General features: G+C 69.9%; 52 protein-coding genes (1 of these 52 running past the window's edge). 17 read left to right on the plus strand and 35 right to left on the minus strand.

Annotation, left to right across the window (positions count from 1 at the left end; all coding sequences use genetic code 11):
• Positions 1–54: 54 nt before the first annotated feature.
• A complete protein-coding gene (locus ABZV40_RS33205; RefSeq protein ID WP_355450737.1) occupies positions 55–285 on the plus strand; it encodes an HNH endonuclease signature motif containing protein in 231 nt (76 codons plus the stop codon).
• A gap of 22 nt (positions 286–307) precedes the next feature.
• Here the strand turns inward: ABZV40_RS33205 and idi are convergent, their stop codons facing one another.
• Complete coding sequence (gene idi / locus ABZV40_RS33210) at positions 308–883, minus strand: isopentenyl-diphosphate Delta-isomerase (RefSeq protein ID WP_355450740.1); 576 nt, start codon at positions 881–883, stop codon at positions 308–310.
• 107 nt (positions 884–990) lie between these two features.
• Between idi and ABZV40_RS33215 the strand changes: the two genes are divergently transcribed.
• Positions 991–1,173 (plus strand): MbtH family protein, encoded by a 183-nt coding sequence (locus ABZV40_RS33215; protein WP_355450536.1) that lies wholly within the window; start codon positions 991–993, stop codon positions 1,171–1,173.
• On the opposite strand, the gene ABZV40_RS33220 is transcribed toward ABZV40_RS33215, so the two are convergent.
• The 3 genes from ABZV40_RS33220 to ABZV40_RS33230 form a co-directional block, all read right to left on the minus strand.
• Positions 1,170–1,889, minus strand: coding sequence for an NPCBM/NEW2 domain-containing protein (locus tag ABZV40_RS33220; RefSeq protein WP_355450540.1), 720 nt, complete (start codon positions 1,887–1,889; stop codon positions 1,170–1,172). The two genes, ABZV40_RS33215 and ABZV40_RS33220, sit on opposite strands and share 4 nt — an antisense overlap.
• 246 nt (positions 1,890–2,135) lie before the next feature.
• Positions 2,136–3,422 carry a beta-propeller fold lactonase family protein gene (locus ABZV40_RS33225; protein WP_355450543.1) on the minus strand — a complete coding sequence of 429 codons (1,287 nt, stop codon included), beginning with the start codon at positions 3,420–3,422 and terminating at the stop codon, positions 2,136–2,138.
• Between the two features lie 36 nt (positions 3,423–3,458).
• Positions 3,459–3,944 (minus strand): GNAT family N-acetyltransferase, encoded by a 486-nt coding sequence (locus ABZV40_RS33230; RefSeq protein ID WP_355450546.1) that lies wholly within the window; start codon positions 3,942–3,944, stop codon positions 3,459–3,461.
• Between the two features lie 79 nt (positions 3,945–4,023).
• On the opposite strand from ABZV40_RS33230, the gene ABZV40_RS33235 reads away from it, so the two are divergent.
• Entirely contained in the window at positions 4,024–4,521 is a 498-nt protein-coding gene (locus ABZV40_RS33235) for a sigma-70 family RNA polymerase sigma factor (RefSeq protein WP_355450743.1), read from the plus strand.
• Positions 4,514–5,383, plus strand: coding sequence for a hypothetical protein (locus ABZV40_RS33240; RefSeq protein ID WP_355450549.1), 870 nt, complete (start codon positions 4,514–4,516; stop codon positions 5,381–5,383). Before ABZV40_RS33235 ends, ABZV40_RS33240 begins: the two co-directional genes overlap by 8 nt.
• Here the strand turns inward: ABZV40_RS33240 and ABZV40_RS33245 are convergent.
• Positions 5,368–6,693 (minus strand): serine/threonine-protein kinase, encoded by a 1,326-nt coding sequence (locus ABZV40_RS33245; protein WP_355450552.1) that lies wholly within the window; start codon positions 6,691–6,693, stop codon positions 5,368–5,370. The genes ABZV40_RS33240 and ABZV40_RS33245 overlap by 16 nt on opposite strands.
• 69 nt (positions 6,694–6,762) lie before the next feature.
• On the opposite strand from ABZV40_RS33245, the gene ABZV40_RS33250 reads away from it, so the two are divergent.
• Together ABZV40_RS33250 and ABZV40_RS33255 are read left to right on the plus strand one after the other, a co-directional pair.
• Complete coding sequence (locus ABZV40_RS33250; RefSeq protein WP_355450555.1) at positions 6,763–7,719, plus strand: magnesium transporter CorA family protein; 957 nt, start codon at positions 6,763–6,765, stop codon at positions 7,717–7,719.
• A gap of 3 nt (positions 7,720–7,722) precedes the next feature.
• Positions 7,723–8,490 (plus strand): enoyl-CoA hydratase/isomerase family protein, encoded by a 768-nt coding sequence (locus ABZV40_RS33255; RefSeq protein ID WP_355450558.1) that lies wholly within the window; start codon positions 7,723–7,725, stop codon positions 8,488–8,490.
• Here ABZV40_RS33255 and ABZV40_RS33260 read toward each other — a convergent pair whose 3' ends face one another.
• Positions 8,491–8,946, minus strand: a complete 456-nt coding sequence (locus tag ABZV40_RS33260; protein WP_355450561.1) for a DUF4231 domain-containing protein — start codon at positions 8,944–8,946, stop codon at positions 8,491–8,493.
• Between the two features lie 34 nt (positions 8,947–8,980).
• Between ABZV40_RS33260 and ABZV40_RS33265 the strand changes: the two genes are divergently transcribed.
• Positions 8,981–9,667, plus strand: a complete 687-nt coding sequence (locus ABZV40_RS33265; protein WP_355450564.1) for a PIG-L deacetylase family protein — start codon at positions 8,981–8,983, stop codon at positions 9,665–9,667.
• 328 nt (positions 9,668–9,995) lie between these two features.
• On the opposite strand, the gene ABZV40_RS33270 is transcribed toward ABZV40_RS33265, so the two are convergent.
• Both ABZV40_RS33270 and ABZV40_RS33275 read right to left on the minus strand, forming a co-directional pair.
• The gene (locus ABZV40_RS33270) at positions 9,996–11,291 is read right to left on the minus strand and encodes a UDP-glucose/GDP-mannose dehydrogenase family protein (protein ID WP_355450567.1); all 1,296 of its coding nucleotides are present in this window, start codon (positions 11,289–11,291) and stop codon (positions 9,996–9,998) included.
• Entirely contained in the window at positions 11,291–12,619 is a 1,329-nt protein-coding gene (locus ABZV40_RS33275; protein ID WP_355450570.1) for a glycosyltransferase family 4 protein, read from the minus strand. The genes ABZV40_RS33270 and ABZV40_RS33275 overlap by 1 nt, the downstream gene beginning before the upstream one ends.
• Before the next feature lie 194 nt (positions 12,620–12,813).
• Here ABZV40_RS33275 and ABZV40_RS33280 point away from each other — a divergent pair, with 194 nt between their 5' ends.
• Complete coding sequence (locus tag ABZV40_RS33280; RefSeq protein ID WP_355450573.1) at positions 12,814–14,034, plus strand: MFS transporter; 1,221 nt, start codon at positions 12,814–12,816, stop codon at positions 14,032–14,034.
• Entirely contained in the window at positions 14,031–15,008 is a 978-nt protein-coding gene (locus ABZV40_RS33285) for a hypothetical protein (protein ID WP_355450576.1), read from the plus strand. Before ABZV40_RS33280 ends, ABZV40_RS33285 begins: the two co-directional genes overlap by 4 nt.
• Positions 15,009–15,068: 60 nt before the next feature.
• Here the strand turns inward: ABZV40_RS33285 and ABZV40_RS33290 are convergent, their stop codons facing one another.
• The 7 genes from ABZV40_RS33290 to ABZV40_RS33320 all read right to left on the minus strand — a co-directional run bounded on the left by ABZV40_RS33290 (position 15,069) and on the right by ABZV40_RS33320 (position 24,086).
• Complete coding sequence (locus tag ABZV40_RS33290; RefSeq protein ID WP_355450578.1) at positions 15,069–15,794, minus strand: polysaccharide deacetylase family protein; 726 nt, start codon at positions 15,792–15,794, stop codon at positions 15,069–15,071.
• Between the two features lie 3 nt (positions 15,795–15,797).
• Positions 15,798–16,913 (minus strand): glycosyltransferase family 4 protein, encoded by a 1,116-nt coding sequence (locus ABZV40_RS33295; RefSeq protein ID WP_355450581.1) that lies wholly within the window; start codon positions 16,911–16,913, stop codon positions 15,798–15,800.
• The gene (locus tag ABZV40_RS33300; RefSeq protein ID WP_355450584.1) at positions 16,910–18,232 is read right to left on the minus strand and encodes an O-antigen ligase family protein; all 1,323 of its coding nucleotides are present in this window, start codon (positions 18,230–18,232) and stop codon (positions 16,910–16,912) included. The genes ABZV40_RS33295 and ABZV40_RS33300 overlap by 4 nt, the downstream gene beginning before the upstream one ends.
• Positions 18,233–18,235: 3 nt before the next feature.
• A complete protein-coding gene (locus tag ABZV40_RS33305; RefSeq protein WP_355450586.1) occupies positions 18,236–19,114 on the minus strand; it encodes a hypothetical protein in 879 nt (292 codons plus the stop codon).
• Between the two features lie 65 nt (positions 19,115–19,179).
• On the minus strand, positions 19,180–21,039 hold the full coding sequence (asnB, locus tag ABZV40_RS33310; protein WP_355450589.1) for an asparagine synthase (glutamine-hydrolyzing): 1,860 nt from the start codon (positions 21,037–21,039) through the stop codon (positions 19,180–19,182).
• Complete coding sequence (locus tag ABZV40_RS33315; RefSeq protein WP_355450592.1) at positions 21,039–23,084, minus strand: glycosyltransferase; 2,046 nt, start codon at positions 23,082–23,084, stop codon at positions 21,039–21,041. Before ABZV40_RS33315 ends, asnB begins: the two co-directional genes overlap by 1 nt.
• Before the next feature lie 195 nt (positions 23,085–23,279).
• Positions 23,280–24,086: a hypothetical protein gene (locus ABZV40_RS33320; protein ID WP_355450595.1), complete on the minus strand. Its 807-nt coding sequence runs from the start codon at positions 24,084–24,086 to the stop codon at positions 23,280–23,282.
• Between ABZV40_RS33320 and ABZV40_RS33325 the strand changes: the two genes are divergently transcribed.
• On the plus strand, positions 24,049–24,381 hold the full coding sequence (locus ABZV40_RS33325) for a hypothetical protein (protein WP_355450598.1): 333 nt from the start codon (positions 24,049–24,051) through the stop codon (positions 24,379–24,381). The genes ABZV40_RS33320 and ABZV40_RS33325 overlap by 38 nt on opposite strands.
• Before the next feature lie 353 nt (positions 24,382–24,734).
• Here ABZV40_RS33325 and ABZV40_RS33330 read toward each other — a convergent pair whose 3' ends face one another.
• The 13 genes from ABZV40_RS33330 to ABZV40_RS33390 all read right to left on the minus strand — a co-directional run bounded on the left by ABZV40_RS33330 (position 24,735) and on the right by ABZV40_RS33390 (position 42,547).
• On the minus strand, positions 24,735–26,186 hold the full coding sequence (locus ABZV40_RS33330; protein WP_355450601.1) for a lipopolysaccharide biosynthesis protein: 1,452 nt from the start codon (positions 26,184–26,186) through the stop codon (positions 24,735–24,737).
• A complete protein-coding gene (locus tag ABZV40_RS33335) occupies positions 26,183–27,298 on the minus strand; it encodes an acyltransferase (protein ID WP_355450604.1) in 1,116 nt (371 codons plus the stop codon). The genes ABZV40_RS33330 and ABZV40_RS33335 overlap by 4 nt, the downstream gene beginning before the upstream one ends.
• Positions 27,295–27,822 (minus strand): acyltransferase, encoded by a 528-nt coding sequence (locus ABZV40_RS33340; protein ID WP_355450607.1) that lies wholly within the window; start codon positions 27,820–27,822, stop codon positions 27,295–27,297. Before ABZV40_RS33340 ends, ABZV40_RS33335 begins: the two co-directional genes overlap by 4 nt.
• A gap of 122 nt (positions 27,823–27,944) precedes the next feature.
• Entirely contained in the window at positions 27,945–29,051 is a 1,107-nt protein-coding gene (locus ABZV40_RS33345) for a DegT/DnrJ/EryC1/StrS family aminotransferase (protein WP_355450610.1), read from the minus strand.
• Positions 29,052–29,068: 17 nt separating this feature from the next.
• A complete protein-coding gene (locus ABZV40_RS33350) occupies positions 29,069–30,277 on the minus strand; it encodes a glycosyltransferase family 4 protein (RefSeq protein WP_355450613.1) in 1,209 nt (402 codons plus the stop codon).
• On the minus strand, positions 30,274–30,924 hold the full coding sequence (locus ABZV40_RS33355) for a NeuD/PglB/VioB family sugar acetyltransferase (RefSeq protein ID WP_355450615.1): 651 nt from the start codon (positions 30,922–30,924) through the stop codon (positions 30,274–30,276). The genes ABZV40_RS33350 and ABZV40_RS33355 overlap by 4 nt, the downstream gene beginning before the upstream one ends.
• Positions 30,921–32,027 carry a DegT/DnrJ/EryC1/StrS family aminotransferase gene (locus tag ABZV40_RS33360; protein WP_355450618.1) on the minus strand — a complete coding sequence of 369 codons (1,107 nt, stop codon included), beginning with the start codon at positions 32,025–32,027 and terminating at the stop codon, positions 30,921–30,923. Before ABZV40_RS33360 ends, ABZV40_RS33355 begins: the two co-directional genes overlap by 4 nt.
• An 8-nt stretch (positions 32,028–32,035) precedes the next feature.
• Positions 32,036–33,229, minus strand: a complete 1,194-nt coding sequence (locus ABZV40_RS33365) for a glycosyltransferase (RefSeq protein ID WP_355450621.1) — start codon at positions 33,227–33,229, stop codon at positions 32,036–32,038.
• Between the two features lie 24 nt (positions 33,230–33,253).
• Positions 33,254–38,182: a DUF4082 domain-containing protein gene (locus tag ABZV40_RS33370; protein WP_355450624.1), complete on the minus strand. Its 4,929-nt coding sequence runs from the start codon at positions 38,180–38,182 to the stop codon at positions 33,254–33,256.
• 270 nt (positions 38,183–38,452) lie between these two features.
• Positions 38,453–39,424: an NAD-dependent epimerase/dehydratase family protein gene (locus ABZV40_RS33375; RefSeq protein ID WP_355450627.1), complete on the minus strand. Its 972-nt coding sequence runs from the start codon at positions 39,422–39,424 to the stop codon at positions 38,453–38,455.
• Complete coding sequence (locus ABZV40_RS33380; protein ID WP_355450630.1) at positions 39,425–40,462, minus strand: Gfo/Idh/MocA family oxidoreductase; 1,038 nt, start codon at positions 40,460–40,462, stop codon at positions 39,425–39,427.
• Positions 40,462–41,955 carry a sugar transferase gene (locus tag ABZV40_RS33385; RefSeq protein ID WP_355450633.1) on the minus strand — a complete coding sequence of 498 codons (1,494 nt, stop codon included), beginning with the start codon at positions 41,953–41,955 and terminating at the stop codon, positions 40,462–40,464. Before ABZV40_RS33385 ends, ABZV40_RS33380 begins: the two co-directional genes overlap by 1 nt.
• A 367-nt stretch (positions 41,956–42,322) precedes the next feature.
• Positions 42,323–42,547, minus strand: a complete 225-nt coding sequence (locus tag ABZV40_RS33390; protein WP_355450746.1) for an RNA-binding S4 domain-containing protein — start codon at positions 42,545–42,547, stop codon at positions 42,323–42,325.
• Positions 42,548–42,665: 118 nt separating this feature from the next.
• Here ABZV40_RS33390 and ABZV40_RS33395 point away from each other — a divergent pair, with 118 nt between their 5' ends.
• A complete protein-coding gene (locus ABZV40_RS33395; protein WP_355450636.1) occupies positions 42,666–43,313 on the plus strand; it encodes a DUF2306 domain-containing protein in 648 nt (215 codons plus the stop codon).
• Between the two features lie 290 nt (positions 43,314–43,603).
• Here ABZV40_RS33395 and ABZV40_RS33400 read toward each other — a convergent pair whose 3' ends face one another.
• The 4 genes from ABZV40_RS33400 to ABZV40_RS33415 are packed head-to-tail and all read right to left on the minus strand — an operon-like array spanning position 43,604 to position 46,137.
• Complete coding sequence (locus tag ABZV40_RS33400) at positions 43,604–44,020, minus strand: SLATT domain-containing protein (RefSeq protein ID WP_355450639.1); 417 nt, start codon at positions 44,018–44,020, stop codon at positions 43,604–43,606.
• A complete protein-coding gene (locus tag ABZV40_RS33405) occupies positions 44,017–45,219 on the minus strand; it encodes a hypothetical protein (protein ID WP_355450642.1) in 1,203 nt (400 codons plus the stop codon). The genes ABZV40_RS33400 and ABZV40_RS33405 overlap by 4 nt, the downstream gene beginning before the upstream one ends.
• A 43-nt stretch (positions 45,220–45,262) precedes the next feature.
• Positions 45,263–45,421, minus strand: a complete 159-nt coding sequence (locus tag ABZV40_RS33410) for a hypothetical protein (RefSeq protein ID WP_355450645.1) — start codon at positions 45,419–45,421, stop codon at positions 45,263–45,265.
• Positions 45,418–46,137, minus strand: coding sequence for a haloacid dehalogenase-like hydrolase (locus tag ABZV40_RS33415; protein ID WP_355450648.1), 720 nt, complete (start codon positions 46,135–46,137; stop codon positions 45,418–45,420). The genes ABZV40_RS33410 and ABZV40_RS33415 overlap by 4 nt, the downstream gene beginning before the upstream one ends.
• A 36-nt stretch (positions 46,138–46,173) precedes the next feature.
• On the opposite strand from ABZV40_RS33415, the gene ABZV40_RS33420 reads away from it, so the two are divergent.
• Positions 46,174–47,559 (plus strand): SDR family NAD(P)-dependent oxidoreductase, encoded by a 1,386-nt coding sequence (locus ABZV40_RS33420; RefSeq protein WP_355450651.1) that lies wholly within the window; start codon positions 46,174–46,176, stop codon positions 47,557–47,559.
• Positions 47,560–47,735: 176 nt separating this feature from the next.
• A complete protein-coding gene (locus tag ABZV40_RS33425) occupies positions 47,736–48,398 on the plus strand; it encodes a Ku protein (RefSeq protein ID WP_355450653.1) in 663 nt (220 codons plus the stop codon).
• Positions 48,399–48,461: 63 nt separating this feature from the next.
• Here the strand turns inward: ABZV40_RS33425 and ABZV40_RS33430 are convergent, their stop codons facing one another.
• Entirely contained in the window at positions 48,462–49,148 is a 687-nt protein-coding gene (locus ABZV40_RS33430; protein ID WP_355450656.1) for a heparin lyase I family protein, read from the minus strand.
• A gap of 57 nt (positions 49,149–49,205) precedes the next feature.
• Here ABZV40_RS33430 and ABZV40_RS33435 point away from each other — a divergent pair, with 57 nt between their 5' ends.
• Together ABZV40_RS33435 and ABZV40_RS33440 are read left to right on the plus strand one after the other, a co-directional pair.
• Entirely contained in the window at positions 49,206–52,070 is a 2,865-nt protein-coding gene (locus tag ABZV40_RS33435) for an AAA domain-containing protein (RefSeq protein WP_355450659.1), read from the plus strand.
• Positions 52,071–52,205: 135 nt separating this feature from the next.
• Positions 52,206–52,799, plus strand: a complete 594-nt coding sequence (locus tag ABZV40_RS33440) for a hypothetical protein (RefSeq protein WP_355450662.1) — start codon at positions 52,206–52,208, stop codon at positions 52,797–52,799.
• A 48-nt stretch (positions 52,800–52,847) separates the two neighbouring features.
• Here ABZV40_RS33440 and ABZV40_RS33445 read toward each other — a convergent pair whose 3' ends face one another.
• Entirely contained in the window at positions 52,848–53,594 is a 747-nt protein-coding gene (locus tag ABZV40_RS33445) for a PIG-L family deacetylase (protein ID WP_355450665.1), read from the minus strand.
• Positions 53,595–53,743: 149 nt separating this feature from the next.
• Here ABZV40_RS33445 and ABZV40_RS33450 point away from each other — a divergent pair, with 149 nt between their 5' ends.
• A complete protein-coding gene (locus ABZV40_RS33450) occupies positions 53,744–54,928 on the plus strand; it encodes a nucleotide disphospho-sugar-binding domain-containing protein (protein WP_355450668.1) in 1,185 nt (394 codons plus the stop codon).
• A 55-nt stretch (positions 54,929–54,983) separates the two neighbouring features.
• Here ABZV40_RS33450 and ABZV40_RS33455 read toward each other — a convergent pair whose 3' ends face one another.
• Positions 54,984–56,657 carry a S8 family serine peptidase gene (locus tag ABZV40_RS33455; protein WP_355450671.1) on the minus strand — a complete coding sequence of 558 codons (1,674 nt, stop codon included), beginning with the start codon at positions 56,655–56,657 and terminating at the stop codon, positions 54,984–54,986.
• Positions 56,658–56,966: 309 nt separating this feature from the next.
• Here ABZV40_RS33455 and ABZV40_RS33460 point away from each other — a divergent pair, with 309 nt between their 5' ends.
• Positions 56,967–57,671: the 5' portion of a LuxR C-terminal-related transcriptional regulator gene (locus ABZV40_RS33460; RefSeq protein WP_355450674.1), read on the plus strand. The gene runs 222 nt beyond the window's last position; 705 of the gene's 927 nt are visible here — the first part of the coding sequence; the start codon lies at positions 56,967–56,969; the stop codon falls past the right edge of the window.

Raw genomic sequence — 57,671 nt, forward strand, 5'->3', positions numbered from 1 at the left:
CGACCTTGAGAAACGTGCCCGAGGAAACTCGGAAGGCGCGCTCAAGGTCGACCCATCTGCGGCAGACCACCCAAACAATGCGACGCGCATCATGTGCGTCACTGGGCGAATGGTGGCGATACGTCGGTCAAGAATGCGGTTCTGCTGTGCCGCCATCACCACACGCTCATTCACCGGAGTGAGTGGGAAGTGAAAATGGTGCACGGCATCCCGACGTTCTACGCACCCAGCTGGCTGGACCCGCAGCAAAAACCGAGACGTAACGTCATCAACTCGGTCGCGTGACCGCCCGGCCTGGACCGCCGCGTCAGGTGAGCTGGACCGCGGCAGGCAGCCCCGCCCGGTCCGCCACCGGCCACGCCAGCGGGTCGGGTCCGAGCTTCACCAGTTCGGGCACCTGCAGCCGTGCCCACGGCGAGACCTCGCGCGTGCCGTCGAGCACCGAGGCGGCGAACTCGGTCCACGGCACGCGCTCGGCCGAGTCGACCTCGTCCGGGTTCGGGTCGGGCTCGTCGTCGGAGAGCACCCGGAACACCGGGCACATCTCGTTCTCGACGACACCGTCCATCTCGGCGCGGTAGCGGAAGCGCGGCAGCAGCAGTTCCGGGTCGGAACACGTCATGCCCAGCTCGTCGCGCAGGCGCCGCAGCACGGCCCCGGCCATGTCCTCGTCCGGCAGCGGGTGACCGCAGCAGGTGTTGGTCCACACGCCGGGGAACGTCTTCTTGTGCAGCGCGCGGCGGGTGAGCACGACGCGGCCGGCCGAGTCGAAGACGTAGCTGGAAAACGCCAGGTGCAGCGGGGTGTCCGCGTGGTGCACCACGGCCTTGTCCTGCACGCCGATGGCCGAACCGTCCTCGGCCAGGAGGACCACCTGTTCCACAGTCACGGCCCAACACAACCACACGGGCGCTGTGATCCGGAAGCTGGGACGGTGAGCTTGAGCGCGGAGATAGCCGGACGAGAGGTGTCCCGCGTCACCCTGAGGTCATGACTCCCCCGTTCGCTCAGCCCCACACCATGTTCCTGGTGCTGGTCAGCCCAGCCGGCCGGTACTCGATCTGGCCGGCGGAGCTGCAGGTGCCCGCCGGGTGGCAGGTCGTCCACGGCGTCGCGTCCCGGCTGTCCTGCGAGGACTTCGTGAACCGCGCCGACGTGCCCCTCGCCGCCTAGCAGGTCACTCGCGCGTCGCCCCACACCGCGTTGTCGAGGCTGGTGCCGTCGCCGCCGTCAGTCACGCGCAACGTCAGCGACTTCACCCCGCTGACGTCGACGCTCACGGGCAACGCCGGGTCGACGGACCTGCGCAGCGGACTCTCGTAGAGCACGCGGCCGTCGCCGAGGACGGCGAACGTGACGGATCCTCCGGCGCCCGCCGCGCGGTCCACACGGCCGTCGACCTCGTCGTCCACCCCGACCGTGGCGTCGAAGCGGGTGCACGTCCCGATCTCGACCGTGTGGTCCGCGGGCGTCGTGCCGATGCCCTTGCCGAACCTGACTCCCCCGGTCGTCAGCGTCCTGCCCTCGACGGAGCGGTCGTTGCCCTGCACGTAGGACTGCCCGGCGGGCAACGGTTTCCAGACGTGCACGCGCACGGCCTTCTCCGCCTCGGCGCCCGAGCTGAACCGGTAGGGCTGGAACTGCGCCACCGCGGGCACGTCCGTCAGGCCGACGACAGGATCGGCCCCGACCCGCACCGTCCACCTGCCGCTGAGCGACTCGCCGGGCGCGACCCGGAAGGCCCGCACCGCGGCCGAGGCGCTCCACCCGGACGGCACGCGCGGCGCGAACGTCACGTCGTACAGCGGCTGCGCCGAGGTGTTGGTGAAGGTGCCGCTCAGCTCGAAGGTCTGGCCGGGCTGCACCGACACCTGCTCGGGGGTCGTCACGACGGTCGTGGACGGCAGGCCGTAGGTGGGCCTCGCGCAGGTGTCGCGAACCGACGGCAGACCAGCGCGACGAAACCGCCGTGACAACTCCGATGACAAGCCCAGGCCTGGCGGTCGTTTCAGAAGGAATCGCTGTCCGGCCCACCGACGTGCGCACCGCGGACACCGACACCGCCGTCGTCACCACGATCGGCGGTGTCGGTGCCGGCGCCACGATCGGCTACGACAAGTACCGGACGTTCACAGCTACAGCAGCACGATGTTGCCGTGCGCGCTGGCGCCGGTGTGCTCGTTGTCGCCCGCGAACGAGGCCGTGAAGCCCTGCAGCAGCGTGTTCAGCCCCACCAGCAACGACACGTTCGCGTCGCAGGTGGCCTTGCCGGACGAGTTGGTCGTGGCGGTGCACAGCGGGTTGCCCTTGACCGTGCGGAACACGACCTGCGCGCCCTCGACCGGGGCGCCGGTGTGCGTCTCGGTCAGCGTGGCGTTGAGCGAGCGGACCGTGAAGCCGACCAGCCGCAGCTGCAGCTGTGCCGTGCCGGCGGTCAGCTTCGCCGCGGCGGGCGGCACGAAGTGGATCGCGATGCCCACCGGGCGCTCACCGACCGGAATCGAGCCGGTGACCGCGTTGGACGCCGTGTCGATGATCGACACCGTGTTGCTGTTGAAGTTCGTGACGTAGGCCTTCGACCCGTCCGGCAGCAGCGCCACGCTGATCGGCCGGTCACCGACCGGGATCCGCTGCAGCTCCACCATCGCGGTCAGGTCCACCACCGACACCGAGTTCGACGCGCTGTTCGGCACGTAGGCGCGCGTGCCGAGAAGGGCGATGCCGTGCGGGAAGTCGCCGACGCCGATGGTGCCGATGACGGTCCGGGAGGCCGTGTCGATCACGGAGACCGTGTGCGAGCTCCTGTTCACGACGTACGCGCGCGTGCCGTCGGCGGACACGGCGATCGCCGTCGAGTTGCCGCCCACCCCGATCGAGGCGACCACGGCGTTGGCCGTCGTGTCGATCACGGAGACCGAGCCGCCGCCGGCGATGTCGTGCGTGACGTAGACGGACTTGCCGTCCGGCGTGACGACCACGCCGTCGGGGTTCGAGCTGACCGCGATCGTCGCGGTGACCGTCAGGGTCGCCGTGTCGACCACGGACACCGTGCCGTCGCCGTAGTTGGTGACGTAGACGAAACCGCCGCCGGGCGCGACCGCCACACCCGCGGGGTGGTTCCCGACGGGGATGGCCTTGTCGACCGAGTTGGTCGGCGTGTCGATGACGGTCAGCGTGTTCTGCGCGGAGTTCGTCACGTAACCGCGAGTCCCGTCGAACGCGACCGCCGCCATGTACGGCGAGCTGCCGCCGCTGTCGGTGATCGTCTCGGACACCGCGTTCGTGGCCGTGTCGATCACCGACACCCCGCCGCCGTTGTTGGCGACGTAACCCAGCACCCGACCGGCGGGAGCCGCCGAGGCCGGGGTCACCACCAGTGCCGCGGTGACGGCAGCAGCCGCCACCAGTGGACGCAACCGCATGTTCAATGCCTCCTGGCGCGCGTCATCCCGACCCGGTCAGGAAATCGCGTCCAGATGGGCGGACGTTAGCCTCTTTTCGAACCAATGCCCGGCGTACTTCGCGTCGTTGTAGTTCTCGATCTCGATGAAACCGTGCTTGGCGTATAGATTTCTGGCCTCGACGAGGTCGCTGCGGGTGTCGAGCCGCAGCACCGTGACGCCGCGCCGCAAAGCCTCGTCCTCCATCGCCGCGAGCAACGCCGACGCGGCGCCCCGACCGCGGAACGGCACCCGGACGAACATCCGGGTCAGCTCGCCGACACCGTCGCCGAGGAACCGCATGCCGAGACACCCCGCGTCCTCGCCGTCGCGTGACACCACGAGGAACACCGGCACGTCGTGGTCCTGCTCGTCGCGTTCGTAGGCGTCGATCTCCGCGTCGTCGGTCGGCCGCCCCCAGTAGCGGCTGATCATCTCGGCGTTGTACTCGCGGTTGAGCGGTGAACGCGCGGCGTCAGCTGCCGTCACGGTCCAGGTCGTCATGCGACCATGATCTGCGGCCCGTCCACTGTGATTCAGGTCACTGCAACACGGGAGCCGCGGGAAGCCAACTGGGGGCGTGATGTTCGCGGAGCTGTTCGACGAGCACGCTCAGCCGCTGCACCGGTATCTGGCGCGGCGAGTGGGTGTCGACGTGGCTGACGACCTGGTCAGCGAGACCTTCCTGACCGCCATGCGCGGTCAGGAGTCCTACGACCCGCAGCGGGGCAGTGTCGTCGGCTGGCTCTACGGCATCGCGACGAACCTGTTGCGCGGTCACGCCAAACGCGAGGTCCGGCTGTTGCGCACGGCCGAACGGTACGGCGTCGACCTCGGTGTCGCCGAGACGCTGGAGCACACGGTGGTCACCCGCATCGACGCCCGCTCGCACCTGCGGCTGATCGCCGGTGAGCTGGCCCGGATGCCCAGCGGCGACCGCGACCTGTTGCTGCTCGTGTCGCTCGCCGGACTGAGCGTGCAGGAGACGGCCGAGGCGCTCGGCCTGAACCCCGGCACCGCCCGGTCCCGGCTGCACCGCCTGCGCACCAAGCTCAAGGAACTGGAGCTCCGCCATGCGTGACCTGCTGGACGACGACCTCGCCGAGCTCTACTCGGTGCGGCCCGCGGACGACGTGCGGCTGGCCCGGTTGCGCGAGCAGCTCTTCACCGAGCAGCCGAAACGCCGTTCCCGCAACTGGGTCGGCATCGCGGCCGCGGCGATCGCGGTGGTGATGATCACCGGGCTGGTGGTGCTGCTGCGGCCGGCCGGGCGGGACGCGCCCGCCACCATGCCGACCGCCCCGGCCACGTCGCTCACCGACGCGGCGGCGCTGCTGGAGGTCGCCCAGGACCCTCCCGCGCGGTACAAGCACGTCCGGTACATGATCTGGCAGGCCATGTCCATCGGGTCACCGAACAGCCGGGATTGGAGTGCCGCGAAGGTCGAGTTCCAGGTCGACGCGTGGCTCCCGACCAGGCAGGGCGAGATGATCGTGATCTACCGCCGGCAGACCGGCGGGAGGCAGCCGATCGCGGGCACCCAGACAGAACCGGACCGGATGGCCCCCGCGGACTACCGGGGCCCGGCGCTGTGGGGCACGTTCTGCACGACCATGCCGTGCAAGGAGGCCAGCCTCGCGCTGCCGCTGCGGACCGAACCGGCGGAGAAGCTCGCGAGCGCCTCGTCCCGGTTGCTCTCGCCGTACACCACCAACGCGGAAAAGGCCGCGACCTACCGCGAGCTCGCCGCATCCCCCGAGATCCACTGGGACAACGGCAGGGTGTCCGCGGACGGCGGCCGGACCAGCTTCACCATCGACCCGGTGACCGGGCAGGTGACCGGGTCGGTGGAGCTCAAGGCGCCGGACAGCCCGCTGCCGGACGGCACGGTGTCCGTCCAGGTCGCGGTGACCAGCGAGTGGACCGATCAGCGGCCGTCGTAGGAGCGCGGCAGGTACCAGGCCAGGGCGGCGCGCAGTTCGGCCACGTCGCGCTCGCGCCGCCGCCGGGTCCGCTCGTGCGCGATCGGGAAGACCCGCACGCCGCCGTGGTGCGCGCTGAAGAAGCGGCGCGGCGCCGGGTCCTTCAGCCACACGACGACCCACGGCCGTTTCTTGTGCGGCACCACGCGCACGCGGGCCAGCTCGTACCACCAGTACTGGTGGAACTTGCCGTTGCGGGTGGTGGCGATGCCCTCGCGGCTGATCTCGATCACGACCTTGCGCCGGGCGGCCGCGCTGAAGAACCGCACGGCGCGCACGACCAGGACGAAGAACGCGGCCAGGGCCAGCAGCTGGGTGGCGCCGTTGGCGTGCGCGGCCGGGTCGGCGATCGCGGCGGCCAGCAGGCCCGCGGCGAGGTTGGTCAGGCCCCACGCGAACGGCACGATCCGCGACGTCGAGAACGTCGCGGCGGCGGGCGTCATCGGCGCGGGCAGCTTGGCGGTCGGCGGCTTCGGCGTGACGACCTGGGCGAGCAGGCGCGTGACCTCCGCCGGTTCGGGGCGCTTGGCCGGGTCGCGGTGCATGCACTTCTGCACCAGCGGGCGCAGCGTCTTCGGCACGCCGTCCAGGTCGGGCTCGCCGTGGGCCGCGCGGTACAGCAGCGTCGCGGTGGGTCCCTCGCCGAACGGGCCCTTGCCGGTGGCCGCGTAGACCAGCACGGCGCCCAGCGCGAAGACGTCGGAAGGGCACCCGACCTCCTGGCCGGTGATCTGCTCCGGCGAGAGGAAACCGGGGGTGCCGAAGACCATGCCGGTCTCGGTCAGCGCGGTGTGCTCCATGGCGCGCGAGATGCCGAAGTCGATCACGCGCGGGCCGTCGGCGCCCAGCAGGACGTTGGACGGCTTCAGGTCGCGGTGCACGAGCCCCGCGCGGTGGATCGCGGTCAGCGCCTCGGCGAGCCCCTCGGCCAGTCTGCGCAGGTGGTGCTCGGGCAACGGGCCGTGCCGTTCGATCGCCTCCTGCAGCGTCGGGCCGGGCACGTACTCCGTCGCCATCCACGGGCGGGGCGCGCGCGTGTCGGCGTCCACGACGGCCGCGGTGCCGGCCGACCCGACCGCGCGGGCCATCTGCACCTCGCGGCGGAAGCGTTCGCGGAAGCGCGGGTCGTCGGCGAGCTCGGCGCGGGCCACCTTCACCGCCACCTGCCGCCCGTCGCTGCCTTGTCCCAGGTAGACCGTTCCCATGGCGCCACGGCCGAGCCTGCCCAGCAGCAGGTAGTCGCCAATGCGTTGAGGTTGGTCCACCTTCACCGGATCGAGGGTAGCGGCAGTTGGGCGCCGATCCTCACATCTGAGTACATCTACGTAGGCTTGTCACCCATGAGCCGGACCCGCTTGTACCGCAACGGCGAACTCGTCGACCAGAGCTTTCCCGTCGCCGACGTCGCGCGTCACCTGGAAGATCAGGGTTCGGTGGTGTGGTTCGACCTCTGCGCGCCGTCGGAGGAGGAGATAGGTCTGCTCCGCGACGAACTGGGCCTGCACGAGCTCGCGATCGAGGACGCCTTCGGCGAACGCCAGCGGCCCAAGGTCGACCGCTACCCCACCCACCTGTTCCTGAGCGTCTACGCCGTCCGGTACGCCGAGCACGAGATCAGGCCGTGCGAGGTCGACGTCTTCGTCGCCCGCAACGCGCTGGTGACCGTCCGCAAGAGCGAGGAGTACGACCTCGCGGGCGTGCTGCGCCGGTGGGACGCCGCCCCGACGCTGGCCAAGAGCGGTGTCGGCTTCCTGCTGCACGGCCTGCTCGACGACGTGGTGGACAGCCACTACGCCGCCGCCGAGCAGCTGGACGACGACATCGAGGCCCTGGAGGACCGGATCTACCAGGAGAAGCCGCACGTGGGCCGCAAGGCGCTGCAGCTGCGGCGCGCCCTGGTGCAGCTGCGGCGGGTCGCGTTGCCGATGCGGGAGGTGCTGGGGTCGTTGCTGCACCGCGAGCACGACCTCGTGGACGACGAGATGATGCCGTACTACCTCGACGTCAAGGATCACGCGCTGTTCACCGCCGAGCTGACCGAGTCGATGCGCGAGCTGGTCACGAACCTGCGCGAGGCCGAGGTGGCGGTGCAGGGCAACCGGCTCAACTCGATCATGAAGAAGGTCACCAGCTGGGCCGCGATCATCGCGGTGCCGACCGCGATCTCCGGCTACTACGGCATGAACGTGCCGTACCCCGGTTTCCAGCAGTGGTGGGGCGTCTGGATCGCCACGGCGGGCATTCTGCTCCTCTCGTCCATCCTGTACGTCATGTTCAAGCGCCGTGATTGGCTGTGACCGATGAAGATCCACCTGACCCGGCGGGACGAGCTGGCGATCATCACGATCGACGCGCCGCCGCTGAACCTCTACTCCCTGGACCTCGACTCGGAGTTCCACGACGCGCTCGACGAGCTGGGTGACGCGCGGGCGTTGCTGGTCAACGCGACGGGCAAGGTCGTGAGCGGCGGTGTGGACGTGGCGCTGTTCGCGGCGCAGGAGTACCGCGAGGACGCGCAGGCGTTGTTCGACCGCATGCTGCTGCTCCCCCAGCGGCTGGCCGCACTGCCGATCCCGACCGTCTTCGCCGCGCACGCGCTGTGCCTGACCTGGGCGTTCGAGCTGGCGGTGGCGTGCGACCTGATCCTCGCGGCGCAGAGCGCCCGCTTCGGGCTCGTGGAGAAGGTCGTGGGCCTCACGCCGACGATGGGCGGCACGCAACGCCTCGCGGCCCGCGCGGGCGTCGGCCGGGCCAAGGAGTTCGTGATGACCGGCGACCTCTACGACGCCGCCACGCTGGAGCGCTGGAACGTCGTGAACCGCGTGCTGCCGGACGACGGTTTCGCGGCCGCCGCCGAACAGTTCGCCCTCTCGCTGGCGGTCGGCCCGACGCAGGCGCACGCCGCCACGAAGCAGGTCCTGGCGCACTTCGAGCACGGTGGCGTGCCGGAGGCGGACGCGCACGTCACGACGATCGCGTCCGCGTTGTTCGAGACGCAGGACCTGCCCAGGGCCGTGCACAGCTTCCTCACCGACGGTCCCGGCCGCGCCACGTTCCTCGGCAGGTGATCAGGCGTTCTCCCGGAACTTCAGCCAGCTGGCGCTCAGCGTGTCCCAGATCTCCTGGTAGCGCTGGAACATCTCGCGCACCCGGTCCGGATCGATCTCGTCCGCCGGGCGCGAGGCGATGTAGTAGGAGAGGTCGTCCTGCAGCCGGTGGAACCTGTAGCTGGCCTCCTCCATCAGCACCCACAGCGACCGCCACGCGAAGAACGGCTCCAGCGCGCTGACCACCGTGACGACGGCGACGAGCGAGAACGCGGTGCCGGTCCAGGGGTCGAGGTTCTGCAGGCCGAGGATGATCGTCGAGGTCGCCGACAGCACCAGCGTGGTCAGCCGGACCGTCACGGACTTCCAGCGGAACCGGCGCTTGCGGGAGCGGGCGTAGGTGTGGCCGCGCTCGATCTGGTCGCGGAGGTGGTGGGCGAGTTCCAGCGGCTTCAGGCCGGACGGCAAGTCGGTCACGCGCCGGAGAGTAGTTAACGGGTACCGTCCGCGCGTGCAGTTCGCCGGACCTAGAACCCTGCTGGCCGTCCACGCCCACCCCGGCGACGAGTCGTGCGCGACCGGAGGGGTGCTGGCGCACTACGCCGGTCAGGGTGTCCGGGTGGTCGTCGTCACGTGCACCAGCGGCGAGCTGGGCAACGCGCCGGGCGGGGCGCGGCCGGGCGAGCTGGGACACCACCCCGAGCTGGTGGCGGCACACCGGCGGGCGGAGCTCGTCGCCGCGTGCGACGTGCTGGGCGTCACAGACCTGGAACTGCTGGGATATCACGACTCCGGCGTGACCGGCGAGGTGCCGCCCGGTGCTTTCTGCGCCGTGCCGGTGGAAACCGCCGCAGGCCGGGTTGCGGCGCTGATCGAGCACTACCAGCCGCAGGTCGTCGTCACCTACGAGGACCGGCACCGCGACCGCACGCACGTCGGCCGCGTCGCCCGGCTGGCCGTGCGCAGCACCGGCATCCCGGCCAAGCTCTACCTGCGGGGGCACGGCAGGACCGTCGTCGACACGGCCGCGGTGGCGCAGCTGAAGCGCGAAGCCGTGCGGTGCCACGGAAGTCAGTCGTTCGCCGACGACGAACCGGAGTCGTACATCCGCGCGTTCGACCTCAGCGGGTCGCCACTGCCGGAGACCGACTTCTTCGCCGGCGTGACCAGCTGCGCGCCGGACCTGCCGCGCTGGTGAGCCCCCTGCCGTCTCGATGAACGGCGCATTTGTCCACCTGAGGTGAACGAATGCGCCGTTCATCGACGGCGAGCGTGCTGGTGTGGACAGGGGCTCAGAGGCCGAGGCCGGACAGCAGGCCGCTCGCGAGGTGGCTCGCCTGGGCCAGCAGGCCGCTGGCCTGGTGCACGAGCCCGGTGATGATGTCCATGAGTCCAGCCATGGTGGGAACCTCCCGGCAAGACCCGGCGGACTGGTCCCGCCGGGTGTTGCGGGGAATCAAAGCGCTAGCACACGAACACCGCGCGCCCACTCACACCATTGAGCTAATCGGACTGTCTCAAATGGACTACCGGCGGCCGAGCGACGTGCAGGTGAAGCCCGCCCGGCGGATGACGTCCGGGTCCAGGATGTTCCGCGTGTCAACGACAACGGGCTGCCGCACGGTCTCGGCGAGGCGCGCCCAGTCCAGTGAGCGGAAGTCCGGCCACTCTGTCAGCACGACCAGCGCGTCGACGTCCTTCGCCGCCTGGTACGGATCGTCCACAACGGACACCGCGCCCAGGTCCGTGCCGCCCGCCAGCGCCGGGTCGTAGCCCACGAGGTCGGCGCCGGCCTGCTTCAGCAGCGCCGCGACGGCCAGGGCGGGCGAGTCGCGCAGGTCGTCCGTGCCCGCCTTGAACGTGAGACCGAGCAGGCCGAGCCGCACGTGCGACAGCGAGCCGCCGCGCTTGCCGGTGACCGCCAGGCGGACCTTCTCGACCATCCGCTGGCGCTGGCGCTCGTTGGTGTCGATCGTGGCGCGCAGCAGGCGGAACTCGAAGTCGGCCGCGTCCGCGACCTGCAGCATCGCGTGCGTGTCCTTGGGCAGGCACGAGCCGCCCCAGCCGGGGCCGGGGTTGAGGAACGCCTGGCCGATGCGCTTGTCGTAGCCCATGCCCTCGGTGACGTCGGTGATGTTCGCGCCGAGCCGCTCGCACAGCTCCGCCACCGCGTTGACGTACGAGAGCTTCATCGCGAGGAAGCAGTTGGCCGCGTACTTGACCATCTCGGCCGAGGCCGCGTCGGTCAGCACCGTGGGCGCGCCGAGGCGGGCGTAGAGGGCCGCGACGCGTTCGGCGGCGTCCTGCTGGTCGCAGCCGACGACGATCCGGTCGGGGTTGAGGAAGTCGTGGACGGCGGAGCCCTCGCGCAGGAACTCGGGGTTCGACACGACGGCCACGTCGTCGCGGCGCAGCAGCTCGGCGGTGCGGACCGAGGTGCCCACGGGCACGGTGGACTTGTTCACGATCACACAGCCGGACGGCAGCAGGTCGCGCGTCTCGTCCACAACGGACTCGACGGCCTGCAGGTCCGCGATGCCGCCGACGCCCATCGGCGTGGGCACGCAGAGGAAGACGACCTCGGCGTCGGCCACCGCGGCGGACGCACCGAGCACAAAGGACAACCGGCCGGACGCGAGACCTTCGCTCACCAGGTCCGCGAGCCGCGGTTCGAGGATGTCGACCTCACCGCGCGACAGCCGCTCCACCTTGGTCTCGTCGACGTCCGCGCACACCACGCTGTGCCCGAGCGACGCGAGGCAGGCGCCGGTGGTCAGGCCGACGTAGCCGGTGCCGACGACCGCGATCCTTCTGACGAACATCATTCTCCCGTTCGGTTGACCGCGAACGCACGAAGCACGGCGTCGTCGCTCACGTCGATCATCTTGTTGCCCCACTGGTCGGTGCCCGCGGTCAGCTCGGGCCTGCCACCGGGGAACGGGCCCCGCGAGGCGAAACCGGTGAGCCCGTCGAACACCGCGACGTAGTTCTCGGCCTGCGGGCGCCAGTCGAGCTCCGCCTCGCAGCGCCGCCTGCCCTCGAAGCCGAGCCGGCCGCGGCGTTCCGCGTCGTCGAGCAGGTCGAGCAACGCGGTGGTGAACGCCTCGACGTCACCCGGCTCGACGTAGACGGCGCAGTCGCCGGCGGACACCACGGTCTCCGTCAGCCGGTACGAGACGACCGGCAGAGCGTAGGCCATGTACTCCATGGTCTTGTTCATAGTGGACACGTCGTTCAAAGGCGACAACGGGTCCGGGCCGAGACCGACCGCGGCCGTGGACAGGTAACGGGTGATCTGTTCGGGCCCGACCCGTCCGGTGAACTCGACGTACGGGTCCAGGCCCCAGGCTCCTGCCTGCTTCTTCAGGTCTTCGAGGCAGTCGCCGAAGCCCAGCAGCGCGAACCGGACGTCGGTGCGGCCGCGGTCGAAAACCACTCGCCGTGCGACTTCGAGCACACCGTCGACGCCGTCCTGCGGGCCCATGATTCCCAGGTACGCCACCAGATGTTTGCCGCCGCGTCGCAGCTCGTCCACGCCCTCGACAGGCCGCATCACGGTGGTGTCCGGGCCGGAGCGCACGACGGTGGTGCGCTCGGGCGGCACCGAACCGCGCGTCCACGCGATCTTCTGGTACGAGGTGTTGGTCGACGTCACCCGGTCGGCCGTGCGGAACGTCCTGCGCTCCAGCCACTTCAGGATCCGGTACTGCAGCTTGCCCGCCGCGCCCTTCGGCTCACCGAACCGCGACAGGAACACCTCGGGGTTGAGGTCGTGGTGGTCGAAGAGGAACTTCACGCCGCCGAGCCGCCACAGCAGCGCCAGCGCCCAGTAGGTGTCCGGCGGGTTGCACGCCTGCATCACGTGGAATCGCCTGCGGGAGCGGACTTTCACGCTCAGCAACGCCGTGCGCACCCAGCAGTACAGGAACTCCCACGCGTACCCGAGCGCGCCTTCGGCCTGCGGTGGCGGCGCGTACTTGTACAGGTGCACGCCGTCGAGCAGCTGATAGGCGGGATCTCCCGGACCTTTCGGGCAGATCACCGACACCTCGTACCCCGCGGCGGTCAGCGCCCGGCACTCCAGCCAGACACGCCTGTCCAGGGGTACCGGCAGGTTCTGCACGATGATCAGCACATGCGGAGAGCTCAAGGGTCCCTACTTCCAACGGGGTCCGACGCCTCGTAGGTCGTCATCAGCGGCCGAAGAGTTACGTGTTCCACTCAAAGGACGGAGCGGCGAACGGTCGTGTGCGCCCAGACGGTGTAACGCCGTCTCGTATCGGCCGATGTAGCAAGCGGAGAACTCAGGCGTCCAGGCACTTCCTGGAAGAAGGCGGTGTCGGCGTGTACGTGGCGGGCGCACGGGCGGAGCACGGCACGAAGCTGGGAGGCGTCCCCCGCGCGGTGGTCGCCGTCGGCGTGGTCTCGCTGCTCACCGACGTCTCCGCCGAGATGGTCACCGCGTTCCTGCCGGTCTACCTGCTGTTCACGCTGCACGTCGGTTACGTGCAGTTCGGCCTGCTGGACGGGCTGTACACCGGCGCCACGGCGGTGCTGCGCCTCGTGGGCGGGCACGCCGCCGACCGGTTGCGCCGCCCCAAGGCCGTCGCGGGTGTGGGCTACGCCATGTCCGCGGTCACGAAGCTGGCGTTCCCGTTGGCCGGCGCGTCGGCGTTCGGCATCGGCGGCCTGCTCGCCGCCGACCGGGCGGGCAAGGGTCTGCGCACCGCGCCGCGTGACGCCCTGATCTCGCTGAGTGTTCCGTCACACCAGCTCGGCACCGCGTTCGGCGTGCACCGCACGATGGACACCGTCGGCGCGCTGCTGGGCCCGCTGGTGACGTTCCTGCTGCTGGCGAACCTGGGCACGGCACCGGACCCGATCTTCGTCACCAGCTTCGGGTTCGCGCTGATCGGTGTCATCACGCTGGTGTTCTTCGTGCGGGAACGCCCGGCCGCGCCCGCCTCGGCCAAGAAGGCGCCGTCGATCAAGGCCGGTCTGGCCCTGCTGAAGGACAAGCCGTTCGCCCGCGTGACGATCGTGGCGGCGGTCCTCGGCCTCGCCACGATGTCCGACGCGTTCGTGTTCGTGCTGGTGCAGAAGACCACCGACATCCCGTTGAGCGCCCTGCCGCTGCTGCCGCTGGGCACCGCGCTGACGTTCCTGCTCCTCGCGACCCCGCTGGGCCGGCTCGCCGACCGCGCCGGGCGCTGGCGGATCTTCTTCGCCGGGCACGTGTTGCTGCTCGCCGTGTACCTGCTGTTGCTGACGCCCAGCGGTGGTTACCCGATCGCGATCGCGGCTTTGCTGCTGCACGGCGCTTTCTACGCCGCCACCGACGGCGTGCTGTCGGCGTGGGCGGGGTCGATGATCCCCGAGGACCTGCGCGGGTCGGGCCTCGCCGTCGTGCAGACCGGTCAGGCGCTCGCGAAGCTCGTGTCCTCCATCGCTTTCGGCTTCCTGCTGCAGTACGCGTCCGTGCTCGCCGCGGTCGTCGTCGCGTGCGGCGGGCTCGCCGTCTCGTTGCTCGTCGTGTTGCTCGTCAGAAGGAGAGCTGCCGCGTGAAGTCCTGGTTCGCCAGGTACCGCGTCGTGATCGGGGTGGCCCTGGTGACGCTGGTCGTGCTCGCGACCGGCGGCTACGTCTGGCGCACCGCCGCCCGTCCGGCCGATCAGGGTCAGCAGTCCCGCTCCGGGCGCCTGCTGACCCTGATCGACCAGCGGAACGGCAACGACGCGGTGTCGACCGCCGAACTGTCCACATCGGACGGTACCCGCACCCCGACGGGCTTGCGCTGCCAACGGGTGTACACGGCGGGTGGCACCACGGTGTGCCTGCGCCTCGCGGGCGTCGGCCCGACGTTCGAGGCGGCGGTGCTGGACCCGTCCGGTCACGTGCTCAAGACGATCCCGCTGCCCGGTGTGCCGTCACGGGCCCGCGTCTCCGCTTCCGGCAAGGTCGTGTCGTGGACCGTCTTCGTGTCCGGTGACTCCTACGTCTCGGCCGGCGGGTTCTCCACCCGCACCGGCTTCTACGACCTGCGCACCGACACCGTGGTCGAGTCGCTGGAGACCTTCGGCGCCACGGTGGAGGGCAGGCCGTACGCCGCGGCCGACGCCAACTACTGGGGCCTGACGGTGGGGTCCGACGACCGCACGTTCTACGCGACGTTCCTCGGTGCCGGCCGGCGCTGGCTGGTCAAGGGCGACCTGGCCGCGCGGACGCTGGAGACCGTCCGGATCGGACCCGAGTGCCCGTCGCTCTCCCCCGACGGCAAGCGGCTCGCGTACAAGAAGACCACCAAGTGGGTGGGGCGGTGGGAGCTCGCCGTGCTCGACCTCGCGTCCGGGCAGGAGCGCGTGCTGCCGGACACGGCGGGCATCGACGACCAGGCGGCGTGGCTGGACGACCACACGTTGGCCTACGGCGCGATCTCCGGCTCCACGGGCAAGAGCTCCGTCTACCAGGTGCCGGCGGACGGCTCCGCCGGCCCCACCTTGGTCGCCACAGAAGCCTCGTCCCCGGTCCCGATGCCGTAGTCGCGTTCGATGAAGGGCTCCTTCATCCACCTCAGGTGGAGGAAGGAGCCCTTCATCGAGCTAGTCGCGGAACCAGGCCGAGCGCCACGGTTTCGCGTGCGTCAGCAGGTGGCCCACCGACACGGGCCGGTAGTCGCGCGCCCGCAGCTCCGCCACCAGCTCCCGCGTCACCTCGCCGCGGTCGAACGTCGGCTCCGGCGTCGTGTCGCCGGGCGGCACCTCGAACCCGTCGTGCATCAGCATGATCGAGCCGGGGTGCAGCCCCTCCAGGCCGCGGGCGGCGACGTCGGCGGCGGCCCCGTCCACCCAGTCCCGCACGCTCGGCCCCCAGACCACCGGCATCAGGCCGGCGCGCCGGGTGGCGGCGTAGGTGGCGGGTGACTGGGAACCGTAGGGCGGCCGGAACATCCGCACGTCCCGACCGGCCACACGGGACAGCCGGGTACGGCCGTCCTCCAGCAGGGACCGCACTTCGCCGCGCGGGACGGTCGTGAGCCGGGTGTGGTCGACGCCGTGCAGGGCGATCTCGTGGCCCTCGTCGAGGACCGCCCGCACCAGTTCCGGGTAGCGCTCAGCGCGGTAGGCGAGCTGGAAGAAGGTGGCCTTCAGTCCCAGTGACGCCAAGGCTTCCAGCACGGCCGGGGTGCCGACCGGGTCGGGGCCGTCGTCGTAGGTCAGGGCCACCAGGCGGTCCGAAGTGCGGCCGCCGCGCAACGAACCCACGGGGAACAGCACGCGGTCGGCGGACCTGCGCAGAAAGCGCCGGGTCGCGACGGAGAGCGCCACAGATCATCCCTTCCCGGCGATGCGCACGACGTCCGCCGCCGCGCGCTCCCACGAGTAGTGCCGGGCCGCGTCCTCCCGCGCCTCCCAGGTGGTCCGGTAGATCGAGTCGTCCCGCAGCACCGACGCGACCACCTTCGCCAGGTCCTCGGGGTCCTCCGACCGCACGAGGTCACCCGTCCGCCCGGCCGAGATGATCTCGGGCATGGCGAACGCGTCCCGGCCCACGCACGGCAGTCCGCGCGACAGCGCCTCGGCGAACGCGATGCCGAACCCCTCGAACCGCGACGGCAGCACGAACAGGTCGTGCGAGTCGTACAGGGCGGCGAGCTCGGACACCGGCAGCCTCCCGAGGAACGTGACCCCGTCCGGCACCGGACCGGCCAGCGGCCACTCCGAAGGCCCGACCACCGTCAGCGTGATCGCGGGGTCGACCTCGCGCCGCAGCACCGCCAGCGCCCGCACCACCTGGTCGCCGCCCTTGGTGTGGAAGTCCTTGCCCACCATGAGCAGCCTGCGCCGCGACTCCAGCCGCCGCGCGAACACCTCGTCGGCCACCACGGACGACACCGCGGAGATGCCGGGGTTCACCACGTGCACGCGATCAGCGGGCAGTCCGGTCACCGACACCAGGTGGTCGGCGAACCAGCGCGACATCGCGAACACCCCGGCCGCCGACGCGTACACCCGCCGCTGCCGTTCGGCCGACCACCGCACGGAAGACTCGGTCAGCGACGGGAAGTGCGTCAGGGCACCCTCGCGCGCCAGCAGTTCCAGCAGCACGTCGTAGCTCAGGTCCTGCAGCAGGTAGTACGGCCGGTCCAGCACCGCGAGGTCCTGGACCTGCAGCACCGCGTCAGGCATCAACGACCGGCATGCCTTGCGCAGCGCCGTTTCCTCGTACCACCGGGCCCCTCGCGAGTGCCGCCACATCGACACCCAACGGCCGTCGGCCCGGCGGGCGTGCGCGGCCTTCAGCCCCAGCCGCACGAAAGGAGGATGCGAGACACCGAGGTCCACCACGTCCACAACGGACCGAAGTGCCGCGCGGAGGTTCCACGGCGTGTAGGACCACGTCGGTTCCGGCACGGGGTCCCAGCTGCAGGCGAATCCGAGTTTCACAGCGCCACCTTCTGCCGTTCCGGCCGGGTGAGGGGCGGGTCGTCGAGCGCGCGCCGCGACAGCCGCCACAGCGCGCCGATGATGCCCAGCAGCAGGAACACCAGGCCGCTGATCATGGGGAACCCGAGACCGTCGAACGTCGCGAACGACAGGCCCGCCACCGCCATCGACGCGCACAGCACCTGGCCGAGGTGCCGCATCTCGTCGTCCATCGCGCGCGCCCGCACGCCGCGGGCCGAGAAGATGCCGACGACGAACAACGCGATCAGCGCGGTCAGGCCGATGAACCCGGTCTCCACGATCTGGCCCAGGTACTGGTTGTCGAGCGTGATGAACGTCTTGGGCAGGAACGTCCCGAACCCGCGGCCGAGGTACGGCGACTTGTCGATGAAGTCGCCGACCACGGCGTAGTCGTCGGTGCGGCCCTGGATGCTCGGGTCGTCCTGCCAGCCGGTGAACAGGCCGGTGATCGTGCCGACGAGACCGGGGATCAGCACGCGCAGCACGACGATCGCGACCGGCGCGACGAGCAGCGCGATCGCCCGGCGCACGCCGGACCAGCCGGCGAACAGCACGATGAACGCGACGAACAGGCCCAGCGTCGCCGACCGCGACACCGACATCGGGCTGGCCAGGCCGATGAGCGCCACGAGGCTGAACCACAGCCAGCGGTGGGTCTTGACGTAGAACGCCTGGTGCAGCGCGATCGGGAACATCATCGCGAGCACCACGCCGAACTCGATGGCGTGCGAGGCGGTGGCGGACACGCGGCGGAAGTTGGACCGGTCCGTCACCGACCCGATGACGTAGTTGATCTTCAAACCGGGGATGTGGTAGAGCTCGGCGATGTTGAAGCCGGTCGCGAACTGCAGCAACCCCATCACGGCGATGATGCCCGTCAGGATCACCAGCGTGCGCAGCAGCAGCTCGACGCTCTTGCGCGTGCGCAAGAGGTCCGCGGCCACGAACGCGATGCCGCACCACGACAGCAGCGTGAGGATCGCCCGGTCGGCGCCGGAGAGCTGGTCGGCGGGCAGCGGGTGCAGCACGCCCCACGCGTAGGACAGCAGGATCGACCCGGCGAACGCGAGCACCACCAGCCTGATCGGCTGCAGGCCCGTCTTCACGCCGTTGCCGGGCAGCATCCTGACCATCAGCCAGAACAACAGCATGCCCATCCCGACGACACCCGCGGGGGTGCCGCTGGCGCCGAGCGGCCCGATGATCATCTGCGCGGGCAGGCAGAACAGCAGCACCGCGTAGACGGTCAGCAGGCCTCTCGCGTCACCGGGCTCGGGTCGGCGGAGGAAGTCGAGCATCGCTCACTCGCGCCGCGACTGCGGGGCGGGCTTCGGGCCCTCCTCGCTCGGCCACTGGACCTCGCCGTTCTGGCCGTTCTTGGCGCTCGGCACCTGCACCGGCCGGAACCGGTGCGTCTCCTCGGACCCCGTCTTGTGCACCACGGGCGGAGGCCCCGCGGCCGGCGGGCGCGCGGGCGTGGCGGGCCGGGCTACCGGCGGTTTCGGCGGCGCGTTGTCCACGACCGGCGGCAGGTCGGGACTGTCCACGAGGGACTCCTCGATCACGGCCCGCTGCCGGCGGCGCGTCTTCACGCTCTCCACCACGAACGCCGCGAGCACGGTCGACGCGAGGCCGACCACGAGCATGCCGGCGAGCGCGCGCAGCTGGCTGCCGCGCTGGATCTCCGCGTGGCTGGGCAGCGTGATCGGGTTGGTCGTGATGAGGAACTGCGGCGGCGCCTTCAGGTCGACCTGGCTCTGCCGCAGGTTGTCCGTCATGGCCTTCTCGACGACCTGCGCGGTGCGCAGCGCCTCCGCCTCGCTCTTCGACGTGGCGGTCACCTGCAGCATCGGCGCCTCACCGGGCACGATGTCGACGAGGTACTCCCCCGTCGCGCCGGAGGACTTCATCAGCTCGACGGTGGTGAAGTCGTTCATCTTGCGGGCGGTGATCTGCGCGACGATGCCGAGCGAGCCACCGAACCCCAGGTACGGGTTGGCCTGACCGGCCTGCGACGACCCGACCTGGGCCGGCACCAGCAGCACGTCGGAGGCCTTGACCTGGTAGGTCGGCGGCACGGCGATCAGGATGCCGATCCCCGCGGCGGTCATGATCGCGACTCCGACCAGCACGGTCACCCAGCGCCTGCGCAAGACCTTCAGCGCGCTAACGAAATCCACGTCTGCCCCTGGCTTTTCCCGTGCCCCAGTCAGCACGAGCCTACGCGAACGCTTCGTCGCCTGACTCATTCCGCCACCTCCGAGGTCCTCGCCTGCTCGCGGTGCCAGACCTCGAGCGAGAGCAGGGTCCACAAGCGCGGTTGTTCGTTCCTGCCGCCGGAGTCGTGCTCGGCCAGCAGTGTGCGCACGCCCGCCGGGTCCAGCACGCCCCCGACGAACGAGGACGGCCCGGTGAGCAGGTCGTGCGCCATGTCGCGGAGCCCGTCGCGGAACCAGGCGTCCAGCGGCACCTTGAACCCCGACTTCGGACGGTCCACGACGTCGGCGGGCAGGTGCTCCCGCGCGACCTCCTTGACCACCCACTTGGTCGTGCCGCGCCGCACCTTCACCGAGCTGGGCAGGGTGAAGGCGAGCTCGGCGACCCGGTGGTCGAGGAACGGCGGCCGCAGCTCCAGCGAGGCCGCCATCGACATCCGGTCGCCGCGTTCGAGCAGGTTGTCGGCCAGCCACGCGTGCGAGTCGGCGTAGAGCATGCGCCGCAGGGCGTCCCCTCGTCCACGGGTGTAGGCGGGTGTGATGTCACGCACAGCCGGACCACCGAGCAACGCCTGGCGCTCGGCCGTGGTGAACGGGGCGAACCAGCCGCGCATGCGGTCGGCCGCACCGGGTTCGGCCATGGCCCGCAGCGCCACGCCGAACCGGGCGGCCCTGGCGGGCAGGGCGTTCTCCAGCCGGGACAGCGCCGCGTGGCGCAGCCAGGCCGGCACGACACCGGCCCACCGGGTCGCGCGGGCGAAGCGGTACTTGGGGTAGCCCCCGAACAGCTCGTCGCTGCCCTCACCGGACAGCACGACCTTCACCCGGCGGCGGGCGAGCTCGGCGAGCTTGAACACCGCCACGTCGGCCGGTTCGGACAGCGGCGCGTCGCGGTGCCGGCTGAGCCTGCCCCAGTTCTCGCGGAAGTCCTCGGCGGTCACGACCACGTTGTGGTGCTCGCTGCCCACCTCGGCCGCGACCTTCTCGGCCCAGTGCAGCTCGTCCACCCGCGGGTCGCCGAACCCGGCGGAGAACGTGTGCAGCTCGCCGCCGCCCCGCGCCTTGGCCACGAGAGCGGTGATCAGGCTGGAGTCCACGCCACCGGAGAGGTACGCGCCGACCGGCACGTCCGCGACCAGCGCGTCGCGCACCGACCGTTCCAGCGCCTCCCGGACGAGCGCGACCGCCTCCTCGGGCGTGCAGGCGCGCACGAGCCCCTGGGCGGGCAGCTCCCAGTACGGCGTCTCGTGCACGTGACCACCGCGCGAGACCGTGAGCCGGTGGCCGGGCAGCACCTTCCGCACGCCGTCGAACAGCGTGTACGGCGCGGGAACCGACCGGTGGGCGAGGTAGTCGTGCAGCGAGGCGTGGTCCACGCCCCGGTCACCGATCAGCGGGATCAGCGCCTTGATCTCGGACGCGAACGCGAACAGCCTGGCGTCGGCGTAGTAGTAGAGCGGCAGGATGCCCATCCGGTCGCGGACCAGGTGCAGCTCGCCGGTCCGGGCGTCGTCGATCGCGTAGGCGAACTGGCCGCGCAGCTTGCGCACGCCGTCCACACCGTCCTGTTCGTACAGTGCGAGCAGCGTCTCGGTGTCGCCGTCGGTGCGGAACGGGTAGGTCAGCTCACCGCGCAGCTCGCGGTAGTTGAGGATCTCGCCGTTGAACGCGATGTGCCGCCGCTCGTCCGGCGTCGCCATCGGCTGCCTGGACGCGGCCAGGTCGATGATCGACAACCGGGTGTGCGCGAATCCGGTGGAACCATCGGGACCGACCCAGATCCCGGCGTCGTCGGGGCCGCGGTGGTGCAGCGTGGCCGCCATGGCCCGCAGCACCGCCGGGTCCACCGGTACGCCGTCGAAACGCCGGACTCCGGCGATGCCGCACATCAGGCTTCTCCCTCGGCGAGACGCATCAGGTCGCGGGCGCGCGCGTCCCAGGAGGCCGACAGCACCGAACGGCGGCGCAGCTCGGGGGTCCCGATGCCGCCGTCCTTCAGCGTCAGCCGGATCTGCTCGACGAAGTCACCGGGGTCGCGGGCGACCCGGACGCGGTCGAGGTAGTGCCGCACCTCGGGGAAGTCGGTGCTCACGATCGGCAGGCCGAGCGCGAGGTACTCCTTGAGCTTGATCGGGTTGGCGTGCTTGATCCAGTCGTTGTCGAGCCACGGCATGAGCGCGACGTCGAAACCCGTGCCGTACGCGGGAATCTGCTCGTACGGCCGGAAGTCCAGCCACGTGACGTTCGGGTACTTCTCGTAGCGCTCCATCGAGCAGGTGGCGTCACCGATCAGCACCAGGTGCGCCTCGGGGATCTCCTTCGCGACCCGCTCCAGCAGGTCGAAGTCCACCAGGTAGTCGTCGAGGCTGCCGAAGAACCCGATGACCGGGCCCTTGATCGACGCGAGGTCCGCCGGCAGCTCGTCGCGGCGGCGGAAGTGGTCCAGATCGACGCCGTGGTCGAGGAAGTGGCCACGGGCGCCGGTCTGGGGCTCGTCCTCGGCCTGCAGCGCGCGGCTCACGTACAGGACGTGGTCGGAGTGCGCGAGGAGTTCGTCCTCCAGCGCCTTGATGGTCGCCTGGTCCGACTCAGGGAACGCCGAGTGGCGGTCCGAACGGTTGTACACCAAGGAGGCGCGCGGCATCGGCTTGATGACGTCCCACGAGGTGGGGATGGTCGCGACCACGACCGGGGCGCGCATGCCGAGTGCCAGGCAGACCGCGCGGACCTGCGCGCGCACCAGCACCGAGTTCAGCTTGCGCAGCCACGGCTTTCCGTAGAACGGCAGCGGAAGCGGTGTCATCACGTGGAAACCCGGGGTGTCCGGGATCGGGCGGCGCACCAGCATCGCGACGCTGCGGGCCTTGCGGAGGATCCTCCGCAGGAACTGGGTGCTGCGGCCGGGCAGCGGCATGCGCAGCCCGATGCTGTTGACCAGCAACACCTTCCGGTGCTTCGCGACCCGGCGCAGCAGCTGGAAGTCGGAGTGCGCCCGGTTGTGGTACCACCAGTCCTGCGCGGAGAAGCACAGGTAGGCGGCTGAGTTCTTGTTCGTGTCCAACGGTTCCGGCCACTCCCGCATGCCGATCAGACCGCGCAGCGCGGCACGGTGCCGCGGGCGGTGAATGCGCAAAATTTCGTTCAACGCCACCGCGAACCACATCAGCACGGACTGCGCCCGGCCGTGCCGCTCGCGGTGCAGCCGGACCCGGTTCGCCTGCACCAGCGCCCACAGCCGGGGCGAGGTCTCGGACTCGCCGCCGAGGTGGACGGCGACGGCCTCGGGCTCGTACCGGATCGCGAAACCCTCGTCCCGCGCGCGGAGCATGTACTCGGTTTCCTCGGAGTACAGCAGGTAGCGCTCGTCGAGCACGCCGACCCGGTCGACGCACTCGGCGGTGACGAGCCACGCCGCGCCGGTGACCCAGTCGGCCGTCTCACCGGGCTGGGTCACGATCTCGCCCAGCGCCGGGTACCGGCCCGCGGTCGTGCCGCCGAGCAGGGCCTGGCCCAGCACGCGCAACGGCGTCGGCTCACGGCGGACCGAGTGCTGCACGACGCCGGTGGAGTCGACGAGCTTCGGCGCGACGATGCCGACACCGGGCCGGACCGCCGCGCGCAGCGTCGCGACCGCGCCCGGCTCCAGCCTGATGTCCGCGTTGAGCACCAGCACGTCGCAACCGGGGGCCGCGGCGATGCCCGCGTTCACGCCCGCGGCGAAACCGTCGTTGACCAGCCGCCGCACGACCTTCGCGCCCGCGGCCTCGGCCAGTTCCACGGTGTTGTCCGCGGACGCGTTGTCCACGACCACGGCCTGCCAGTCCGCCACCCCGCTCAGCGCGACCGGCAGGGCCTCCAGGCAGCCGCCGATGACGTTCGCACTGTTGTAGGTGACGATCACGACGGCCAGAGGTCTTGCGGGAAGTGAATCCACGAGCTGGGTCCTCCGGGAGCGAGCTGCGGCCGGGAATCCGGCCGCGACGTCTACTCCCCCTAGATCGAGGAGCCCTGTCCCGCCGTTACGTTCCGTGGACCTGAGAATCGCCTGAGGACTACTCCGGCAACACAAGGTGTCGCCGGGGTAGCCCTCAGTGTTTTCGCTGTTTTCGCTCTTGTGGTCGGAATTCGGTCATCCCTCGATCTTGACCGGCTTGCCGTTCTGGTCGACGTTCCCGCCACCGTCGGTGGCACCGCCCAGCGCGTTGTGGAACGGCGCGTACTGGAATTCGGTCGTGAGCACGTTGTTCTTGATCACGAACGGCGGCGAGGCGGCGGCGAAGATCAGGTGGTTCGACCGGGTGATGTAGTTGCCGTCGATCGTCCAGTTCTTGCTGACCGCGTTGCCCGAACCGCCGTTGGCGTCGTTGTAGATGCCGATGCCGTTGTGGGTGTACTGGCCGTCCGAGCGGATGCCGTCGATGTAGTTGTGCTTGATCACACCGTTGGAGCCGTTCGGGTTGATGTTGACGACGTCGGTGTGGTCGCCGGCCTTGAACCAGATGTCGTGCAGGAAGTTGTCCTGGATCAGGTACGGGCCCTGCCCCTGGATGATGATGGGGATGTTGAAGCCCCAGATGTTGTTGCGCAGGAACGTGCCGCGGTTGTAGGCGAAGATGCCGTTGCCCGACAGGCCACCGCTCTGCGGCGCGATGGTGCTGTCCTGCACGGTCACCGTGCCGCTCTCGATCCACATGGCGTGGTTCGAGCCGCCGAAGATCCTGCTCTGCTGCACGAGCACCTGAGTGCTGTCCGGCACGTTGATGTGGACCAGGCCGTCGACCTGGTAGTTCTCGAAGACGAACGGGTCGCCCGCGTTGCCGGAGCCGCGCGCGCCGTGGTCCTTGAGCCACCGGACGTCGATCAGCTGGTCGCCGCTGAGCGGACGCAGGTTGCCGTTCTTGACGCCGGTGTTGCCGGCGTTCGGCCACCCCTGCACGCCCGGCTGCGCCGGCGGCTTCGGGGTGCCGGGCGGCGCGGGCCTGGGGGTGGTCGTAACCGGCGCGACCGAGCTCGAGGAGGGTGCCGCGCTCGACGACTCCGCGGCGCTGCTCGACGTGGCGGACGTCGTCGCGGCGACCGGCTGGGCGTCGCCCGACTTCGCGCCCGCGGGGGAACAGGCGACGAGAGCGACGGCGAGTGCGGCGAAGGATGCGATGCGGGAGGACCGTTGCCGAAGGGGAGCACGGCGTTCGTTCTGTCTCGCGCTGCCACTGGGCGTGGCGGTGCGGTGAAGCACGGGGGATGCCACCTTTCAGTTCGGGCCGCCTACGTCGATCGCGGGGCGTCCCGCGGCCGGGACATCCCTCAAACGATCTCGTTATCTGGCGGTTACCGTTTTGGGCAGGGGGACGGTAACCCAGCGCCGAAGGGCGTGCATTAGGCCGTTCGGCCGAGTACAGCCATTTCACCGCTGTCGTTCCGAAATTGCCATCACCTGATCAGGTGGATCTATTTCCAGAATGACCGCAGGTCAGCACTGAAAATGATCTGGCCTTGCCGCGACGCTCTTGACTTGAATTCCTTGTGAGTAGTACATGGACAAACATTTGCACGCGCACAGGGTGAGTCGTGCCACGTGGCGGGATCAGGAGGGTGCCGGGCTCGCGGGTTCGAGGTTCTTCAGGTCCCGCAACGAGTGCCGCACCGGCGCCACCACCGGCAGGTACAGCAGCAGGCCGCCGATGCCGCCGACCAGCAGGATCGCGAGGTCGTGGTGCAGCACGCGCGTCACGACCAGGGGCACCGGACACAGCGCGAAAACGCCGAGCGCGGGCCTCGTGACCGCCTGGGCGAGGCTGACCGGCCGCACTCCCAGGCCGCGCAGCGCGAACAGGAAGGCGGGCAGCATCACCCCGACCGCGACGACCATGTGCGCGATGCCGACGCCCATGACGCCCGCCGAGTACGCCCCCAGCGCCAGGGCGGGCACGAGCACCGCGACCCACAACGCCTGCAGGGCGAGCGTCTGCCTAGCGTTGCCCACGGCGATGAGGACGTCGAAACACAGTTGCAGCGCTACGCGCGCGAGGCCGAGGACGGCGAGGAACATCAACGCGGTGGACGCCGCCGACCACTTGTCGCCGTAGAGCACGCGGATCGCCGGTCCGGCCATGAGCGCCAGCAGGCCGCAGATCGGCACGGCCGCCGCCATCAGCAGCCCCATCGACCGCGCGAAGGCGATCCGCAACGACGGCAGGTCGTGCTGCAGGCGGGCGAACGCCGGGACGCTCACGCGCGCCACCGGAATCGACAGCAGCGTGACCGGCCAGCTCGACAGGTTGAACGCCAGCACGTACAGACCGAGCGTCTCCGGCCCGAGCAGCCGGCCGACGACGATGTTGTCGACCTGGACCATGGCGACCGCGAGGATCGTGGCCCCGGCCAGCGGCAGGCCGTCCCTCAGGAGTTCCTTGGCCACCTCGGGGTCGAACGCCGGCTTGTAGCGGACCGGGGTGAACACGAGGTGCAGCAGGCCGTTGACCAGGTTGCCCACCAGCCGCCCCCACACCAGGCTCCACACGCCGAACCCGGTCAGCGCGAGCGCGAGGGTGAGGCCGGTGGTGACGACGAACCCGGTCAGGTCGGCGTAGGTGCGCAGGTCCTGCCGGAAGCTGCGGGTGAGCATCGCCGACGGCACCGCCAGCGCGCCGTTGATCAGGATCGCGAACGACAGGACCTTGACCAGATCCGCGGCTCCGGGTGCGCCCAGTGACCGGCTGAACACACCGGCACCCGCGTAGAAGACGCCGAACAACACGCAGCTCGACCCGAAGATGACCGTGACCGCGGTCGGCGCGATCCGGGAGACGTCACCGGGCCAGCGGACCAGGACCTGTTCGAGCCCGAGGTCGTTGAGGTTGATGAGGAACACCAGCGCGACCGTGGCGACGGCGAACAGGCCGTAGTCGTTCGGCGTCAGCACGCGCGCCAGGATGATGCCGGACACCAGGTTCGCCAGGCGCGAGAGCAGCGTGCTGGCGAAGCTCCAGCGCACCCCCTTCCTCACGAGGGTGCCGAGGTTCTCCTCAGAGCTCACGTCTTTCCCCAGAGCGAGGTCTTGAGCGCCGCCCACGACCGGTTCTCCAGGAACGGCCGTTCGAACACGCGGTGGAAGAGGTACGAACCGCCGAGCACGACCGCGAGACCGAGCACGAGCAGCAGGCAGAACCGGGCGAACACGTCGCTGACGAGGTGCGCCACGACGAAGTGGTCGGTCAGCCACAGCAACGGCAGGTGCACCAGGTACACGCTGTAGGAGAACAGGCCGACACCGCTGAAGACCCGGTGCGCCAGCAGCGTTTTCAACGGCTCGAAGTGCCCGCCGGTGAGCGCCGCGAGCACGCCCGCCGTGCCGGCGCCGATCAGCAGGTCGATCCAGAAGTAGGCGTGGTCGACCCACACCGAGCCCATGGTGACCGCCATCAGGACGAACGCGCCGTAGCAGCCGGCACCGGCCCAGCCGGCCCAGCGCGGCACCTCGCCGGACCTGACGACGTCCGCCGCCGCCACACCGAACACGAACAGCGCCAGGAACTGCGGCGTGAAGTTGAGCAGGCCGTGCAGCGGGCGGACGTTCTCGGCGACGAGCTGCGACGCGACGACACCGGTGGTGAAGACGGCGACCATCCACACCGGACCGAGCTTGCGACGGAACCACAGCACCAGCGGGAACAGGAAGTAGATCTGCCACTCGATGGCGATCGACCAGAACGCGCCGTTGGGCTTCGGGCTGTCGACCACGTCCTGCACCAGGAAGAAGTGCGCGATGACGCCCTTGAGCGTGATCGCCCGCCCGGTCAGCTCCGGCGTGATCAGGCCGAAGACGACGACGCTGAGCGCCAGCGCCGCCCAGTACGGGGGCAGGATGCGCCAGGCCCTTCTGCGGATGAACCTCAGGACACCGCCCAGTTCGTACTCGCGGCGCGCCGGGGCGACCGTGAGCGAGAACCCGCTGACCACGATGAAGACGGCGACCGCGAGGTGGCCGTAGACGAGCCAGCCGAGCACGGGCGGCCCGGTGTTGACGGGGTAGGCCGGGTAGACCGTGAACCAGATGTGGTGCAGCACCACGTACACCGCGGCCAGCGCGCGCACACCGTCCAAGAAGGACAGACGGGTGCGTGCGGGCGCGCCGACCGTGGCGGTCACCGTTCGACCAGCCCGTCGCCCGCTCTCCGGTAGGTCTTGCCGCACGCGCAGGTCAGGTCGTCGGCGAGCCGTTCACCGCACTCGCAGACCCAGCCGCGCACCTTCGCCGGGTTGCCCGCGACGAACGCGTGCGCCGGGACGTCCTTCGTGATCACCGAACCGGCGGCGGCGAACGCGTGTGCGCCGATCTTGGTGCCGCACACGACCGTGGTGCCCGCGCCGAGTGTGACGCCGTTCTCCACGCGCGTGGGCAGGAGGGCCTCGGGGCCCTTCTTGACGTGGGCGCGGGGGCGCAGGTCGTTGGTGAAGACGACGTTGGGACCGAGGAACACGTCGTCGCCGACCGACACGCCGTCGAACAGCAGGACGGCGTTCTTGACCGTGACGCGGTCGCCGAGCACCACGCCGCCCTCGACGAACGCGTGGTCGCAGATGTTGCAGTCCCTGCCGACGACAGCACCCGGCAGCACATGCGCCCAGGCCCAGACGCGGGTGCCCTCACCGACGTTCTCGGACTCGTTCAACCCAAGCGGATGCACGCTAGGCACAACCACCCACCGCCTTCCGCGCGGCACCCGCGAGGTCGATGAAGGGCTCCTTCATCGACCTGAGGTGGAGCAAGGAGCCCTTCATCCCAAATCCGGGGCTAGGCATGCGCGGTCACCGCTTCCTTGAGCACGGCGGCGACGCGCTCCTGCTGCTCGCGCGTGATGCCGGGGTACAGCGGCAGCGACAGGATCTCCTCGCCGGCCTGCTCGGCCACCGGGTAGCCCTCGGGCCGCCCGTACTTGGCGAAGGCGCCCGTGCGGTGCACCGGCGTCGGGTAGTGGATGCCCGCGCCCACACCGTTGTCGTTGAGGTGCTGCAACACCATGTCGCGGTTGCGCACGCGCACGACGTACAGGTGCCACACGTGCTCGTTGCCCTCGGCGACACCGGGCAGCCGCACCTCGGACACGTCCGCGAGCAGCTCGGCGTAGATGTCGGCGGCGACGGCACGTTCCTTGTTCCAGGCGTCGAGCTGCTTGAGCTTGGCGCGCAGCACCACGGCCTGCAGCGTGTCGAGGCGCGAGTTGAAACCCAGCTCCGGGTGCGAGTACTTCCGGTCGCTGCCGTGGTTGGCGAGCAGCCGCAGCTTGCGCGCGATCTCCTCGTCCTGCGTGACGACGGCGCCCGCGTCACCGAACGCGCCGAGGTTCTTGCCGGGGTAGAAGCTCGTGGCGGCGGCGACGCCGAAACCACCCATGCCGGTGCCGTGCTGGGTGGCGCCCTGGCACTGCGCGGCGTCCTCGACGACCAGCACGTCGTGCCGCGCGGCGATCTCGCGGACGGCGGCCATCGGCGCGAGCTGACCGAACAGGTGCACGGGCAGGACGGCCCGGCAGCGCGGTGCGACCCGCTCGAACTCCGCCGGGTCCAGCAGCAGGTGCACGGGGTCGACGTCGACCGGCACCGGCACGGCACCCGCGCGGACCGCGGCCTCGGCGGTGGCCACGAACGTGTTGGCGGGCAACACCACCTGGTCTCCGTCGCGAACGCCCGCGGCGCGCAGGGCCAGCTCCAGCGCGTCGGTGCCGTTCGCGACGCCGACGCAATGCGCGGTGCCGGTGAACGCGGCGAACTCCTCCTCGAACGCCGTGACGTCCGGGCCGCCGATGAAGGCGGTCTTCGCGAGCACCCTCGCGAAGCCCTCCTCGACCTCGGCGGCGATCCGGTCGCGCTGCAGGCCGAGATCGACCAGCGGAATGTTCACAGGGATTGCCCTCTCGTTCACGACAGCTTCCGCCTGACGGTGCGCAGGCCGTTCTTCACCGGTTCCGGGAGTCCGCGCGCGACCAGCATCGCCGCCGTCCGCGCGCCTTCCTTCACGGACGTCGCTCTGGACGCCGATTCCGCTACGGTCCGCTGGTAGAGGCGTTCGAGACCCCGCGCGGCCGGATCGAGCCCGTAGTGCTCGACCACCACCGAACGGCCGAACGCGCCCAGCTCCGCGCGCACCGAGGCGTCGTCGAGCAACGGGCGGATCTGGTCGGCCAGCAGCGTCACCGGTTCGGTGCCCTCACCGAGGCCGTAGTAGCCGTGCTGCCGGAAGTACCCGACGGTCCCGGGGGTGAACGGCAGCGAGAAGCCCTTCTCCCCCAGCACGACGATCGGCTTGGCGAACGCCAGCGTGCGCAACGCCGACCCGCCCATGCCGAGCATCACGTCCGCCGCCTCGTACGCGGGCCGCGGGTCCACCAGGCCACCGGTGAGCACGATCACGTCGGCGCCGTGCCGGTCGTTCACCTCGCGAGCCCGTTCGGCGACCTTCGCCGCGGCGGTGCCCTCACCGACGATGACCAGCCGCACCGGACGTTCCCCGGCGAGCAGGTCGACGGCCTCGATGCTGCGCAGCAGGCTCTCCAGCTTGAGCCACTCGGTCAGCCGCGACACCGTGACCAGGTTCGTCCGGCCGTCGAGCAGGCCGTACTTCTCCTTGAACGGCAGAGGATCCACCACACCGGGCGCGTTGAAGTCCACGTCCACCGGCGGTTCCAGCAGGTCCACCGCGCCGGACCGGATCCGCGCGGCGTCCTCGGCCAGCTGCTTGGTGCCGAACGTGGTGGGCAGGTGCCGCGGCAGGAACCCCGGCACGACCATGCCCATCATCGTGGTGAACAACGGGATCCCGTGGACCAGGTGCTCGCCGTAGTAGGCGTCGAAGCACTGCGGCCAGTCCCACACGTGGATCAGGTCGGGCTTCTCCGCCTTCACCGCCGCGCGCAACGCCCGCGCCACCTTCAATGACGGATGCCGGGTGGCGTCGGGAGCCTCGATCAGGCGCAGGCCGCGTTGTTCCGCCAGGGCCACCGCCGGGCCGGGAGCGGCGAACAGGACGACGTCGTGGTGGTAGGTGTCGCGGATGCGGGCGGCCAGCTCGATGGCGTTGGTCTGGGTACCGCCCAGTTCCAGGCGGTGCGCGAAGACCAGGACCTTCACACCCCCACCTCCAGCGGCCGCGCGGGCGAACCGGCCCAGGTCTCCCCGGCCGGCACGTCCTTGAGCACCACGGATCCCATGCCCACCAACGCTCCCGCGCCGATGGTCAGGTCCTGCCGCACCAGCGCACCGGAGCCGATGTAGGCGCTCTCCCCCACGCGCACGTTGCCCGCGAGCGCGGCGTGACCGGCCAGCGTCACCCCGTCGGCGACGGCGTCGTCGTGCGTGAGCAACACGTGCGGCATGGCGACCACGAACCGCCCGACCCGCTGCGGCGCGGTGATCACGGCGCAGGCCAGCAGGATCGTGCCCGCACCCAGCTCGACCCCGGCCGCGACCGAAGCCCGCGGGTGCACCAGAGTCGCATAGCGCGAGTCGTCGAACCCGAGCCGCCGCGAGATCCGCATCCTGCTGTCCCGCCCGGCAGGACTCGCCGTGCAGATCAGCACCTGCGCGTCGGAGTGCTCACGGGCGAGGTCGGCGGGCCCGAGCACCTCCACCCCGTCCACGACGCTGCCGTGCTTGCCGGGATCGTCGTCGAGCAGCCCCAGCACCTCGAAGGCCGGCCGCACCGAGTTCACCGCCGCGACGGCGGCGAGCGCCTCCCGCGCGAGGCCGCCCGCACCGATCAGCAGCAACGGCGTCATCGCGCATCACACGCGAGCTCCAGCGCGTCGGCCACCTGGTCCTGTTCGGACCCGGTCAGCTCGTGGAACAACGGCAGGATCAGCGTCCGCGAGGTCAGCCGTTCGGTCACCGGCAGCGGCACGTGCGGGTGACCGGCGTACGCGGGTTCCAGGTGCGAGGCCATGATCCCGCGCCGCGCCGAGATCCCCTTGGCCGCCAACCGGTTCAGCACCTCGTTGCGGTCCACCGGGCAGTCGGGCGGCAGCTCCACCCAGAACGACTGGTAGTTCGTGGTGCCGTAGGACGGATCGGACACCGCGCGCAGGCCCGGGATCCGGGCGAGCAGGCAGTGGTACCGCGCGGCCAGCTCACGGCGGCGCGCGATGATCGCGTCCAACCGGCCCAGCTGCACCAGGCCGACGGCGGCCTGGATGTCGGTCATGCGGTAGTTGAACGCCGTTTCGAGGTACTCCTCCAGCACCACGCCACCACCGGCGTGCCGGTCGGCCGCGCTCACGCTCATCCCGTGCTCGCGCAACCGACGCGCGCGCACAGCCACTGCCTCGTCGTCCAGCGTCAGCATGCCGCCCTCGCCCGTGGTGAGCAGCTTGCGCGGGTGGAACGACCACGCGGCCAGCGTCGCGCCGGCGCCCACCGGGCCGCCGTGGTACGTCGACCCGGCCGCGCAGGCGGCGTCCTCGACGATCGGCAACCCCAGGGCCTCGAAGGACTTCACGTCGGCGGGCACACCGCCCTGGTGCACCAGCACCACGGCCCGCGTCCGCGCAGTGACCACGGTGGACACCGTCTCGGCCGTCAGGTTCCCGGTCTCCGCCGAGACGTCGGCGAACACCGGCGTCGCCCCGCAGTACCGCACGGCGTTGGCGGTGGCGATGAACGACAACGACGGCACGACGACCTCGTCGCCCGGACCGACGTCCAGCAGGTGCAGCGCGAGGTGCAGCGCCGTCGTGCAGGACGACACCGCGACACCGTGCCCGGCACCGACCCGTGCGGCGAAGGCCTCCTCGAACGCCCGCACCCGAGGCCCCTGCGCGACCCAGCCGGAACGTACCGCCTCGGCCGCCGCCTGGGCTTCCTCCTCGCCCATGAGCGGTCGCATCACCGGGATCATCGATCTCCCCCACCAGCAGCCGGACCGGACACGGAAGCTCCCCTCTCCGAGAGGCCGATGGCCTCCGCGAACGCGTCGCTGCGGCGACGCCACGAGTGTTCGGCAGCGAACTCCTGCCGGGACGCAACAGCCGCAGCAGTGCGTTCCACGCTTGCCGCCTGGGCCACGGCCGCGGCGAACTCCCCCGGCGCCGCGATGGTGACCACACCGGCGGCTTGTGAGGCGAGCCAGCGGGAGGCCGGCAGGTCGGTGGAGACGACGGGCCGACCGGCCGCGAGGTACTCCAGCGTCTTCAACGGGAACGAGGCCCGGTTGAAGGAGGAGTCCAGGTACGGCGTCAGCCCGACGTCGATCTTCCGGTAGTAACCGGGAAGTTCGGTGAACGGCACCTCGTCCACGTGCACGACACGTGGCCGGGCGACGAGGGCGGACCAGCGTTCCGGCTCCCACGCCGGATCACGCGGCCCGACCATCAGCAACGACATCCCGGTGTCCGAGACGGCTTCCAGCAACGAGATGTCGATGCGCGCGGTGATCCGGCCGACGAGCCCGGCGACCGGACCGTCCAATCCGGACACCGCAGGCGGGATCTCCGCGGAGTCCACAGTGGAATAGGCGTCCACGTGCACCCCGTTGGGCAGGAACTGGGCGGGGGCGCCGAGGCCGGTCCACCTGCGGACCAGCTCCGGCGTCACCGCGAACACGTGCCGCGCCTGGCGAAGAGCCCTGCTCTCCTGCCCCAGCAGCCAGCTCGGGTCCAGTCCCATCAGCTCACCGCCCGCGACCCAGTCGTCCGTGCCGTAGAGCACGGTGCGGACCGACGGGTCCCACATGCCCAGCACGTCGTCGAACGAGAACGACACGACGGCGTGCGGTGAGCGCTTCAACCGGCGCAACGCCCAGCGGATCTGGGCGCGCACCAACGGCCACGTCGTGGCGCGGATGCCGGGGCGGGACAGCCCCGGCAACGCCACGGGGGTGAGGCGGGTGATGCCCTCGGGGGTGCCCCCGAGGCGAGGCCGGACTCCTCTGCCGACACCTGGCCGGTACTGGGCGGGTGTCACCGGCGAGATCGGCGGATCCACCCACAGCACATCGGCGTACCTGGTCAGTTGTTCCGCCTGCTGCCGGTCAGCGCCACGGACTCCGTCCCACGGCTTGCCCGACATCATGACCAGCAAAGGAGTCACGACCTACCTCATCCTCCGTTCCGCTTACCGGACGGCGAGCATCCGGCCGCCCGCTGCCCGAGCCACCGGCGTGGCGGTCCTGCCGAACGGCACCGGCCGCACCGAGGCCGCCGACGGCGTGCCGCTGGACGGCGAGTACACCGCGTCGACCCAGTAGTTCGCGTCGTTGCCGCTGGTCGGGAAGCCACCGCCGGAGCCGTACACGTACGTTCCGTTGGGGGCACCCGCCTGCGTCTTGGGCGCGTGCATCGGACCGCGGTCCACGCCGTTGAACTCGAACTGGCCGCGCGTCACGGAGTAGTGCCCGTTCGGCGCGTAGTACGAGACGACGTACTGCGTGTTCGCGGCGACCGTGATCGGCGTGGCGAAGTTCGCCTGCTGCCAGCCGCCGGCGCTCTCGCTGGAGAACGTCACCGTGCCGAGCAGCGTGCCGGTCGAGGTCCACAGGTGACCGACGTGCGTACCGGTGTTGCCGGTGCCCTTGTAGAACCGGACACCCGTGACCACACCCGGCTGGTCCACCGTGAAGCGGACGCCGAGCTCGACCTGGCCGTTGTCGTCGGCGTTGTTCACCGCCGGCGTCGCCGAGTCGGCGAACAACGTGCACGGGCAACCGCTCGAGTCGGGCAGTGCCGTGGTGAACGTCCAGCTGACCGGAGCGGACATCTGGTTGCCCGCGAGATCCTTCGCACCGGACACGGTCGCCTGGTACTTCGTGGCCGGGGCCAGCGGCGAAGCCGGCGTGTACGTCCACGTCCTGGTGGCCGGGTCGTAGGCGGGGCTGCCCGCGACCGAGGCACCGGCGCCGCCGACCGGCACCAGGCTCACCGACGGCGTCGCCGGGTCGATCGCCTCGTCGAACGTCACCGACACCGAGGTGGTGGTCGGAACGCTCGTGACGCCGTTGGCGGGGACCGTCGAGACGACGGTCGGCGCGGTGACGTCCGGCGGCGCGGTGTTGGTGAAGACCGCGTCCACGTAGTAGTTGCCCGCCTGGTACGAGTCGACCGGGAACCCGCCACCGGTGGCGTACTTGAAGAGACCGTTCTTCAACGACCCGTTCGCCGGCGAGTGCAGCGGCGCGTTGTCGACGTCGGCCGTGAAGTAGTTGACGTCACCCGCGTACCGCCCGTTCGGCGCGTAGTACGACACGATGTAGGTCGTGTTCGCCGTGACCTGCACCGGGTTGGCGAAGGTCAGCTTCTGCCAGCCGGTCGCCGTCTCGTTCGTGAACGTGCCGGTGGCGAGGCGCGTGCCGGTGGTCGACCACAGGCTGCCGGTGTGCGTGCCGGTGTTGCCCGTGCCCTTGTAGAAGCGGACACCGGTGATCCAGCCGTTGGTGTCCGGCGTGATCCGCATGCCCAGCTCGACCGGGTTGGTGTCGTTCACCACCGGGTTCGCGGGAACCACGCTGTCGTTGAACAGCGTGCACGGGCAGGCGCCGATGCCGGACGTGGTGAAGAACCAGCTGGTCGCCTGCGGCATCGCGTTGCCCGCGGTGTCCGACGCCTTGACGGTGACCGTGTAGGTGGTCGCCGCGTTCAACGGGCTCGACGGCTGGAACTTCGCCGTGCGGGTCGTCGAGTCGTAGGACGCCGTTCCCGTGACGGCCGGGCCGCCGGAGAACGTCCACTGCACGGTGGCCGGGTTGATCGCCTCGCTGAACGTCGCCGACACCGACGTGGTCGTCGGGACGCTGCGCGAGTCGTAGCCGGGGTACGTGGACGTGACCGTCGGCGGGGTCAGGTCGGGATCCGGCTGGAACACCGCGTCGACCCAGTAGTTGTTGCCACCGCCGTTGGTCGGGAACACGCCGCCCGTGCCGTAGCGGTAGACGCCGGACGCGCCGTCCGTGCCGTTGGCGAGCGCACGCAGCGGTGCGTTCGCGACCTGGGCGTTCAGGCCGCCGTTCGTGGCCGAGTAGAAGCCCGAGGTCTGGTACGAGACCACGTACGTCGTGTTGGCGTTGATGTGCACCGGGGTGCTGAACAGCGCCTGCTGCCAGCCCGCGGTGGACTCGGTGCCGAACGTGACGGTCGCGAGCAGCGTACCGGTGTTCGACCACAGGCGACCGGTGTGCGCGCCGACGTTCTGCGGTCCCTTGTAGAACCGGACGCCGGTCACGTTGCCGCTCACGTCGGAGCGGAACCGCATGCCGAGCTCGACCGCGGTCGCGTCGTTGACCGTGACGGTCTGCGGCGCCGCGCTGTCGTCCCACACGCTGCACGGGCAGACACCGGGGGTGGCCGGCTTCTGCGTGGTGAAGCTCCAGGACGTGGTGCCGGACATGGTGTTGCCGGCGGTGTCCTTGGCGCCCGTCACCGAGGCGGTGTAGGTGGTGTTGCCGGCCAGCGCGGTGGTCGGCGTGAACGTCGCGATCTTGTTGGCGGCGTCGTAGGCCACGCTGCCGCTCACCGCCTGGCTCGCGGCGTTCTTCAGGGTGAAGTTGATCGTCGCGGCCTGCACGGCCTCGTTGAACTGCACGCTCGGCGTCGCCTGCGGGGAGACGCTGGAGCTGCCGTTCAGCGGCGACTGCGGGGTCGCGGTGGGCGGCACGGTGTCCGGCGGCGCGACCGTGTCGAAGACGGCGTCGACCCAGTAGTTGCCGCCCTGGTAGGTGTTCGTCGGGAACGCGAACGACCCGTAGCCGAACATGCCGTTCGGGGCGCTCTCCGTCGTCGCGGGCGCGTGCAGCGGCGCGGCGTCGAACGACTTGTTGCGGAAGAAGTCCGAATCGGACGAGTAGTGCCCGCTCGGCGCGTTGTACGACACCACGTACTGGGTGTTGGCCTGCACCTCGACCGCGGGGTTGAGCGTGGCCATCTGCCAGCCGCTCGCGGTCTCGTTGAGGAACGTGGCCTGCGCCAGCAGCTGACCGCTCGACGACCACAGGCCACCGGTGTGCGTGCCGGTGTTGCCCGTGCCCTTGTAGAAGCGGACGGCGGTGATCCAGCCGTGCGCGTCGGTGGTGAAGCGGGTGCCGACGTTGATCGCGTTGGCGTCGTTGTTGGAGACGGTCTTCGGCGTCGACAGGTCCGGGAAGATCGTGCACGGGCAGGTGCTGTTCAGCGTCACCGACGCCGGTGTGGTGTCGGTGTTGAGGCTGTCGTCGGTCGCCCGCGCCAGCACGTTCAGCGATCCGGTGCGCGGGACGGAACCGGTGTAGGTCCAGCTCTCCCTGCCGTTCGCGACGTGCCACGTGGTGCCGCCGTCGAGCGAGACCTCGACGCCGCCGACGCGGCCGCCGACGTCGGTGGCCGTACCCGTGACGGTGATCGTGTCTCCACTGTGGACGGTGCTGCCCGCGGTGGGCGAGGTGATCGTGGTGCTCGGCGCGGTGCCGTCGGTCGACAGGCCCGCGGCCACGAGCCCGGCCATCAGGCTGCCCGGCTGGACTCCCATGTCCCCGAACAGGTTCACGGTCGCCTGCTGCATGCGGGCGTCGGTGCTGACCGCCGTACCGTCGTGCTGGTCGTCGAGACCCCACGACCACTGCACCGTGCCGGCGCCGAACACGATCGCGCCGCTGGGCGCCTTGTACAGCGTCATGCGGTGCGTGGCGTCACCCGACGCGACGGTCGTGCCGTAGTCCTGGATCTTGGCGGCGACCGTCTGGGTGGTGTTGGACAGCCTGACCATGTTGTTCGGGCGGAACCCGTTGTCGACGTCCTCGTCCCACTCGTAGCCGAGGCTGTTGGGAGCGAGCGTCGCGACCTGACCGGCGGACTGGTTCGCCACGGACGTGTTGCGCCAGAAGCGCATCTTGCCGTCCTCGGCGGGCACCTGGATCGCGTAGCTGCAGCAGTTGACCGTCCACAGCTGACCGGTCAGCGAGTTCTCCGGCCGGCCGCCGTCGGCGGGCGGGCTGAAGCGCGGGTCGCGCCACGTGCCGGTCCAGGCCGGGTTCGGGTCGATCTTGGCGTTCGCGTGGGTTTCCTTGTACGTCACCAACGTCCGGTACGGGGTGTTGGTGCCGTCGATGCTGTTCTCCCAGCGGGTCTTCCAGAAGACCTCGTTGCCGGAGAAGAACGCGAGGTTCACACCGGCGTCGCGGGCGGCTTCGACGTTCGCGCGCTGCTGCGACGACCAGTACTCGTCGTGCCCGACCGAGAGGAAGACCTTGTGGTTGAGCAGCAGGGAACCCGAGCGGTCGGAGTCGATGCCGGAGATGTAGCTGACGTCGTAGCCGTTGCGCTCCAGGAACCGGATCATCGGGTATTCGGAGCCGAACACGAAGTCACGGCCGTCCGGCACGTCGGTGCGGGTCGAGAACGGGCGGTTGTAGCTCAGCTTGTAGGCGCGCGACGCGGGCTGGCCGCCGTAGAAGCTGTTGCCGCCCCACGTGTTGTAGGCCTGCCACGTGGTGTCGGACGTCTGGTACACCATCTTCGAGCTGCGGGAGTCGTCACGCACCACGAACACGATGTGGTTGTTGACGTCCTGGTCGAGCCGCTGCAGGTTCGCGATGTACACGCCGGAGACCAGGCTCGTCGGCACGGTCCAGGACGCGGACTCCAGCCAGTTGCCGCAGTCGATCAACCCGGTGTTGGGGTCGTTGTTGCAGGTGCTCGGCTGCACGCGCGGCGTGGGCGTGATCGAGTCGACCTTGCGCGCGCCGGCGCCGCCGTAGTAGCCCAGGCGCAGGATGTCGATCCGGTACGGGGCCGAGGTCTTGACCTTGAACTTGATGGTCTGCCCGAGGTTCACCGACATCTGGGTGGCGAAGCCCTCGATGCTCGGGTCACCACCACCGGTCGCGTCCCAGTTGGTGTCACCCGGTTTGGAGTTCTCGCACAGCACCGGGTTCGTCACCGGTGCGTCACACGGGGCCGCTGCCGCGACGGGCCCGAACACGAGGGCCGGGACCAGTGTCCCGGCCAGCAATCCGATCAGCGCCAGCGCTCGCGCCAGAAACGGGTGGGATCTGGCTCTCGAACCCCTTGGGGCGGTCATGTGTCGTCTTCTTCCTCTCGCGCCGCTCCTGCGACCCCAGCTTGTGGTCGTCGTCCGAGCAACGCGCGCTGCATCTCCCCTGAAGCGGGGCGCGCCGACGACATTCCACAAGGGACGTCGAGGCGCGACCACACCTCGTTACAGGTTTGGGGTCTCGATTAGGCCAAAAGTTCAACGGGCCCAAGGGTTTCCGTTGTCTCGTAACTGTGAGTTAGATCGATGCGACCAGCTGAAACGGCCTGGTTTCGCACAGTCAGGCCGTCTTCACCGTCAGCTCGTCTTCTCGGCACGCCACCACGCGACGAGGTCGCGCAGGCCGCCGTCCATCTCGATCTCGGGCTTCCAGCCGAGGTCGGTGGCCGCGGCGCTGATGTCGGCGAGCCGGCGGGTGACGCCGTTCACCTTGCGCTCCGGGCCGTGCTCCAGCGGCAGGTCGGAGTCCATGGCGGCGAGGAGCGCGAGGGCGAGGTCCTTGAGCGAGGTCTCCTTGGCGGACGCGATGTTGTACACCGCGTCCGTCACCGGTGCCTTGGCGGCGAGGACGTTCGCGCGGGCGATGTCGTGCACGTGCACGAAGTCCATCGTCTGCGCCCCGTCACCGAAGATCAGCGGCGACTTGCCGTCGGCGATGCGTTCCATCCAGCGGATGAGCACCTCCGTGTACAGGCCGTGGACGTCCATCCGCGGGCCGTACACGTTGAAGTAGCGCAGCGCCACGTAGTCGAGGTCGTACATGGCCTTGAAGCTGCGCAGCATGCCCTCGTTGAACGCCTTCGCGGCGCCGTAGAAGGTGTCGTTGTTGTACGGGTGGTGCCGTTCGTTGGTCGGGAACGACTCCGCGAGCCCGTACACCGACGCGGACGACGACGCGATGACCTTCTTCACGCCGGCGGCCGCGGCGGCCTCGATGACCGTGAACGTGCCGTCGACCAGGCATTCCAGCGCGAGCCGCGGTTCCTCGGCGCACTGGGTGATGCGGATGGCGGCGAGGTGGAAGACGAGGTCCTGGCCTTCGGTGAGCTCGCGGACGAGCGCCTTGTCGTTGATGTCGCCTTCGACGATCTTCACGACGCCGGACTCCAGCGCGCCCTTCAGGTTCTCCCGGCGGCCGCGCACGAAGTTGTCGAGGACGACGACCTCGGAGGCACCGGCCTCGACGAGCTGATCCACCACGGACGACCCGATTGTGCCCGCGCCGCCCGTGACGAGCGCCCGCTGGCCGCTGATCGGTTGTGCCGTCATTTACGAAACCCTGCCTTCGACTTGGTGAACGGGAACGAAAACCCCGCCGGAGCGCAGCGACTCCGACGCCGCCTCCAGCACGGCCAGCACGCGCAGACCCGCGCGGCCGTCCGTCAGCGGTGGACGTTTCTCGATGATCGACGCGGCGAACTCGGCCATCATCGTGCGCAGCGCCTCGCGTTCCACCAGCGCCGGCGCCACCATGTCGCCGGTGCGGTAGGAGATCTTCTGCTGCTCCTCGGAACGGTCGACGCCGCGGTCGTAAATGGACAGTCGCTGCGCCGGGTTGTTGTCGTCCCAGACGACGGTGCGCTGGGAACCGCCGATGACCATCGTGCGGATCTTCGTCGGCGACAGCCAGTTCACGTGCACGTGCGTGATCGCCCCGTTGGACAGCCGGACCGTCAGGTGGCCGACGCACGCGACGCCCGCGCCGATCGGGTCCGCGCCGTGCGCGGCGACCTCCACCGGCACCACGTCGTCGGGCAGGATCGCCTCGAAGATCGACAGGTCGTGCGGGGCGAGGTCCCACAGCACGTCCACGTCCGGCTGCACCAGACCGAGGTTGATGCGCACCGAGTCGATGTACTGGATGTCGCCGATCTCGCCACCGCGGATGATCTGGCGCAGGTGCTGCACGGCCGGGGTGTAGGCGAACGTGTGGTCCAGCATCAGCGTGAGACCGCGGGACTCCGCGGCCTCGACGAGCTTGAGGCCGTCCTCCAGGTTCGCCGCGAGCGGCTTCTCCACCAGGACGTGCTTGCCGGCCTCCAGCGCCGCCAGTGCGACGGGCAGGTGGGTGGCGGCGGGCGTCGCGATCGCGACGGCGTGCACCTCGGGGTCGGCGAGCACCTCGTCCAGCGACGCCGTGGCGCGCACGGTCGAGTACTCGCCGAGCACGCGCCTGGCCTTGTCGACGTCGAGGTCGCAGAGGTGGCGGAGTCTCAGCTGCGGGGTGGCCTGGGCGTTGCGGACCAGGTTCGGTCCCCAGTACCCGGCGCCGATGACGGCGATGCCGATCAAGTTCTCATTCCTCATCAGTAGGCCCCGTGGCCGCCGAAGACGGCGCGGAAGGTCTTCCACAGGATCACGGCGTCGAGGGCGAGCGACCAGTCCTCGACGTAGCGCAGGTCGAGCCGCACCGACTCCTCCCACGAGAGATCGCTGCGTCCGCTCACCTGCCACAACCCGGTCAGACCGGGCTTGACGAGCAGGCGGCGCCGCACGTCCGAGGAGTACTTCGCGGTCTCCTCCGGCAGCGGCGGGCGCGGGCCGACCAGCGACATGGTGCCCGTCAGGACGTTGAACAGCTGCGGCAGCTCGTCGATCGAGTACCGGCGCAGGAAGGAGCCGACCTTGGTGATGCGCGGGTCCTTCTTCATCTTGAACAGCAGGCCGTGGCCCTCGTTGGCGGCGGCCAGCCGGGTGCGCAACGCGTCGGCGTTCGTGACCATGGTGCGGAACTTGATGATCGTGAAGGGCTGACCGCCCTTGCCGACCCGCTTCTGGCGGTAGAAGACGGGACCGCGGCTGTCGATCATCACGAAGGCGGCGACCGCGAACATCAGCGGTGCCAGCAGGATCAGCAGCAGGAACGCGCCGACGCGGTCGACGACGTCCTTGACCAGACGGCGGAATCCGCTCAGTGCCGGTTCACTCACCCGCAGCAGCGGCATGCCGAGCACGGCGCTCATGTGCAGGCGGGGGCCGGCGACCTCCATCAAACCGGGCGAGACGACCATCTCCGCGCCGGAACCCTCGAGCGCCCAGGCGAGCTGCTGCAGCCGGCGGGGCGTCCAGTACGCGTCGGGTGTCACGGCGACGATGCGGTAACCACCGCGGCGGACGTGATCGGCGAGCTCGCGCAGCTGGCCGACGACGGGCACGCCGTCGACCTCGGTGCCGGAGCGGCCGCGGCCGTCGATGGTGCAGATGGCGTCCACGCGCCAGCCCAGGTGCGCGACGCGCTTGGTGCGGTGGATGAGGTCCTCGACCGTGTCCAGGTTGCCGGCGGCGAGGACGGAGAGCAGGTAGCGCCCCTCTTTGCGGCCGCGGTGCAACGGGCGGCGCAGCAGGTAGCGCATGGGGAAGGCGACCAGGGCGATCGCGGGGACAACGACGAAGACCCACAGGCGGGCGCCGGGGATGTCGACGGCGAGCGCTCCGAGACCGAGCGCCACGACGGCACCGAACAAACCCCGGCCGAGTCTTCGGAACTCCTCGGCGCCCTGGCCGAGGACGGTCGGCGTCCACACGCGGTTGATCGCGAGCGAGCCGACGACGACAACTACTGTGAGTGTGTCCAGCAGGGCAAGGGAAAGCGGGCCGAAGACGGCGTGGCGCACGCTCATGACGGCACCGACCCCGATGACGACCAGGGCAACGGTCAGCACATCGGCGGTGATCACGGCGTAGCGGTAGCGGCTTTCCCAGCGGGCGACAGGTGGGTGCGTCTGTCTGTGTTCGGGCAGCGGATTGAGCGTGGAGCGCAGCCCTTCGACGTCACGGGCAGCGCGGACCTGCTCACTCATCGTTTCTGATCTCCCCGGCTCAGCGGCGAATCCGGACATGCACGTACGCAGGTCACCCCGAAGACCTTTGAATCTTCGACCTCCGGTCACGCCCTGCACAGGCGCCACACCCGAAGCTCGCAACCGGTGATTCGCCCGGTCCGGCATCCGCGTTACAGGCTCCGGAAAAAGTTTTTCCGTTGCCCGAATGCCGGACGTGACCCACGTCTCACCGTCTGGAAACCACGGCCCCGCAAGACGATTCCACGTGTCCACAAGGGACATAGTGGTTACGTATACCGCAGGCGATTCGTTCAGATCAGGTCTTCAGACCCTAGTCCTGTCGTCTGCCTTTGTGCATGTACTTACCGCTGAACGGAGTAATGTCCTACGGCCGAACGGAAACGCGGACCTTATCGCCTTCGACGACCACGATGTCACCGTTTCGGAGCTGGGCACCGCGCCGCACCTCCACAGCGCCGTTGACGTGGACTTCCCCGTCCTCGATCAGCTCCTTGGCGTGCCCGCCGTCCTCCGCCAGCTGAGCCAGCTTGAGGAACTGCCCTAGCCTGATCGGCTCTTCGGAGATCTCCACCGTCCGCATGAGCCACATCATCCCAGTAGGGCGCACCCCACCGCTTGCCCGGGGGCTCACACCAGAGCGTTCGGGTGAAGTCGTTGACAGCCTTATGGGCATGAAAACTTCTTGGGGGTACGTAGCCTGGTTGGCGGTGTCCGGAGTGGTCTGCGTCGCGATAGCGATCTTCGCGGCGAGCGCGTACGTGACCCTGGACATGAGCCAGGCCCGGCCGCATCTGCACGGGCCGGTGCACTACGGCCTTCTGGTGGCGCACATCTTCACCGGAACGGTCGCGGTCCTGGCGGGTGTCTCGCAGTTCTGGCCGCGCCTGCGCGCCAGGCACCCGCAGGTGCACCGGGTGCTCGGACGCGTCTACTTCGCCGGCGTGCTGCCGTCGTCAGTGCTCGGCGTCGTGTGCGCTCAGTTGTCACTGAACGGTCTGGCCGCATCGGCGCCGCTGACGGTGCTGTCCGTGCTGTGGTTCGTGAGCGCGGTGCACGGCCTGCGGACGGCCAGGCGGCGCCGGTTCGGCGAACACCGCATCTGGATGATCCGCGGTTTCGCGTTGACCGGCGCCGCCGTGACCGGCCGGTTGTGGGGCCTGCTGCTCGGCTCGCTGATGCCCGAGGGGAACGGGCTGGTCGTCTTCGCCACCGCGAACTGGCTGTCGTTCGTGGTGAACCTGCTGGTGGCCGAGTGGTGGATCGGGTCGCGGGGCTACACCCGGACCTTGCCCTCCGCAGCGCTGAGGCCCAGCATCTCCAGCAGATCAGCGCAGTCCAGCGCGTCCGTGGCGTGACAGGCCACGGTGCGTGCCGCCTTGCTGTTCTGAATCGTGCTGTGCTCCTTTTCCAGAGCCTTTGCCTCGGCGAACGTGCCGGTTTCCGGCTCGGCGATCGCGGGACGCGCCCAAGTCATGTCGTGCCTGCTTCCGCATCGGGGGATGAGGTCATCATGACTGGGGGGTGGCCGAAACGCCAGATCTGGTGCTTTGCGTAATCGGCCACCCACACAGCGTGGGGTGGTGCGTTCAATCGCGAAAGCGTTTTCCGGACACCGATGTTGATCGATTGTCGTCGGGAATTCGCTTCACCGCCCGTACCGCAGCACCGACTCCACTTCGGTCACAAATGCGACGAGCCTTTCGTCGTCCACGTCGTCCGGTGTGGGACCGTCCACCGCGAGCCGTTGCAGCGCAACGGATGTGGTGGCGTTCTCCCGCGCCAGGCGGCGGAATCCGAACGTGGCCTCGTACAACGACACCGCGGTGGCCAAGGCGGCCAGCGTCGTCGCGGCGAAACCCCACAGGGCCCGGCGCGGTCCGTCCGCCATGCCCACGGCCGCCGCGGCGGCCGCGGCGATGAAGAGCGCCGCCGCGACCGCAACCGTCCACGTCCGCGCGGCGGCGTACCGCTTGCGTCCGCGTTCGAAGTGGTCCAGCCGGTCGGAGAAGCGGTGTCGCAAGTAGGCCTCGACGAACTGGGCCTGCCGCTGCTTGTCGCTCATGTCCTGACCACCTCGTGCTTGCGGTCGCTGACCGCGGCCTCCAGGTCCGCCACCTTGTCCTGGCGTTCTTCTTCCGTGCCCGGCGCGGGGGCGGCCAGGTGCGCGAAGTACAGGGCGCGCAGGCGTTCCGCGCGGTAGCGGGCGGCGAGGTACTTGTCGAGCGACTCCCGCTTGCGCGCCACGATCGTGATGGCGGCGGCGAACGCACCGCCCGCGACCACCAGGACACCCGGCCACGGCGTGTCCTTCAGCCACGTCTGCAACGCGCCGAACACCGTCGTGGTGAGCCCGCCCGCGATCGCCAGCACGGCCATCAGCCGGTAGCGGTTCTGCTCGACGTCGGCCTGCGCGTCCAGTTCGTGGAACGCCGGCGCGACGACCGCGTTGGCGTCGTGGATCGCGTCGGCGAGCAACGGGTAGGCGACGACGAAACCGGGGTCGATCAGCGGCCGCGGCTCCGGCGCCCGGTACCGGACCTTGGGCCAGATCCTCGGCGGCTTGACGGGCTTCTCCTTGCCCAGCAACCGCTCCAGCGCGGTGACGACCTTGCCGGCGCCCTCGTCGACGTGGACGATGAAGATCTTGCCGCTGCGCACCAGCACCGCGAGGTCCCCGGTGAGGTCGCCGGTCGCGATGCGGTCCGCGAGGCCACCCGTGCCGGCGAGCACCAGCAGCGGGTTGTCGCCGCTGAGGTGGTCGATGACCTCCTTCTCGTTCTCGCCTCCGACGACGAGAGCGATGACGGGTTTCTTGTGCCGCACGGCGTCGATCGTCCGGAACAGCACCGGTGTCGCGTCCGTCCACTCCGAACCGGGCACGATGACGGCGACGCTGTGGTTGGGTTCCAGCGCGACCTGACCGTTGGTGGAGGTCTCGGTGAGGTCGTGCACCTTGCTGCTGGGCGCGACCCCGACCACGACGGGCCAGCGCTGCTCACAGGCCTGCAAAGCCATGCCCAGCAAGTGGACCACGCCTCTGTCGGTGCCTTCCGTGACGAACACCGCGCCGTTGCGCGCCGCGGTCACCACGACGGATCTGAGCACCGGCAACAACTTCGCGGCGAGATCCGTCTCGATGTCTTGAGTGGAGCCGAAGACCGAGATGACCGTGCGCCCCCGGGGCAAACCGAGGGCCTTGGGTTTGATGTCGGCGTCCGGCTGGGACAGCCGTTTGACTGTCGGGCCGCCTGCTGTGGGCATGCCGCGCACGATAACGCCGTGATCGATGCCAGACCAGAGCCCGTTAGACCTCATCCTCGTCGTCCAGCGGGACTTCCTGCTGCTGCTCGACGGCGTCCGCCTCGTTGGCTTCGAACGGCACGTCCGGCGTCTCGACCGGTTCCTGCGGCACGATCTCGCGCTGCTGCTCCTGCACGTCCGCGTCGGGTGCTTCGGGGTTCATGCGGTGCGGTTTCCCGTGGTGCCCGTCTTCCACACCTGCCGGGTCAGCTCGCCGAGGTCGCCGAGGTCGTCGAGCACGATCTCCGCACCGGCTTCGTGGAGGTCGTGCTTGCTGCTGCGCCCGGTCGCGACGGCCACGAGCCGCACACCGGCCACGTGCGCGGCCCTGACGTCGTGCGGGGTGTCACCGATGAGCACGACTTCGTCATGTGTGAAGAACCGGATGTGCCGCGCGCGCTCGCGTGCGAACGTCACGAGCTCCGCCCGGTCGGCGTGGTCGTCGCCGAACGCGCTCACGTCCCAGTCCACGAGCCCGGCGAGCCCGAACGCCTCCAGCTTGATCCTGGCGACGGTCCTGAGGTTCGCGGTCAGCACGCCCTGGTGCACCCGCGGGTCGGCGGCGAAGTGCTCCAGCGCGGCCAGCGCCCCCGGCAGCACCTCGGCGTGACCGGGCAGGTCGTGCCGGCGGCGGTGGAACGAGTCGGTGAGCGCGGTGGCGAGCAGCCGGGAGGCGTCCTCGGTGTGCTCGATGTCGTGCCGGCGCAGCAGCTCGGCGATGACGTCGAGCTCCGTGCGCCCGCCGAGGTCCAGCGAGCCTTCGAGCTCCCTGCCGAACGCCGACTGGAACGCCGTGCGGTACATCAGCTTGCCGAAGCCGCGTGCCGAGATCAGCGTGTTGTCGATGTCCCACAGCACCAGCAGTTCGGGCCCGGTCATCGGACCATCACCCCACAACCCGTAAAATGCCTGCTCATGACCTCGATCGACCCCGCGGAGCTGGAAGTCTGCCTGCGCGTGCTCGCCCAGGTGGAGGACCTGCCCGCGGAGCACGAGGACGCGGTGCGCGTCCGCCGGGCCACCGCCAAGATCTTCAAGGCCGCGAAGAAGTTCCGCAAGACCGAACGCCGGGCCGCCATCACGGCCAACGACCGGGCCGTCACCGCCCTGACCGCCACCGGGTCGCCGGACCGCATCGACGACGAGACGCAGGGCCTGCCGCTGGTGTCGAACGCGACCGGCGCCACCGCGGGCACGCTGATGCGCGCGCGGTCCTGCTACACGTGCCGCCGGCGGTTCGTCGAGGTCGACGCCTTCTACCACAACCTGTGTCCTTCGTGCGCCGCGTTCAACCACGGCAAGCGCGACGCCCGCACCGACCTGACCGGCCGCAACGCCCTGCTGACCGGCGGCCGCGCGAAGATCGGCATGTACATCGCGCTGCGCCTGCTGCGTGACGGCGCGCACACCACGATCACCACGCGCTTCCCGAAGGACGCCGCGCGCCGGTTCGCCTCCATGCCCGACGCCGCCGACTGGATCGACCGCCTCAAGATCGTGGGCATCGACCTGCGCGACCCGGCCCAGGTGCTGGCGCTGGCCGACGAGGTGGCGCTGCGGGGCCCGCTGGACATCCTCATCAACAACGCCGCCCAGACCGTCCGCCGCTCCCCCGGCGCCTACGCCCCGCTGGCCGCCGCCGAACACGAGGCGCTGACCGGCGATGCCCGCCGCCCCGAACTGATCTCGTTCGGCGGCCACGGCCAGCTGGCGCTGCCCGGCACCGCGGTCCCCGAGGCGCACTCGGTGACGACGCTGGCGCTGATGGCGGGCTCCAAGGACATCGACGCGGGCGGCCTCGTACCCGACACCGCCGCGGTGAACTCGTGGATCCAGAACGTCGACGAGGTCGACCCGGTGGAGCTGCTGGAAGTGCAGCTGTGCAACTCGACCGCGCCGTTCCTGCTGATCTCGCGCCTGCGCCCGGCGATGGCGAAGTCGTCCGCGAGGCGCAAGTACGTGGTGAACGTGTCCGCGATGGAGGGTCAGTTCTCCCGCGCCTACAAGGGATCCGGCCACCCGCACACGAACATGGCGAAGGCGGCGCTGAACATGTTGACGCGCACCAGCGCCGAGGAGATGCTGCGGACCGACGGCATCCTGATGACCGCCGTCGACACGGGCTGGATCACCGACGAGCGCCCGCACCCGTTGAAGATGCGCCTGGCCGAGGAGGGCTTCCACGCCCCGCTGGACCTGGTCGACGGGGCCGCGCGCGTGTACGACCCGATCGTGCGCGGCGAGGCGGGCGAGGACCTGTACGGCTGCTTCCTGAAGGACTACTCGCCCGCCGCGTGGTGACGTGGTGCGTTCGCCGTCGATGAAGGGCGCCTTCATCCACCTGACGTGGATGAAGGCGCCCTTCATCGAGCAGCAGGCGCGACACACGTGTCCGAGGTACCCGTCGGACGCACCCGAACGAGCCTTTTCGTCACGCCTTGGGTGAACATGGCCTGCGTTTGACGTACCCATTTGTCATGAGAACTGTGTGGCGGGGAGCACTTCGGTTCGGCATGACGACGATGACGGTGCGGCTGGTGTCCGCATCGACGGAACACCGCGGCAGAGTGCACCTGGTGCACCGCGAGGACAGCGGCCGCGTGCGCCACCAGCAGGTGTGCGGCGAGTGCTCGCTGCGCCTGACCCCCGACGACATCGGCCGCGGCTACGAGCTCGACGACGGCCGCATCGTGCAAATAGACCCGCACGACCTGCCGGCCCCGGAGGACGGCGTCATCGACGTCCAGCAGTTCGCGCCGGTCACCGACCTGGACCCGATCGCCCTGCACCGCAGCTACTACGTCGAACCGGACGACCTCTCGGTCCGCTCCTACGTGCTGCTGCGCGAAACCCTGGAGCGCACCAAGACCGCCGCGATCGTGAAGTTCGGCCTGCGCGGCAAGGAAACCCTGGCCGCCCTGCGCCCCCAGCACGGCGTGATCGTCCTGCACACCCTGCTGTGGCCGGACGAGGTCCGCGAGCCGCACTTCGCCTTCCTGCACCGCGACACCGAGGTCCGCACCGGCGAACTGGCCGCGGCAGCCGCGCTGGTGCGCGCGCAGACCCGGCCGTTCAAGCCGCACGACTACCCGAACAACTACCGGGAAGCCCTGCTGCACCTGGTGGAGGCGAACGTCTAGCCGTGCGGGCGGAGGACCCGCGTGACGGGGATGAACGCGGGTCCGCCGCCCGTGCCTGCGGGACTACCAGTTGGCAGGCTCGGCCAACTGGTAGCTCGTCGCGACGCGGAAGTGGTCGTGATAGATCGACAACGTCGACTGGCCCGCGGGCTTCCCGTTGCGCCACGCCGTGCAGTAGATGCCGGACGACCACCGCATCGTCCGCGAGGTCTTGGGCAGCACGGTCTGCGTGCGCGACACGACCTTCCGCCCGTTGATCCACACCTCGAACCTGCCGGTGTCCTTCGCGAGCTTGAACCGCGTCACGATCCGGGTCCACTCACCGCGCCCGATCTTGCCGGCCGTCCCGGAGATGCCGCCGGAGCCGCCGTAGCGGATCTCGTCGTTCTGCACGAACATCAGCAGCCACGGGCCTTCGGGATCCTCGGGTGACCACTGCTGGAACGTCACGTTCTGGTCGTGGTACTGCCAGTCCGCCGGGAGCATGACCGCCTGGCCGTAGTAGCGGTCCTCGCCGACCGACTGGGCGCCGCGGTCGATCGTCTCCGAGTGGTAGCCGCCGGTCTCGCCGATGTAGGTCTGCTTGGCCTCGATGGCCGTGGACCCCTTGTACGCGACGTTCGTGACGTCACGGATGACGCCGTTCTTCTGGGTGTAGTGGTAGTCCCAGCCGTTCAGGGTGCCTTCGTTCTGGAAGTCCACGCCGGGAGGAGGTGCGAGGAGCAGAGCCGCCATGAGCAGGGGGAGCATGAAACGCCTTCCACGGGTGCCGGGCGGCGGCTGCATCGGACACTAGCATCACTGTCCATGCTCGCCAGCCCGTCCGACCTCGTCGACCTGCTCGAGTGCGAGCACCGCAGCCATCTGGGACGACAGGACCGGCAGGGCGATCCGGACGAACTGCGCGCGGCGGCCGAGAGCACGGCCGTGAGGATGCGCGAACAGCACGACCTCATCGAGAACGCCGTCTTCTTCGACGGCGAGTTCCACTGCTCGGCGCAGACCCTTGTCCGCACACCTGTGGGCTACGAACCGTGCGACGAGGCCACCGAAGCCACACCGCTCGCCGTCCTGAGCCTCACCGCGGTCGCGCAGACGATCGGCGCCGAGCGCGCGCACCTGGTCGTCGACGGCAGGCGCACGACGTTCCGGACCTCCGACTTCACCCCGCTGCTGACCAGGCTCAAGACCCGGCTGGCGAACCCGGGACCGGCACCGACGCGGTCCTGGGGCGAGGTCAGGGCCGCGTGCAACGGGTGCCGATTCGCCCGTCACTGCGCCGCGGGCCGCGAAGAGGCCCGCGACCTGTCGCTGGTCGCCGGGCTGAGGGCGGACCAGCGGCGGAAGCTGGTTTCAGCTGGCATTGAAACCATCGACGCTCTTGCCGTCACCGAGGAGCGGCCCGCCACGCTGTCGCCCGCGAGCTTCACGGCGCTGACCGCGCAGGCCCGGTTGCAGGTGCGGCAGGAGCGCACGGGCGTCATCAGCTACGAGGTGGTGGCGCCGGAAGCGTTGCAGCACCTGCCGGAGCCGCAGGAGGACGACGTCTTCCTGGAGGTCGAGGGCGACACGTTCCGCACGCCCGGCTGGGAGGGCACGTTCGCGGAGTTCGTCGACCGCACGCCGACGGGCGCGGTTTACCACTTCACGCCGCACGATCTCGTCGCCAGGGCCGCGCGCACGGCGACCAAGGAGTCCGAAGTGGACGAACTGGTCAAACGGTGCGTGGATCTCGGCGCGCTCACCCGTCGCGTGCTGCGGGTGTCCACGCGCGAGTACACGTTGCCGGCGCTGAAACCGTTGGTGCAGGACGAGGTTCCGACCCGGGGTGTGCGGGACCTGCTGGAGAAGATCAAGCGCGAGCACGGTGTCGAGACCGCGGTGCGTGAAGAGCGGGACGAGGCCGCGCTGGAGAAGGCGGCGGAGCGGGCGCGCCGGATGGCCGCGCTCACCGAGCCGCTGATCGCCGAGGGGCACACGTTGTTCGCGGCCACCGTCGGCTATCACCGGCGGGAGGCGAGTCCCGCGTGGGGTGACTTCTTCCGGCAGGCCAGCGCGCCGATCTCGGACCTGGAGACCGACTCCAACTGCGCGGTGCCGATCACGCTCCGGGCCGAGGAGTGGGTGCCGCCGAGCGGGCGGGTGCGCACGCACAAGCGGCAGGTGCACGCGCGGATCGACCCGGAGCGGCCGCACCCGTTCGGCAAGGACGAGCAGGTCAGACTGCTGTATCCGGGCAACGTCACGCGCAACGCCGTCGTGGCGGACGACAACCCGTACGAGCTGGTCATCACCGAGAGCGCGGCGCAGGAGCACGCCGAGCTGCCGATCGCGGTGCTGCCCGGCAGCCCGGTTCCGGCGGCACCGAAGGACGAGGCGGTCGCGGAGCTGGCAGAGCAGGCGGTCGGTCTCCTGCCGCTGCTCCCCCGCAACCCCGGCATCGACCTGCTGCTGCGCACCCCGCCGGGGCCGTTGCCGCAGCACCCGGACGTCGTGCAGGCCGTGATCAAGGCGGTCGACCAGCTCGACGGCGGCACGCTCGCCGTGCAGGGGCCGCCCGGCGCCGGCAAGACGTACCTCGCGACCAAGCTGGTGCGCCACTTGATCGACCAGGGCAAGACGGTCGCGGTGACGTCCACGTCGCACAAGGCCGTCGAGAACGTACTGGGCTCGGTCGACCCGGACATCCCGATGGCCAAGCGCCCCAAGGGAAAGCCGGAGGAGGACGTGCCGTGGGACCAGCCGAAGGACAACGGCGCGCTCGCCCGGTGGCGTGAGGAGCACCCCGAGGGGCACCTCGTCGGCGGCACCGCGTGGACGTTCGCGAACGCCGTGATCAAGGCCCAGCCGTTCGACGTGATGATCATCGACGAGGCGGGCCAGTTCGCCCTCGCCGACGCGGTGGCGGTGGCGACGGCCGCGCGCAACCTCGTGCTGCTAGGTGACCCGCAGCAGCTGCCGCAGGTCGTGCAGGGCGTGCACCCACCGGGCTCCGACGCGTCGGCGCTCGGGCACCTGCTCGGTGACGCGGATGTGATCCCTGACCATTTGGGCTATTTCCTGGCCGAGACGCGCCGCATGCACCCGGCGGTCTGCAAGCCGGTGTCGGAGCTGTCGTACGCGGGGCTGCTCCATTCGCACGAAACTGCCCATAGCCGTTCCATCGAGGGCGTCGAACCGGGCATCTACCTGCGTGAGGTCGATCACCGGCACAACATCACGTCGTCGGCCGAGGAGGCCGACGCCGTGGTGGACACCGTGCGGTGGATCGTCGGTCGTACGTGGACGGACAACGGGCGGACGCGTGAGCTGACGGCGGCCGACGTGCTGGTGGTCGCGCCGTACAACCTGCAGGTCAGGGTGATCCGGAGGCGGTTGGCCGATGCGGGGTTCGACGAAACGCGGGTGGGCACAGTGGACCGCTTCCAGGGGCAGGAGGCACCCGCGGTCATCATGTCGATGACGTCGTCGTCCACCGTGGACCTGCCGCGTGGCCTGGACTTTCTTTTGTCACGTAACAGATTGAACGTGGCACTGTCCCGTGCCCAGGTGCTCGCCGTGATGATCTGCTCGCCACGGCTGCTGGATGCCGACGTCCGGGGTGTCGAACAGATGCGCCTGGTAGCCGGGATGCTCGGCCTCCTCGAACGTGTGAAGAAATTCCGTACGTGACGATACAAGTGTTGCCGGACAGTGACCTTTCCACCGCTCTGGGTTGCTACTTTGGCGCGGTTCACCCGGTCGGGTGATCAAGAAAATGAATGTGCGCTCGATCCGCCATGCAACAACCAGAGCAGGAGAAATCCGTTGGCAAGTAGAGTTCTCGGCGCGTTCGTGGTGGCTGGCACCGCGGCTCTGACCTCCCTGGCCCTGGCCACTCCGGCAAGCGCTCACACTCCCAAGTGGGGTGCGGGTTGCGACGAAAAAGCCGGCGTGACCAAGGTCTGGGTGAACCTGAGCGCGTACGCGGACGGGGGCAAGAACGACGTTGTCGTCAAGGACACCAAGAACGGCAACACCGAAGTGCTGAAGCAGCTCAACTTCGGCAAGTCTTGGTCGGGCAACAAGAACGACATCGACGCCACCGTCGACCACGTGTTCACCATCACGGTGACGGCGTGGGACGGCTACAACTACACGGACACGAAGCCGGTCGGCAAGTGCGTCACGCCGGCGACGAAGACCAGCACCACCACGACCACCACCACGACCACGACGACCACCACGACGACGGAGGCGCCCTCGTCCTCCGTCACGCCGCCGGCCCCCGGTGGCAGCACTCCGGAACCGCCGCTCGCGGCGACCGGTGCCGCCCCGATCGCACTGCTGCTGTCGGGTCTCGGTCTCGTGGGCGCCGGTGCCGGCACCCTGCTGTTCCTGCGCCGCCGCCGCAGCGCGTGAACTAGCTGAGCAGGAAACGGGGACGGTCCTGCAGGCCGTCCCCGCGTCTCAGAGGTCCAAAGTGGACGACGGCGCGTGGCCGGGACGGATGAAGCACTCCGTGTCGAAGGCGTAGGCGAAGGTCTCGTCGTCCAGCTTCAGGAAGAACGACCGCTCCGGGATCTGCGAGGCGTGCGCGCGCATCGCCGCCCGTTTCACGTCCAGGTACTTCGTGACGTCGACACTGACGTTGATCTCCGAGTCCGGCACGGCCTCGTCGCCCAGCGGCGACGGTTCCTCGCCTGCCCGCCGCATCGCTTCCCGCAGGCGGGTCTCGCGTACTTTCGCCTGGTAGACCGCCGGAGTCCGGGCGATCTCCGCGGCACGCGTGCCCACCCGGTGCACCTGGATGTGGTCGGGGTGGCCGTAGCCGCCGAAGCGGTCGTAGATGGTCAGGGCGGTGGCGTCCTCCTCGAGCAGGATCGCCGCGAGCTTCCCCGCCGCCTCCTCGACGTCCGCGGTCCAGAACGAGCCCGGCCGCGTGTTCAGCTCGTCGCCCATCATCCCGGAGTCCTGGTAGCCCAGGAACTCCACGCGGGTCACGCCCAGCAGGTCGGCGGCCGCGTGCGTCTCCACCACCCGCCGTTGCCACAGTTCCTCGCCGGGCTCCAGGAAGTCCGGGATCTCGCCGGCCTCGCCGCGGGTCGCGACGACGAGGACGACCCGGTGTCCCTCCTCGAACGCCTTGCGCATCACGCCGCCCGTGACGATGCACTCGTCGTCGGGATGCGCGTGGAACGTCACCAGTGTGCCCATGTCCGCGACGTTACCCGCGAATGGAACTTCCCAATCGCCCCAGTCGCTTGCCGTTGTTTACCGTGGGGAACGCAACCCTAGGGCCGCAGGGGAGGTTTGCCGTGCGCGTGTTGTGCACAGTCGCGTTCTCGGCTGCACACGCACGAACCATGCTCCCCCTGGCGGCGATGCTCACCGAACTGGGGCACGAGGTGCTGGTGGCGGGTCCGGCGTCGGTGCTGCGGGGCTTCGCCGACGAGCCGGTGCGGACCGTTGCCGCGCTGCCCGAGGTGTGCGACCAGCTGGCGGAGCTGTTGCAGGGCGAGGTGCTCGCGCTGCCGCCGGACTACGACCCGTTCGCCGACGAGATGATCGTCGAGTTCGCCGCGGGACCGCACATCCGGGCCGCCGTGCAGGCCCTGCTGCCCGCGGCCGCCGACTTCCGGCCGCATCTGGTGCTGCGCGACGGGATCGAGTTCGCGGGGCTGCTGGTGGCCGAACGCCTGGGCGTGCCGCACGTGTCCGCGCCGTCCGGGGTCGGTCAGTACATGGACCGGTTGACGTTGCTGAACGCGTTGAACGAACGGCGTGCGGAACTCCGTCTGCCGCTGCACGAGTCCCTCGACTCGGCGCACCGGTACGGCCGGTTGGACGCGGTGCCGCCGGCCTGCTCCTTCGCCCGCCAGCCGATGCCGGCCGCGTTCGCCTATCAGCAGCCGCCGCACCAGAGTTGCGGGGAGCGGCTGCCGCAGTGGGTGGCCGACCTCGACCCGTCCCGGCCGCTCGTGGTCGCGTCGACCAGCACGTCGGGCGGGGTGTTCGCGAGCGAGTCCGCCCTGCACCTCTTCGACTTCGACGCGATCCCCGACCAGGCCCTGCGCCACTCCCCCTTGGCGCACCTGGAAACCCTGGTCGCCGGTCTGTCCGCAGTGGACTGCGAGGCGGTGGTGCTGACGGGCGGGCTGCCGGTGGAGGCTCAGGCCCCCAACGTGCACCTCGTCGAGTCGCTGCCGCAGGCGTTGTTGTTGCAGGCGGCGGATTTGCTCGTGTCGCACGGTGGGTACAGCTCGGTTCGCGAGGCCATGCGGACCGGCATCCCCGTCGCGGTGCTCCCGGTGTTGCACGACCAGATGCACAACGCGCACCGGGTCAGCGAGCTCCGGCTCGGCGTGCGGGTGCACGACTTCTGCCCGGACGCGGTCACGTCCGCCTGCCGGGAGGCGCTGGAGGACCAGGCGATCAGGCACGGTGTGCGCGGAGCACAACGGCACATGCTCGGGTTGCCCTCGATCCGTGCGGTGGCCGGCTATCTGGAGCGGATCGTGCAGCGCAACCGGAAGTTGGTCAGCATGTGAAAGGGCGGCGCCTCCCCCAGGATGGAAGGCGCCGCCCCTCGGCGAACCCGCGGAGCTATTGCAGGGTCAGGTTCCAGGAGTCGATGTACCCGGTGTCACCGGAGTACACGTCCTGGACCCGCAGCTTCCACGTGCCCGCCGCGACCTCGGACGAGGCGTCGACCGTGTAGGTCGCCACCACGTTGGCGGCACTGTCCGAAGCGGACGAGTTCTTCAGCCGGTAGGCGGTGCCGTCCGGCGCGACCAGGTCGATCACCAGGTCACCCCGGTAGGTGTGGACGATGTTCACACCGACCTTCACCGCCGACGAGGCGTTGCCCGGCAGGGCGGAGACGATGGACGAGGTCACCGCGGCGCCCTGGTCCGGGATGGCGACGTCGGTCGTGTTCTCCAGGGCGCCCGAGGGCGGCGGAGTGGTGTCGATCGCGTTCACGGCCTTGGCGGCGTCGGCCAGGCCCGCGCCGCAGCCGCCGGAGCAGGTGCCGGGGATGGGGCGGGAGTTGGTCTTGATCAGGTCCTTGACCTGGGCCGGGGTCAGGGACGGCTTCTTCGCCACGAGCAGCGCCGCGAGGCCCGCGATGTGCGGGGCCGCCATCGAGGTGCCCTGGTACGGCTTGTAGGTCTCGGCGCCGGGGGTGGTGGCGCCGTCGTTCAGGGTCGACCAGATGCCGTTCTGCGGCGTGGTGATGGTGCCGGGGGTGTCGGTGCCGCGGCGGGTCTCGCCGCCGGGGGCCGCGATGTCGATGCGCGAGCCGTAGTTCGAGTAGAACGCCTTGTTGCCTTCACGGCCGAGCGCCGCGACGGCGATGACGCCGGAGCAGTTGGCCGGGGTGAAGTTGGCGACGTTGGCGTTCGAGTTGCCGGCCGCGACGACGACGGTGGTGCCGCGGTTGATGGCGCCGTTGATGGCGTTCTGGTAGGTCGTCGAGCAGGACGACTGGCCGCCCAGCGACATGTTGATGACCTTGGCCGGGGTCGGGTTCGCGGGGACGCCCGCCACCGTGCCGCCGGATGCCCAGGTGATGGCGTCGGCGATGTCCGAGGTCGAGCCACCGCACTGCGCCAGCACGCGGACGGGCTGGATCTTGGCGTCGTAGGCGATGCCGGCGATGCCCTTGCCGTTGTTCGTGGCGGCGGCGATGGTGCCGGCCACGTGGGTGCCGTGCCAGGACGAGTTCTGGTCCGACGGCGGGGACGGGTTGCCGGAGGCGTCGGTGCCGCAGTCACCGGCCTTCATCCAGTCGCCGTTGTCCGACGGGTCGGAGTCGCGGCCGTTGCCGTCACGGGCGCGGGAGGCGTCGGAGACGAAGTCGTAGCCGGGCACGATCTTGCCGGCCAGGTCGCTGTGCGCGACGTAGCCGGTGTCGATCACGGCGACGGTCACGCCGGCGCCGGTGGAGCTGGTCCACGCGCCCGGCACGTTCATGCCGGCGGTGGCCTCGTAGAGGTCCCACTGCCGGGAGTACTCGGTGTCGTTCGGGTCGGCGAACGGCTGCATCAGCAGGTCCGGCTCGACGTAGGCGACGTCGGGGTCGGCCTTGAAGTCCTTGATGGCCTGATCGGCGTTCGAGGTCTTCGAGCCGAGGTCGACGACGACCGCACCGCTCGCCATGCGGCGGTGCAGGGACTTGCCCTTGCTCTTCACGTCGTCCGAGGCAGCGGAGTCGGACGAGGCTTCGGCGGTGCCGGGCTTGTAGCCGACGATCAGCCGTTCGAAGGGGCGGTTCACGTGAGTCGAGTCCGGTTGGGACTGGATCTGTGAAGGAGCAGCGTTCACCGGTGAGACAACGCTGAGCACGGCGGCGAAGACAGCCGCGGCGCACAGGCTCGTGCGTCGCAATCCGTTCACGAGACAGGGTCCTTCCACACACAGGGCCTGCGCGTGCCGGGGAGGGCGTCAGGGGTTCTGAACCGGCTGCGGAGGTGACGAGGACCGTAAGTCGTGCTGAACCCGCGAAAACAGGTCTGGCGGAGTCCGAATGGCGACACTGACGTGTTCACGACAGGACTGCTGGGCCGAATGGCGCACAATGTGGTCGTGTTCGGACACCTGGGCGTCTCGCCGGAACAGACCGCCGTCTACGAGCTCCTGGTGACGGGAGGCAGCCGCACCACCGCCGAGATCGGCGTCGCGCCCGAGCTGCTGGAGCAGATGCGGGAGCTCGGCATGGTCCGGCACCTGCCCGGCGACGTGTGGCAGGCGGTCGCGCCCGACCTCGCCGTCGAGGCGCTCATCGCGGCACGCGAGGAGGCGCACCGCAAGGCCCGCGCGGACGTCGGCCCGCTGATGGAGCTCTACCTGCGCAACCGCGAGGAGGAGCTCGCCGACAGCGCGGTCGTCGAGGTCATCTCCGGCGTCGGCGCGGTGCGCGAGCTGTGGCACGCGCTGCTGCGCGGCGCCCGGAACGAGGTCTGCGTGCTCGACCAGCCGCCGTACGTGACGCCGCTGGGCGAGCACGTCGCGCTGGAGGACGAAACGCGCGAACGGGACGTCCAGTGGCGGGTCGTCTACGACCGGTCCGCTGTGGACCTCCCCGGCCGCGTCACCGAGATCATCGAACTGGTCGCGGCGGGCGAACGGGCCCGCGTCACGCCGACGCTGCCGTTCAAGCTCGCGGTGATCGACACGCACGCGGCGGTGCTGCCGGTGGCGAACGGCGACGTGGTCGACAAGGTGCTGCTGATCCGCCCGTCGGCGTTGCTGGACGTGCTGCGCTCGACGTTCGAGCTGTACTGGGACAAG

This window comes from Lentzea sp. NPDC004782 (assembly GCF_040609115.1).
Lineage (GTDB): Bacteria > Actinomycetota > Actinomycetes > Mycobacteriales > Pseudonocardiaceae > Lentzea.

Excerpts from the sequence above, each read along its gene's own strand:
- ABZV40_RS33215 (WP_355450536.1), top strand. The coding sequence starts at position 991 with ATGACTCCCCCGTTCGCTCAGCCCCACACCATGTTCCTGGTGCTGGTC.
- ABZV40_RS33235 (WP_355450743.1), top strand. The coding sequence starts at position 4,024 with ATGTTCGCGGAGCTGTTCGACGAGCACGCTCAGCCGCTGCACCGGTAT.
- ABZV40_RS33360 (WP_355450618.1), bottom strand. The coding sequence starts at position 32,027 with ATGCGACCGCTCATGGGCGAGGAGGAAGCCCAGGCGGCGGCCGAGGCG.
- ABZV40_RS33410 (WP_355450645.1), bottom strand. The coding sequence starts at position 45,421 with ATGAACCCCGAAGCACCCGACGCGGACGTGCAGGAGCAGCAGCGCGAG.
- ABZV40_RS33405 (WP_355450642.1), bottom strand. The coding sequence starts at position 45,219 with ATGCCCACAGCAGGCGGCCCGACAGTCAAACGGCTGTCCCAGCCGGAC.
- ABZV40_RS33425 (WP_355450653.1), top strand. The coding sequence starts at position 47,736 with ATGAGAACTGTGTGGCGGGGAGCACTTCGGTTCGGCATGACGACGATG.
- ABZV40_RS33270 (WP_355450567.1), bottom strand. The coding sequence starts at position 11,291 with ATGTTCGTCAGAAGGATCGCGGTCGTCGGCACCGGCTACGTCGGCCTG.
- ABZV40_RS33435 (WP_355450659.1), top strand. The coding sequence starts at position 49,206 with ATGCTCGCCAGCCCGTCCGACCTCGTCGACCTGCTCGAGTGCGAGCAC.
- ABZV40_RS33415 (WP_355450648.1), bottom strand. The coding sequence starts at position 46,137 with ATGACCGGGCCCGAACTGCTGGTGCTGTGGGACATCGACAACACGCTG.
- ABZV40_RS33230 (WP_355450546.1), bottom strand. The coding sequence starts at position 3,944 with ATGACGACCTGGACCGTGACGGCAGCTGACGCCGCGCGTTCACCGCTC.
- asnB (WP_355450589.1), bottom strand. The coding sequence starts at position 21,039 with ATGTGCGGCATCGCCGGAGTCCGGCGTTTCGACGGCGTACCGGTGGAC.
- ABZV40_RS33450 (WP_355450668.1), top strand. The coding sequence starts at position 53,744 with ATGCTCCCCCTGGCGGCGATGCTCACCGAACTGGGGCACGAGGTGCTG.
- ABZV40_RS33250 (WP_355450555.1), top strand. The coding sequence starts at position 6,763 with ATGAGCCGGACCCGCTTGTACCGCAACGGCGAACTCGTCGACCAGAGC.
- ABZV40_RS33385 (WP_355450633.1), bottom strand. The coding sequence starts at position 41,955 with ATGAGTGAGCAGGTCCGCGCTGCCCGTGACGTCGAAGGGCTGCGCTCC.
- ABZV40_RS33240 (WP_355450549.1), top strand. The coding sequence starts at position 4,514 with ATGCGTGACCTGCTGGACGACGACCTCGCCGAGCTCTACTCGGTGCGG.
- ABZV40_RS33225 (WP_355450543.1), bottom strand. The coding sequence starts at position 3,422 with ATGCGGTTGCGTCCACTGGTGGCGGCTGCTGCCGTCACCGCGGCACTG.
- ABZV40_RS33355 (WP_355450615.1), bottom strand. The coding sequence starts at position 30,924 with ATGACGCCGTTGCTGCTGATCGGTGCGGGCGGCCTCGCGCGGGAGGCG.
- ABZV40_RS33380 (WP_355450630.1), bottom strand. The coding sequence starts at position 40,462 with ATGAGGAATGAGAACTTGATCGGCATCGCCGTCATCGGCGCCGGGTAC.
- ABZV40_RS33370 (WP_355450624.1), bottom strand. The coding sequence starts at position 38,182 with ATGACCGCCCCAAGGGGTTCGAGAGCCAGATCCCACCCGTTTCTGGCG.
- ABZV40_RS33255 (WP_355450558.1), top strand. The coding sequence starts at position 7,723 with ATGAAGATCCACCTGACCCGGCGGGACGAGCTGGCGATCATCACGATC.
- ABZV40_RS33430 (WP_355450656.1), bottom strand. The coding sequence starts at position 49,148 with ATGCTCCCCCTGCTCATGGCGGCTCTGCTCCTCGCACCTCCTCCCGGC.
- ABZV40_RS33390 (WP_355450746.1), bottom strand. The coding sequence starts at position 42,547 with ATGTGGCTCATGCGGACGGTGGAGATCTCCGAAGAGCCGATCAGGCTA.
- ABZV40_RS33420 (WP_355450651.1), top strand. The coding sequence starts at position 46,174 with ATGACCTCGATCGACCCCGCGGAGCTGGAAGTCTGCCTGCGCGTGCTC.
- ABZV40_RS33375 (WP_355450627.1), bottom strand. The coding sequence starts at position 39,424 with ATGACGGCACAACCGATCAGCGGCCAGCGGGCGCTCGTCACGGGCGGC.
- ABZV40_RS33300 (WP_355450584.1), bottom strand. The coding sequence starts at position 18,232 with ATGCTCGACTTCCTCCGCCGACCCGAGCCCGGTGACGCGAGAGGCCTG.
- ABZV40_RS33400 (WP_355450639.1), bottom strand. The coding sequence starts at position 44,020 with ATGAGCGACAAGCAGCGGCAGGCCCAGTTCGTCGAGGCCTACTTGCGA.
- ABZV40_RS33445 (WP_355450665.1), bottom strand. The coding sequence starts at position 53,594 with ATGGGCACACTGGTGACGTTCCACGCGCATCCCGACGACGAGTGCATC.